The 47,109-nt window shown below is 61.5% G+C and carries 47 protein-coding genes and 1 riboswitch; of the genes, 27 read left to right on the top strand and 20 right to left on the bottom strand.

Annotated elements, in window-relative coordinates; all coding sequences use genetic code 11:
* Nucleotides 1-296: 296 nt before the first annotated feature.
* From PG898_RS18405 to PG898_RS18395, 3 genes are all read left to right on the top strand, one after another.
* A complete protein-coding gene (locus tag PG898_RS18405) occupies nt 297-1,316 on the top strand; it encodes an OmpA family protein (protein ID WP_041204919.1) in 1,020 nt (339 codons plus the stop codon).
* A gap of 315 nt (nt 1,317-1,631) precedes the next feature.
* Nucleotides 1,632-2,975 (top strand): potassium channel family protein, encoded by a 1,344-nt coding sequence (locus PG898_RS18400; RefSeq protein WP_270824765.1) that lies wholly within the window; start codon nt 1,632-1,634, stop codon nt 2,973-2,975.
* A gap of 239 nt (nt 2,976-3,214) precedes the next feature.
* Nucleotides 3,215-3,814, top strand: a complete 600-nt coding sequence (locus PG898_RS18395; protein WP_270824766.1) for a Yip1 family protein — start codon at nt 3,215-3,217, stop codon at nt 3,812-3,814.
* A gap of 124 nt (nt 3,815-3,938) precedes the next feature.
* Here PG898_RS18395 and PG898_RS18390 read toward each other — a convergent pair whose 3' ends face one another.
* Nucleotides 3,939-4,271, bottom strand: coding sequence for a hypothetical protein (locus tag PG898_RS18390; RefSeq protein ID WP_270824767.1), 333 nt, complete (start codon nt 4,269-4,271; stop codon nt 3,939-3,941).
* A 378-nt stretch (nt 4,272-4,649) separates the two neighbouring features.
* On the opposite strand from PG898_RS18390, the gene PG898_RS18385 reads away from it, so the two are divergent.
* Entirely contained in the window at nt 4,650-6,149 is a 1,500-nt protein-coding gene (locus PG898_RS18385) for a histidine-type phosphatase (RefSeq protein ID WP_270824768.1), read from the top strand.
* Between the two features lie 62 nt (nt 6,150-6,211).
* Here PG898_RS18385 and PG898_RS18380 read toward each other — a convergent pair whose 3' ends face one another.
* Entirely contained in the window at nt 6,212-7,078 is an 867-nt protein-coding gene (locus tag PG898_RS18380; RefSeq protein WP_270824769.1) for an EamA family transporter, read from the bottom strand.
* Nucleotides 7,079-7,184: 106 nt separating this feature from the next.
* Here PG898_RS18380 and PG898_RS18375 point away from each other — a divergent pair, with 106 nt between their 5' ends.
* Nucleotides 7,185-7,643, top strand: coding sequence for an Lrp/AsnC family transcriptional regulator (locus PG898_RS18375; protein ID WP_270824770.1), 459 nt, complete (start codon nt 7,185-7,187; stop codon nt 7,641-7,643).
* A gap of 124 nt (nt 7,644-7,767) precedes the next feature.
* On the opposite strand, the gene PG898_RS18370 is transcribed toward PG898_RS18375, so the two are convergent.
* From PG898_RS18370 to treR, 4 genes are all read right to left on the bottom strand, one after another.
* Entirely contained in the window at nt 7,768-8,379 is a 612-nt protein-coding gene (locus tag PG898_RS18370) for a sugar O-acetyltransferase (protein WP_270824771.1), read from the bottom strand.
* Entirely contained in the window at nt 8,379-10,043 is a 1,665-nt protein-coding gene (treC, locus tag PG898_RS18365) for an alpha,alpha-phosphotrehalase (RefSeq protein WP_270824772.1), read from the bottom strand. Before treC ends, PG898_RS18370 begins: the two co-directional genes overlap by 1 nt.
* Nucleotides 10,044-10,125: 82 nt before the next feature.
* Entirely contained in the window at nt 10,126-11,556 is a 1,431-nt protein-coding gene (gene treB / locus PG898_RS18360) for a PTS trehalose transporter subunit IIBC (protein ID WP_025328410.1), read from the bottom strand.
* Nucleotides 11,557-11,743: 187 nt separating this feature from the next.
* Complete coding sequence (treR, locus tag PG898_RS18355; protein ID WP_270824774.1) at nt 11,744-12,691, bottom strand: trehalose operon repressor TreR; 948 nt, start codon at nt 12,689-12,691, stop codon at nt 11,744-11,746.
* A 136-nt stretch (nt 12,692-12,827) separates the two neighbouring features.
* Here treR and PG898_RS18350 point away from each other — a divergent pair, with 136 nt between their 5' ends.
* Nucleotides 12,828-13,778, top strand: coding sequence for an AEC family transporter (locus PG898_RS18350; RefSeq protein WP_005323502.1), 951 nt, complete (start codon nt 12,828-12,830; stop codon nt 13,776-13,778).
* 4 nt (nt 13,779-13,782) lie between these two features.
* Here the strand turns inward: PG898_RS18350 and PG898_RS18345 are convergent, their stop codons facing one another.
* The gene (locus PG898_RS18345) at nt 13,783-15,078 is read right to left on the bottom strand and encodes a PTS sugar transporter subunit IIC (RefSeq protein WP_042648163.1); all 1,296 of its coding nucleotides are present in this window, start codon (nt 15,076-15,078) and stop codon (nt 13,783-13,785) included.
* Between the two features lie 263 nt (nt 15,079-15,341).
* Between PG898_RS18345 and PG898_RS18340 the strand changes: the two genes are divergently transcribed.
* The 9 genes from PG898_RS18340 to ansB all read left to right on the top strand — a co-directional run bounded on the left by PG898_RS18340 (nt 15,342) and on the right by ansB (nt 23,687).
* Nucleotides 15,342-15,647 carry a PTS sugar transporter subunit IIB gene (locus PG898_RS18340; RefSeq protein WP_041204936.1) on the top strand — a complete coding sequence of 102 codons (306 nt, stop codon included), beginning with the start codon at nt 15,342-15,344 and terminating at the stop codon, nt 15,645-15,647.
* A gap of 39 nt (nt 15,648-15,686) precedes the next feature.
* The gene (locus PG898_RS18335) at nt 15,687-17,012 is read left to right on the top strand and encodes a PTS sugar transporter subunit IIC (protein ID WP_270824775.1); all 1,326 of its coding nucleotides are present in this window, start codon (nt 15,687-15,689) and stop codon (nt 17,010-17,012) included.
* 53 nt (nt 17,013-17,065) lie between these two features.
* Nucleotides 17,066-18,451: a glycoside hydrolase family 1 protein gene (locus tag PG898_RS18330; RefSeq protein ID WP_270824776.1), complete on the top strand. Its 1,386-nt coding sequence runs from the start codon at nt 17,066-17,068 to the stop codon at nt 18,449-18,451.
* A 73-nt stretch (nt 18,452-18,524) separates the two neighbouring features.
* Nucleotides 18,525-18,836 carry a PTS N,N'-diacetylchitobiose transporter subunit IIA gene (gene chbA / locus PG898_RS18325; protein WP_025328403.1) on the top strand — a complete coding sequence of 104 codons (312 nt, stop codon included), beginning with the start codon at nt 18,525-18,527 and terminating at the stop codon, nt 18,834-18,836.
* 11 nt (nt 18,837-18,847) lie between these two features.
* Complete coding sequence (locus PG898_RS18320; RefSeq protein WP_270824777.1) at nt 18,848-19,777, top strand: ROK family protein; 930 nt, start codon at nt 18,848-18,850, stop codon at nt 19,775-19,777.
* Between the two features lie 224 nt (nt 19,778-20,001).
* Entirely contained in the window at nt 20,002-21,141 is a 1,140-nt protein-coding gene (locus PG898_RS18315) for a carbohydrate porin (protein ID WP_161507534.1), read from the top strand.
* A gap of 132 nt (nt 21,142-21,273) precedes the next feature.
* Complete coding sequence (locus PG898_RS18310) at nt 21,274-22,236, top strand: LacI family DNA-binding transcriptional regulator (protein WP_270824778.1); 963 nt, start codon at nt 21,274-21,276, stop codon at nt 22,234-22,236.
* 62 nt (nt 22,237-22,298) lie between these two features.
* On the top strand, nt 22,299-22,493 hold the full coding sequence (locus PG898_RS18305; RefSeq protein WP_270824779.1) for a heavy-metal-associated domain-containing protein: 195 nt from the start codon (nt 22,299-22,301) through the stop codon (nt 22,491-22,493).
* 129 nt (nt 22,494-22,622) lie between these two features.
* Entirely contained in the window at nt 22,623-23,687 is a 1,065-nt protein-coding gene (gene ansB, locus PG898_RS18300) for an L-asparaginase 2 (RefSeq protein WP_270824780.1), read from the top strand.
* A gap of 95 nt (nt 23,688-23,782) precedes the next feature.
* On the opposite strand, the gene PG898_RS18295 is transcribed toward ansB, so the two are convergent.
* Nucleotides 23,783-24,769, bottom strand: a complete 987-nt coding sequence (locus tag PG898_RS18295; RefSeq protein WP_270824782.1) for a sodium:calcium antiporter — start codon at nt 24,767-24,769, stop codon at nt 23,783-23,785.
* Between the two features lie 88 nt (nt 24,770-24,857).
* Nucleotides 24,858-24,965: riboswitch (yybP-ykoY riboswitch) on the bottom strand.
* A 203-nt stretch (nt 24,966-25,168) separates the two neighbouring features.
* Between PG898_RS18295 and PG898_RS18290 the strand changes: the two genes are divergently transcribed.
* On the top strand, nt 25,169-25,756 hold the full coding sequence (locus PG898_RS18290) for a superinfection exclusion B family protein (RefSeq protein WP_005330454.1): 588 nt from the start codon (nt 25,169-25,171) through the stop codon (nt 25,754-25,756).
* A 63-nt stretch (nt 25,757-25,819) separates the two neighbouring features.
* On the opposite strand, the gene PG898_RS18285 is transcribed toward PG898_RS18290, so the two are convergent.
* The 3 genes from PG898_RS18285 to PG898_RS18275 all read right to left on the bottom strand — a co-directional run bounded on the left by PG898_RS18285 (nt 25,820) and on the right by PG898_RS18275 (nt 27,422).
* Nucleotides 25,820-26,278 (bottom strand): methylglyoxal synthase, encoded by a 459-nt coding sequence (locus PG898_RS18285; protein WP_041204943.1) that lies wholly within the window; start codon nt 26,276-26,278, stop codon nt 25,820-25,822.
* A gap of 316 nt (nt 26,279-26,594) precedes the next feature.
* The gene (gene bfr, locus PG898_RS18280; protein WP_041204945.1) at nt 26,595-27,074 is read right to left on the bottom strand and encodes a bacterioferritin; all 480 of its coding nucleotides are present in this window, start codon (nt 27,072-27,074) and stop codon (nt 26,595-26,597) included.
* Nucleotides 27,075-27,215: 141 nt separating this feature from the next.
* Nucleotides 27,216-27,422 (bottom strand): bacterioferritin-associated ferredoxin, encoded by a 207-nt coding sequence (locus PG898_RS18275; protein ID WP_041204947.1) that lies wholly within the window; start codon nt 27,420-27,422, stop codon nt 27,216-27,218.
* Between the two features lie 139 nt (nt 27,423-27,561).
* On the opposite strand from PG898_RS18275, the gene PG898_RS18270 reads away from it, so the two are divergent.
* The 6 genes from PG898_RS18270 to PG898_RS18245 all read left to right on the top strand — a co-directional run bounded on the left by PG898_RS18270 (nt 27,562) and on the right by PG898_RS18245 (nt 34,517).
* Nucleotides 27,562-27,876 (top strand): HlyU family transcriptional regulator, encoded by a 315-nt coding sequence (locus tag PG898_RS18270; RefSeq protein WP_270824783.1) that lies wholly within the window; start codon nt 27,562-27,564, stop codon nt 27,874-27,876.
* Nucleotides 27,873-29,945 (top strand): tRNA(Met) cytidine acetyltransferase TmcA, encoded by a 2,073-nt coding sequence (locus PG898_RS18265; RefSeq protein WP_270824784.1) that lies wholly within the window; start codon nt 27,873-27,875, stop codon nt 29,943-29,945. The genes PG898_RS18270 and PG898_RS18265 overlap by 4 nt, the downstream gene beginning before the upstream one ends.
* 367 nt (nt 29,946-30,312) lie before the next feature.
* Entirely contained in the window at nt 30,313-31,473 is a 1,161-nt protein-coding gene (gene coxB, locus PG898_RS18260) for a cytochrome c oxidase subunit II (RefSeq protein ID WP_442865819.1), read from the top strand.
* Nucleotides 31,474-31,482: 9 nt separating this feature from the next.
* A complete protein-coding gene (gene ctaD / locus PG898_RS18255) occupies nt 31,483-33,069 on the top strand; it encodes a cytochrome c oxidase subunit I (protein ID WP_270824786.1) in 1,587 nt (528 codons plus the stop codon).
* A gap of 9 nt (nt 33,070-33,078) precedes the next feature.
* A complete protein-coding gene (locus tag PG898_RS18250; RefSeq protein ID WP_042648176.1) occupies nt 33,079-33,633 on the top strand; it encodes a cytochrome c oxidase assembly protein in 555 nt (184 codons plus the stop codon).
* A gap of 2 nt (nt 33,634-33,635) precedes the next feature.
* Nucleotides 33,636-34,517, top strand: a complete 882-nt coding sequence (locus PG898_RS18245; protein WP_270824787.1) for a cytochrome c oxidase subunit 3 — start codon at nt 33,636-33,638, stop codon at nt 34,515-34,517.
* Between the two features lie 8 nt (nt 34,518-34,525).
* Here PG898_RS18245 and PG898_RS18240 read toward each other — a convergent pair whose 3' ends face one another.
* Nucleotides 34,526-34,732: a DUF2909 family protein gene (locus PG898_RS18240; protein WP_005330432.1), complete on the bottom strand. Its 207-nt coding sequence runs from the start codon at nt 34,730-34,732 to the stop codon at nt 34,526-34,528.
* A gap of 81 nt (nt 34,733-34,813) precedes the next feature.
* Here PG898_RS18240 and PG898_RS18235 point away from each other — a divergent pair, with 81 nt between their 5' ends.
* The 4 genes from PG898_RS18235 (at nt 34,814) to cyoE (ending at nt 37,950) form a co-directional block, all read left to right on the top strand.
* Nucleotides 34,814-35,476, top strand: a complete 663-nt coding sequence (locus PG898_RS18235; RefSeq protein ID WP_270824788.1) for an SURF1 family protein — start codon at nt 34,814-34,816, stop codon at nt 35,474-35,476.
* On the top strand, nt 35,473-35,961 hold the full coding sequence (locus PG898_RS18230) for a hypothetical protein (RefSeq protein WP_042648177.1): 489 nt from the start codon (nt 35,473-35,475) through the stop codon (nt 35,959-35,961). Before PG898_RS18235 ends, PG898_RS18230 begins: the two co-directional genes overlap by 4 nt.
* A gap of 70 nt (nt 35,962-36,031) precedes the next feature.
* On the top strand, nt 36,032-37,048 hold the full coding sequence (locus PG898_RS18225; RefSeq protein ID WP_042648178.1) for a COX15/CtaA family protein: 1,017 nt from the start codon (nt 36,032-36,034) through the stop codon (nt 37,046-37,048).
* Nucleotides 37,045-37,950 carry a heme o synthase gene (gene cyoE / locus PG898_RS18220; RefSeq protein ID WP_005330425.1) on the top strand — a complete coding sequence of 302 codons (906 nt, stop codon included), beginning with the start codon at nt 37,045-37,047 and terminating at the stop codon, nt 37,948-37,950. The genes PG898_RS18225 and cyoE overlap by 4 nt, the downstream gene beginning before the upstream one ends.
* Nucleotides 37,951-38,026: 76 nt before the next feature.
* Here cyoE and PG898_RS18215 read toward each other — a convergent pair whose 3' ends face one another.
* The 7 genes from PG898_RS18215 to nhaC all read right to left on the bottom strand — a co-directional run bounded on the left by PG898_RS18215 (nt 38,027) and on the right by nhaC (nt 46,142).
* Nucleotides 38,027-39,457, bottom strand: coding sequence for a gamma-aminobutyraldehyde dehydrogenase (locus PG898_RS18215; protein ID WP_041211738.1), 1,431 nt, complete (start codon nt 39,455-39,457; stop codon nt 38,027-38,029).
* Nucleotides 39,458-39,486: 29 nt separating this feature from the next.
* Nucleotides 39,487-40,302: an ABC transporter permease gene (locus PG898_RS18210; protein ID WP_270824793.1), complete on the bottom strand. Its 816-nt coding sequence runs from the start codon at nt 40,300-40,302 to the stop codon at nt 39,487-39,489.
* Nucleotides 40,303-40,309: 7 nt separating this feature from the next.
* Nucleotides 40,310-41,278 (bottom strand): ABC transporter permease, encoded by a 969-nt coding sequence (locus PG898_RS18205; RefSeq protein WP_270824789.1) that lies wholly within the window; start codon nt 41,276-41,278, stop codon nt 40,310-40,312.
* Nucleotides 41,275-42,288 (bottom strand): ABC transporter ATP-binding protein, encoded by a 1,014-nt coding sequence (locus PG898_RS18200; protein ID WP_128272242.1) that lies wholly within the window; start codon nt 42,286-42,288, stop codon nt 41,275-41,277. The genes PG898_RS18205 and PG898_RS18200 overlap by 4 nt, the downstream gene beginning before the upstream one ends.
* Nucleotides 42,289-42,360: 72 nt before the next feature.
* Nucleotides 42,361-43,506: an ABC transporter substrate-binding protein gene (locus tag PG898_RS18195; protein WP_268422377.1), complete on the bottom strand. Its 1,146-nt coding sequence runs from the start codon at nt 43,504-43,506 to the stop codon at nt 42,361-42,363.
* 197 nt (nt 43,507-43,703) lie between these two features.
* On the bottom strand, nt 43,704-44,627 hold the full coding sequence (locus tag PG898_RS18190) for a LysR family transcriptional regulator (protein ID WP_270824790.1): 924 nt from the start codon (nt 44,625-44,627) through the stop codon (nt 43,704-43,706).
* A 105-nt stretch (nt 44,628-44,732) separates the two neighbouring features.
* Nucleotides 44,733-46,142: a Na+/H+ antiporter NhaC gene (gene nhaC / locus PG898_RS18185; protein WP_270824791.1), complete on the bottom strand. Its 1,410-nt coding sequence runs from the start codon at nt 46,140-46,142 to the stop codon at nt 44,733-44,735.
* A 304-nt stretch (nt 46,143-46,446) separates the two neighbouring features.
* On the opposite strand from nhaC, the gene PG898_RS18180 reads away from it, so the two are divergent.
* Nucleotides 46,447-46,656, top strand: coding sequence for a hypothetical protein (locus PG898_RS18180; protein WP_041206801.1), 210 nt, complete (start codon nt 46,447-46,449; stop codon nt 46,654-46,656).
* A 7-nt stretch (nt 46,657-46,663) separates the two neighbouring features.
* Here PG898_RS18180 and PG898_RS18175 read toward each other — a convergent pair whose 3' ends face one another.
* The gene (locus tag PG898_RS18175) at nt 46,664-46,930 is read right to left on the bottom strand and encodes a late competence development ComFB family protein (RefSeq protein ID WP_161507516.1); all 267 of its coding nucleotides are present in this window, start codon (nt 46,928-46,930) and stop codon (nt 46,664-46,666) included.
* Between the last annotated feature and the right edge of the window lie 179 nt (nt 46,931-47,109).

The raw sequence follows: 47,109 nt of genomic DNA, 5'->3' as shown, positions 1-47,109 counted from the left end.
GGTATCCATGATGGAGGCCCTCAAGGTGATGACCTACTCCAAGGTTAGTCTTCCAACACGTAATTGGGACAGCGCCTTTTTTTATGGTCTCGCATGCCTATCTCCGCCGTCGGGATGCGCTCGCCAGGATGTTGGCCACAATGGCTTAACGGAAAGCTGAAAGTTCATTAAAAACAGGCAGTAAATGCTACATAAATGGTCTCGCCGCTTAAGCTCCTGTACAAGAACTGGTCGGTACAATGGTGCTCATATAGAACAAGGGCTGCAAGCCCGCAACTAGCATCGACGAGGCTGTGATGAACTTAAGACTGACACCTGTATGGATTGCATTGGCATTGGCTGGCACGGTTGCTCACGCAAGTGACGACATCTACTTCGGTGCCGGTGTCGGTGCCGCTCACTTCAATGGCCTGAACAAGGTAGAAGGCGTGGAGAGTGGAACCGAAGACGCCTTCACCGGCAACCTCTTCATGGGTTACAACTTCAACGAAACGTTCGGTGCCGAACTGGGTTACCAGTACGCTGGCCGGGGCAATACCAACGGTGGCATCAACAACAACGCCTACGAAAATCAGGGTGCCACCCTGTCCGGTATCGCCCGTCTGCCGCTGGGAGAGGATTTTTCCCTGTTTGGTGAAGCGGGTGCCTACTGGTCGCACACCCACGGCTTTGGCGTGACGGATTCCCGCGTGTCGCCGATGGCTGGCGTCGGTCTGACCTACAAGTTGAACGATGCCCTGGATCTGCAGGCGCGCTACCGCTACATGTGGGACGTGGCTGATTTGACCACTTACACCGGTGAGCAGTACAAGTCCAACCAGAGCGTGGCGACGCTGGAAGCGGTATATCACCCGTTCCGCACCTCCTACGTTGAGCCTGTTGCTGCTCCGGTCGTTACAGAAGCGGCTCCCGTGGTTGTCGAGAAGAACTTTGCCCTGAACTCCGACGTGCTGTTTGCCTTTGGCAAAGCCGAGCTGAAGGCTGAAGGTGTCGAGGCTCTGGATGGTCTGTACAAGCAAATCGTTGAATTCCAGCCCAAAGATGGCAGCGCCATCGTCATTGGTTACAGCGATCGCATCGGTTCCGAGGCTTATAACCAGAAGCTGTCCGAAGCCCGTGCCCGCACCGTGGCCGACTTCCTGGTCAGCAAGGGTCTGGCCACCAGCAAGATCGCCATCGAAGGCCGTGGTGAAGCCGACCCGGTCACCGGCACCCAGTGTGACGGCGTCAAGGGCAAGAATGAGCTGATCACCTGCCTGGCACCGGACCGCCGTGTCGAAGTCCGCGTCTCTGGCGTGCAGGAAGTGCAGCAATAAGCCGACGCCGCTAGGTGGATGTGAAGAGGGGATGCCATGGCATCCCCTCTTGTTTGTCGGGCTTGCGCTTCGCAGACGGGTAAAACCATCCGTCACGACGTCTGGTGCCCGATCCTTCTGCAATCGCTCGAAAATGTGTCGAACCCTTCCTCTTATACCTTCCCTGTCAGTGAGTTACAGCCATTATCTTGCCTAGTATGATGGCGTGACGAGCCTGTGTCCCGTTATCCTGCGTCATCCCGGTCCGGGCGTGCGGGCTTCTGATCCCCTCCCTCGACATCCCGAAGCGGGACAAATCCATGATAGAGGTAATCTATGAATGCGACAGAGCTGTGGCAGCTTTCTCCCGAGCAGTTCAACGAGTGGCGGCGGGAGAATGACTATCCATTGATTTGGACATTGCTGGTGGCCTCGCTACCCCATTTCGGCGACTGGATGACAGAGCAGAAAATAGAGAAAAGCGTCATCTTCCAGATCGGCATCGCCCGTTTCATCAGCTCGCGATCCGTGCTCAGCCTCTGCGTCTACATGAGCGATGACAAGATAAGGCTGTATGAGACTGCCTCGAGTGCTCTGGAGTCCCTGCGCAAGAGCGGCCTCATCCGCTCCGAATCCCGCTTCGAGCCTTATTGCATGTGGCTGGCCGGCAAGTACGGCAAGGATGAGGTGAAGCGGGTGCAGAGCCTGCTCTCCGTCTCCGAGAACAACAAGGGGGAGGCCCAGGTGCTGGGCAAGCATCGCCTGCTCAACATCGGCGGCGTCGAGCTCAAGAGCCCCATCATCTCCGGCCGTCTGCTGGATTTCACCTGCCTCGACGAGCTCTCGCTGGATGGCGCCGTCAACAACTCCAAGGTCTATCTGTGGCACTGTTCGGCCAAGGGAGTACGCGTGAACGGCGGGGTGATCGGGCTCGATCTGTTCGATTCCCTGCTGTGGGATCACAGGGCCTGGGCCAAGAAGCGGGAGCTGGCGCTGGAGGACGGGGTGTTTCAGGACTTCACCATAGAGTGCGAGGAGATCCGCTTTCACTCCTCCCGGGCCGTGCTGAAAAACTTCAACGTCAGTGCCAAGAACTTCGATGCCACCATGGAGCACACCAATCTGGACAAGGTGCAGGTGGTCTACAACGAGAATGGCCGGATAGATCACAACGAGGCCAGCAAGCTGTACCGCAATGCCAAACGCATCTTCTCCAGCGTGGGGGACACCGTCGATGCCGGTGAATGCTATTACAAGGAGAAGCTGCACGAGATGAAATCCCTGGCAAGCCCGAGGGAGTTGTTCAGGGAGCGCTGGCTGCGCAGCGGCTTGATGACGAAGGGGTGGCTCTCCCTGCTGTGCTACCTCAAGTGCGCCAGCAAGTTTGTCAGCTTCATCACCTGGGGATTTGGTGAGCGGCCGATAAGAAGCCTGCTGATGTCGATGGGGGTCATACTGCTGGCGACCCTGACCTACTTCCTGGCGCCGGAGTCCGTGACCCATGGCCATCTGGGGCGCTCCCTCTACTTCAGCATAGTGACCTTCGTGACCCTGGGTTACGGCGATATCTCCCAGACCTCCTCTCCCCTCCAGTTGTTGTCGGCCATAGAGGCGTTCTGCGGCATGTTTCTGACCGGCCTCTTCCTCGCCGGCTTTGCTTCAAAGACCAAGCAGTATTGACGATAGCGCTGGCGGCGACGGCACCACTTGCCCCGCCGCCAGGGGCTGGCCAATCGCCAGGACCCGCCTGCACGGCGGGGATGGCGTTCTTCCTTGACGCACCGGCAGTGGAGCGACTTTATTTAGAGTCATGGGTCGCGCTTGCGATGGATGGTGCGCCTAGCGTTGCACGAGATAAAAACAGGGGAGCGAGAGCGGTATCGAACAGTCCACAATCAAAGCAGAGAAGGAATAACGCTATGATATTGAATCACTTATGGGGATTGTATGCACATCCTCACACCGAATGGCATACCATAGACGAGAGGCATGACAGTTTCCGAAACAGTCTGACTCATATCCTGATCGTGGCCCTTATCCCTCCCATCTGTGCCTATTATTCCGCCGTGCACATAGGTTGGAGCATTGGCGTCGGTGAGCCCATCACCCTGACCGCGAACAGCGCCCTCATGCTGTCGATAGCCATGTACGTGACGCTCATCATCGGCGTCCTCGCGCTCTCCTATCTGGTGCACTGGATGGGCCATACCTTCGGTTCGGATCCGAGCTACACGACGTCGCTCGAGCTCGCGGCCTACACCTCCACGCCGCTGTTCATGGTCGGTTTCTCCGCGTTCTTCCCGCATCTCTGGTTCATGATGATCATCGGTCTCATCGGGCTCAGCTACTCGGTGTACCTGCTCTATGTGGGGGTGCCTATCCTGATGCACATTCCCAAGGAGCAGGGATTCATCTACGCCAGCTCGGTGGTCACAGTCGGCCTGGTGCTGCTGGTCTGCGTGCTGGCGGCCACGGCCATTCTCTGGGGATCCGGCTTTGGCCCCGTGTTTACCCAGTAGCCGCTGACCAGCCGGCAGAAACGACAAGGGCGCCATTATGGCGCCTTTGTCATGGGGCTCACCCACGCTTTCTGGCCGGTTTGTGGCAACCGGATGGAGTGAAAGCGTCGGTCGCGAGGCGGGATCAGCGCGGGTTGCCGCTGCCGATGCCAAAGGGGATACGGTAGTCGCTGCTCTGATCCCCCAGGCTCACTGTCAGGTTGCCCTGGGCGCGGCTCGGGATCTGCACCTGCTGGGTGCCCGTCAGGTTGGCATGGACGGAGGCCACCAGATCACCAGACTCGTCGCGTACCTCCAGCATGGGGTTGGCCTTGCCAGCCATGGTCGCGCTGGCATGCCAGTTCACGAACAATACGCCAGGGGCGGAATTGAAATCGGCAGGAACGGAAGCCTGGGCAACACCGGCAGTCATCAGGCCTGCAACGGCCAGCATCTTGATTAGGTTTTTCATGTTCATTCACTCTCTTGATTTTTATGTCATTGGCAAGGCCGGAGAGGCCCGCATCAATGCATCCTTGCAAGAGGTTATTCAAATACTATGTAGTTCTTTTACTGACATCAGACACCCTGTTTTTGGTATCTCAGCCTGGAACGACCTGTTATTTGGCCGCTTGGCGATCCTGCCTAAGCGATGAATGAATAGTAAACAGGTCATCGCTCGGTTGTTAGCGAGATTAACTGGTCTAGATGTTCAAAAAACATGAACGAAACATACGCGAGCGGCCACCCCGGGTTGCCAGGGGGTGAGCAGATCTTGTCACTGAAAGCGGAAGCTGACACCGGATTGTCATCTGGAGCGCTTAATGTGCAGCCTTATTTTCAATATGGTTCAAGGATGACTATGCTCCGTCTCTCTTCCCTCGCCACCTGCGTGGCTGCGATCCTGCTGGCTGGTTGCCAATCGGAAAACGACTCCTCTTCGACTACCGGGCCTGAGGCCGACTACCAGTACAGCACCAAGGCTGTCTATGCTGCCCGTCAGGATGCGAGCAGTTATGAAGCGGCGCCAGCCGGTTTCACCCCCGTCTTCACCGAGCTGGTTGCCCGACATGGCTCCCGTTCCCTGTCCAGCCCCAAGTACGACGTGCTGACCAAGCAGATTTGGGACGCGGCTTCCCGGCAGGGTGCGCTCACCACGCTGGGTCAGGGGCTGGGGGCCAAGGTGGATGCCGTCACCGCAGCCAACCGGCAACTGGGCTATGGCCTACTCTCGGCAGTCGGCAAGGAAGAGCATGCCCTGCTGGCGACCCGCCTGGCCGAGCGGCTGCCGACCCTGCTTGGCAAGGGAGCTGCGCCCGCCTGCATCCGGGTCGAGACGTCGGGCAAGGACAGGGCCAACGAGAGCGCCTACTACTTCATGGAGAGCCTGGCAAAACGGGTCGATTTCGTGGCTGACAGCAAGGACTGCTACGTGAGCCAGCAGAACCCCTCCGAGATCGACAAGGGGTTGCGCAACAAGTTTGAACTCTACTTCCACAAGACGGAGCCGGAAGGGGATTACCTCCAGTACCTGCCCGCCTTCCAGGCATACATGGCGTTCGTCGGGGATGAGGAGGCGGGTGTGTCTCCGGTTCCCGAGCTGACCGAGGCGCTCGATGGCCTCAAGACCCTGCCCCAGACCCGGGTGATGGCGCGCGCGATGCTCGAACGCCTCTACAGCAAGGCGTTCGTCGACGAGCTGGCTGCCGGTGTCGAATATGTGGCGGTGAACCCGGAAGATGGTGACAAGACCTATGTGCGCGACGAGGTGGATGCCGCACTGATGCTCTACAACCTCTTCATCATTGGCCCGGGGATGATCCGGGAGGCGCAGGCGCAAGGGGCGCCCTGGGATCTGGAGCAGTTCATCACTCCGGAGGAGTCTGCCTGGTTCTCCTATCTCTCCGATGCCGAGGACTTCTACGAGAAGGGGCCGAGTCTGAACAGCCAGCGTGCCACCTACGAGGTGGCTCAGCCCCTGCTCGACGGCCTGTTCAATGAGGTGCAGCACCAGGTGATCGAAGGGGCCGGCGAGCACGTCGCCAAGCTGCGTTTTGCCCACGCCGAGACCCTGATCCCGCTGGCAGCACTGATGAAGCTGGAAGGCAGCCGTCAGAGCGCCAAGCCGGGCGAATTGATGAGCCAGGCCAACAACGAATGGCGTGGCGGTTGGGTCTCTCCTTATGCGGCCAACATCCAGTGGGATGTTTATCGCAACGACACAGGCAGGGTGTTGGTGAAGATGCTCTACAACGAGAGGGAGCTTGCCTTCAAGGAAGGGTGTATCTCCATTGAGGCTGGCAGCTTCTTCTATGACTTCGGCGAGCTAAAGCGCTGCTACGGTTATCCGTCGTGACGCCCGCTTGGTACCTCTGATGAAGCGGGCCTGTCATCACAGGCCCGCTTTATTTGGCGGCGTCACGCCGGGTCGGCGCGCCGTCGTCCCCCATGCCAGGTGGTGCCCATCGAAGCGGTTATGATGGCGGCTATTCCCAGCCACTGGGACGGGGGCAGTTGTTCTCCCAGCAACAGCAACCCCATCAGGGCGCCCATGGCGGGTTCACCGCTGGTCAGGATGCCGTAGCTCTTGAGCGGCAACCGGCGCAGGGCAAACATCTCGAGAGAGTAGGGGATGGCACTCGAGAGCAGCCCCACCCCCGCTATGGTCAGCACCAGGGGGAGGGTGAAGCTGGCCTCGCTCGCCCCGCCGAAGCCGAAGGGCAGTACCAGCAGGGTTCCCACCCACATGCCAAGGGCCGGGGCCTGGGCCCCCAGCAAGGCACCGGCCCGCTTGCCGGTCAGCATATAGAGTCCCCAGAACACGCCGGCGCCGAGGGCCAATGCGGCCCCCAGGGGATCGATGGCCTGTTCGGCCTCCCGCAGCGGCAACAGCAACAGCAGACCGACGATGGCCAGCGCCAGCCAGATAAAGTCTTCTCGGTGGCGGGAGCTGAGCAGCGCCACCGTCAGGGGGCCTATGAACTCGATGGCCAGCGCCACGCCGAGGGGGATGCGCTCTATGGCCAGATAGAAGAGCAGGTTCATGGCTCCCAGCGAGAGTCCATAAGGGATGGCCCCCAGCAGGGTGCGCCTGTCGAGTGGCGCTCGCCAGACCCGAAACACCAGAGAGAGGAGGAGGGCGGCACACCCCAGCCGGAACAGGGTGGTACCGGCGGCCCCGATCAAGGGAAACAGCGTCTTGGCCAGGGAGGCGCCGAGGGTGATCGACAGCATGGCGAGCATGACCGCCAGCAGGGAGGAGAGGGTGGTGGTGGTCGGCGGCATCTTGTTCAAACCTGAGCAGGGAAGGGGAAGTAAAATATATCTGGCGATAGCCGTAATCTCGGTTTAAAACTGGCTCTATTCGATAATCTTTATCTTCTTTTCCCCCATGACCGACAAGTTCGATCTGCTCATCCTCGCCGAGCTGCAGCAGGATGCCCGTCTGCCCATTCCCGAGCTGGCCCACAGGGTCGGCCTCTCGGCGCCCGCCTGTTACCGCCGTGTCCGGACGCTGCGGGAGGCGGGAGTTATCGAGCGGGAGGTGGCGCTGGTGGCACCGGCGACCATGGGCTGGCCCATCACCATGCTGGTGCTCGTCACCCTGGAGCGGGATCATGGCCGTATCATCGATGAGATGATTGCCTGCCTGAAGGGGGAGCCTGAGGTCATGGACCTCTGGTATGTGACGGGTGAGCAGGACTTCGTGCTGCAGGTGGCCGCGCGGGACATGCAGAGTTACGAGCAGTTCACCCGGCGGGTGCTGCATGCCAGGGAGCAGGTGCGCAGCTTCAAGACGTTGGTGGTCATGGGGCAGCACAAGCGCTGCGGGGCCTTGCTGCCAGCCTGAGGTGGTGAATTCGCCGGGGGGCGTGTCTGCACGCCATTGGCAGGCTGTCATGAACAAGAGGGGGGGCAGGGGTTGGCCACGGCGCCGAGTACAAGTCGGGGCAGCATTACCTGCCCCGGTCGTGTCAGATCTCCGCCAGCTCCTGCGCCGTCATGGGGCGCAACACCCGACAAGGGTTGCCGACTGCGACCACCCCCGCCGGAATATCCCTGGTGACCACGGATCCCGCCCCTATCACGCTGTTGTCCCCTATGGTGACACCGGGGCAGATGACGGTGCTGCCTCCTATCCAGACGTTGTTGCCGATGCGCACCGGCTTGCCGAACTCGACCCCGGCCACCCGAGGCGACACCGCCACCGGGTGGGCGGCGGTGTAGATCTGCACCCCTGGCGCCAGCAGCACGTTGTCACCGATGTGCACCTCGCACACGTCGAGGATGGTGCAGTTGACGTTGGCGTAGAAGTTCTCCCCCACGAAGATGTTGGCGCCATAGTCGCAAAAGAAGGGCGGGTTGATTGCGCACGCTTTGCCACGGCCGCCGAGCAGTTCATAGAGCAGGGCATCCCGCTCCGGTTTCTCCTGCCAGCTGGTGTTGAAGCTGTGATAGAGGCTGCGGCAGCGCTCGCGGGCCGCCTTCAGCTCGGGGTGGCCCGCATCATAGGGCTCCCCCGCCACCATCTTCTGCCATTCGGGGCAGCGCTCGGCTGCCCGTGGCGCTGTGATTGTCTCAGTCATCATTGCTCCATCAGCCAGATCAGGGATTCATAAGGACGCAGCTCGCAGGTTTGCGGCCGGGCCGGGCTATCGGGGTAGTTGCCAAGCAGCAGGCGACCCTCGCCAGCGGCCAGCTCGGCGGGCGGCTCGAAAGTCACAGGCCTGCCGTAGAAGTTGCTCACCACCAGCAGGGTCTGGCCGTTGGCGCGGCGGGCATAGGCCCAGATCCGGGCATGCCCCGCCAGCAGCTCCTGATAATCCCCCTGGGTGAAGATGGGATAATCCTTGCGCAGCCGGATCAGCTCCCGGTAGTGCCAGAACACCGAGTCTTGGTCGGCCAGCGCCGCTTCGGCGTTGATCTCGGGGTAGTTGGCTGCTGGCTTGAGCCAGGGCGTGCCCGCGGTGAAGCCGGCGTTGGGGGCGGCGCTCCACTGCATGGGAGTGCGGGAGTTGTCCCTGGACTTGGCCCCCAGAATGGCGAGGATCTCGGCCTCGCTCACTCCTTCCGCCTGCTTGATGGCGAAGATGTTGCGGCTCTCCACATCCTGATAGTCATCGATGCGCTGATAACCGGGGTTGGTCATGCCGATCTCCTCCCCCTGATAGATGTAGGGGGTGCCCTGCAAGCCGTGCAGAGTGCTGGCCAGCATCTTGGCGGCCACCACCCTATGCTCGCCCTCGTCGCCGAAGCGGGAGACGATGCGTGGCTGGTCGTGGTTGCACCAGAACAGCGCCGACCACCCCTTGCCGTGCATGCCGCTCTGCCAGTGGTTGAAGATGCGCTTGAGCTCGAGGAAATCGAACGGCGCCTTGGTCCACTTGTCGCCATTGGGGTAATCCACCTTGAGGTGGTGGAAGTTGAACACCATGGAGAGCTCTGAGCCGTCCAGCGCGCCATAGCGCTGGCAGTGCTCGAGACTGGTGGAAGACATCTCCCCCACCGTCATGGCCCCCACCGGGGCGAAGACGTCGCGGCTCACATCCTGCAGGAATTCGTGGATGCGCGGCCCGTCGGTGTAGAAGCGGCGGCCATCCCCCACCTCGTCGCTCGGGAAGCGCTGATCCTTGGAGATGAGGTTGATGACGTCGAGCCGGAAACCGTCGACCCCCTTCTTCGCCCAGAAGTGGATGATCTTTTTCACCTCGGCGCGAACCGCCGGGTTTTCCCAGTTGAGATCCGCCTGCTCGCGGGCGAACAGGTGCAGATAGTACTGGCTGGTGGCCGGGTCCAGCTCCCAGGCGCTGCCGCCAAACTTGGATTGCCAGTTGTTGGGCACGCCGCCGTCCACCGGATCTTTCCAGATGTAGTAGTCGCGGTAGGGGCTGTTCTTGTCCCCCAGCGCCGACTTGAACCAGGCGTGCTCGGTGGAGGTGTGGTTGACCACTATGTCCATCACTATGCGGATGTCGCGCGCGTGGGCGGCCGCCAGCAGCGCTTCGAAATCGCTCATGGTGCCGTAGGCCGGGTCTATGGCCAGGTAGTCGGCGATGTCGTAGCCGTTGTCCACCTGGGGGGAGACGTAGACCGGGGTCAGCCAGAGGGCATTGACGCCGAGGGTCTTGAGGTAGTCGAGGCGGGCCATGATCCCCTTGAGATCGCCGGTGCCGCGGGCGCCGGAATCCTGAAAGCTCTTGGGGTAGATCTGGTAAATCACGGCGCTTTGCCACCAGGGTGTCTGTGTCATGGTTGGATCGCTCATTGGTTGAAACTGGGTTGAACAGGCCAATAAAAAGGGCGGAGCCTGGGCCCCGCCGATGTCTTGGGGATCAGGCGGTGGCCAGATCCAGCTTGCCGGCAGCCTGCTGGCGCTTGTAGACCAGCAGGGTCAGTACCACGGGCACCACTATGGCTACCAGCATGGCGACGGCGTAGATAGCCCAGTACTGGGGCTGGATGGAGAGGATGCCCGGCAGGCCGCCCACCCCGATGCCGTTGGCCATCACGCCGCTGAAGCCGCAGATGAGGGCCGCGAGGCTGGAGCCCACCATGGCGCACAGCATGGGGAACTTGTACTTGAGGTTGATGCCGTACATGGCCGGCTCGGTCACCCCCAGGTAGGCGGAGATGGCGGCCGGGACCGAGATCTCCCGTTCGTTCTCCTTGCGGCTGATCAGGATGATACCGACGACCGCCGAGGCCTGGGCGATATTGGAGAGCGCGATCAGCGGCCAGATGGGGGTGCCGCCCATGCTCTGCATCAGTTGCAGATCCACAGCGTTGGTGGTGTGGTGGATGCCGGTGATGACCAGGGGGGCATAGAGGAAGCCGAACAGGGCGGCGCCTATGGGGGCGAAGGACCCCGTCATGGCGGCCTTGGCGGCGAAGCCGACCCCCTCACCAATCCAGCGACCGAAGGGGCCGATGAAGGCGTGGGCCACTATCACCGCCAGCAGCAGGGAGATGAAGGGCACTATCACCAGATAGAGGTAGGCCGGAATGATGCGCTTGAGGCTGGTTTCCACCCAGGCCAGGAAGACACCCGCCAGCAGGGCCGGAATGACCTGGGCCTGATAGCCCACCTTCTGGATGACGAAGAGACCGAAGTCCCACACTTCCGGGGTTTGCTGACCGATGCCGTAGGCGTTCATCAGCTGCGGCGACACCAGGGTGATACCCAGCACTATGCCGAGGATCTCGGATCCCCCCATCTTCTTCACCGCAGACCAGCAGACGCCCACCGGCAGGAAGTGGAAGATGGCCTCACCCAGCAACCAGAGGAAGGCGTGCACCTGGGCCCAGAACTGGCTGATCTCCACCAGGGTATGGGTCCCGTCGTCGAACATCTTGATGTCGCCGATGACATTGCGAAAACCCAGGATCAGGCCGCCGGTGATGATGGCGGGCAGCAGGGGCACGAAGATCTCCGCCAGGTGGGAGATGCCGCGCTCCAGCGGATTCATGTTGTGGCGGGCCGCCTGCTTGGCGGCATCCTTGCTGGCGCCGCTCACCCCTATCTCCTCGGTGAGCGCCTTGTACCACTGATCCACCTCGTTGCCGATCACCACCTGGAACTGGCCGCCCTGGGTGAAGCTGCCCTTCACCGAGGGTATGGTCTCGATGGCCTTGGGATCTGCCTTGGCCGGATCGGCCAGCACGAACCTGAGCCGGGTCAGGCAGTGGCTGACGGTGGTGATGTTGTCCTTGCCGCCGATCCGTTCGATCAGCTGCGCCAGATGTTGTGTGTTGACTTTTGACATGAGCCTTCCCTCTGTGACTCCATGAATAATGGTCGTGTCTTTGCCGGCTGGCCAATGACCGCCCGCTTATTGGTATCGTTCCCAATCAGCATGAGGCCAGTGGTCGACATCAGCAATGGGAACGTTCCCAATTCGTGGCGGTGGTCACAAAAAGTGCAAAACGCCGGTAATGAGAGGAAAAGATAGACTACAGGGGCTGACAGGGAGCTATGGTGGCTCTGGGGGCCTGCCCCTCTTCAATCTGATCGAGCAGCTGTCTGGCGGCCAGAATGCCGGCATCCTTGTAGCCGAAATCCAGGTTGAGGGCGTTGGCAAATAGGAAGGTGAGCATGGGATTGCTGCCGAGGCCGCTCACCAGGATGTCGGTGCGCCCCTGCTCCTGCAGGTATTTGGCGGCGCCGATGGCCAGGGTGTCGCTGGCACAGACCAGCGCCTGGGTGCCGGGGGTGACCAGCTCGGCCGCCAGCCGGTAGCCGCTGTGCAGGCTGAGATCCCCGAGGGCGCTGTGGGGGACGCGCCCCTGCTCCCGACAGTAGTCTAGATAGGCCTGGTGCCGGCGCAGCCCCGTGGTGAGATCGTTGCGTTCGACCCCCAGATAGGCCACCTCGTCGATGCCTCGTCCCCTGAGGTGATCGAGCACGGCCCGCACCGCCCCCTCGTCATCGTAACAAACGGACGAAAACCCGGGGTGCTCGCGCACCATCAACACCAGCTTCTCCTTGAGCGGCGCCATGGCGGCGTAGTCCAGATCGTTGAAGGCAAACAGGATGATGCCGTCCACCCCGCGCCGCTCCAGCACCGCCAGGTGCTCGCTCACCTTGGTGGGGGAGAACTTGCTCTCCATCAGCACGGCGTCGTAGCCGCGGGCGTAGAGGGTCTCCAGCATGCCGCGCACCGCCTGGTTCTCCGAGCTGGAGTCGAGGCGTGACACCACTATGCCTATCACCTGCTGGCTCTGGCTGCGCATGGCCCGGGCCGACTTGCTCGGCACGAAGTCGTGCTCTGCGATCACCGCCTCGACCCTGGCTCTGGTCTGGGCGTTGACCCTGGGATCCTGATTGAGCACCCGGGAGACGGTCGACTTGCCGACCCCGCTGAGGCGAGCGATATCGAGGATGGTCAGTTTCTTTTCCATGGGGATCCGTGACAGGGGAGGGCGACAACCGGGATGCAGACATTGTTGTGATTAAGTCCTGTGAATACAAGCCCATGGCGTTAGAATGCCATTTTTGCCCAGGCGACTCCCCTCGCCATTGCACAGGACGCGCATCATGGATCTGTTGGCAAGTCTGCACTTCTCCCTCTCCATCACGGGCCCCATCTGTCTGGTGCTGGTGCTCGGCATCTGGCTCAAGCGGCTGGGCCTCTTGCCTGACAGCTTCGTCGAGTCCGCTTCCCGCCTGGTGTTTCAGGTCACCCTGCCCGCCCTCTTGTTTCTCAGCATGGTGCGCACCGACTTTTCCACCATGCCTAGCCCCTGGCTTATCCTCTACGGCCTGCTCGGCACCCTGGCCGGTTTTCTGGTACTGGAGCTGCTGGCGGCCCGCTTCATCAGCGAGCAGAAATTGCGGGGCATCTTCGTGCAGGGCAGCTTTCGCGGCAACATGGGGATCATGGGGCTGGCCTACGTGCAAAACGCCTACGGCCCGGAGGGGATAGGCGCCGCCGCCCTGCTGGTGGGCTCCATCACAGTGCTCTACAACATCCTCGCGGTGATCACCCTGACCCGCAGCCTGGGGGGCGGGAAAGGGATCAGGCCCATCCTCAAGGGGATTGTCAGAAATCCCCTCATCATCGCCATCCTGGCGGCGCTGCCGTTCGGCCTGCTCGGCATAGAGTTGCCCCAGCTGGTGATCACCACGGGCAACTATTTTGCCAACATGACACTGCCGTTGGCGCTGCTCTGCACCGGCGCCAGCCTCAACCTCAAGGCCCTGCGCGGCGGCGCCATGCTGACCGGCTGGGCCACCGCCAACCGTCTGTTCTGCATTCCCGTGCTGCTGGTGCTGGGAGCCTGGGCGCTCGGTTTCAACACCCAGGCCCTCGGCATCCTGTTTCTCATCAGCTCCACCCCCACCGCAGCCGCCAGCTATGTGATGACCCGTGCCATGGGGGGCGACAGCGCCCTGGCGGCGAACATCATCGCCACCACCACGCTCGGTTCGCTGGTGACCACCAGCCTGGGGGCGGCGCTGATGAACTATCTGGGGCTGATGGGATAGCCCTTCAGCCCAGCCGCTCGCGTTCCTGCTCCAGCACCATCTTCTCGTGGGCCAGGAAGAAGGGGCGGTAGAGTACATAGCTGTTGAGGATGCAGACCAGGCTCATCAGGCCATTGCTCCAACTGCCGTTGGCCGCCCAGGCGGCGCCCAGCGGGGAGGGCATGGACCAGGGCAGCAGGGCGATGAACTTGTCGAGGAAACCCCACTGGGTCAGCTGCCAGGCGATCACCGCATTGATCAGGGGAACACCAATAAAGGGCAGGAAAAACAACGGATTCATGATGATGGGAAAACCGAACAGCAGCGGCTCGTTGATGTTGAACATGGAGGGGATGAACCCCAGCTTGCCCACCGACTGGATGGAGTGGCTGCGGCTGCGCATGGCCATGAACACCAGAGGCAAGGTAGTCCCAATCCCCCCGATCAGCAGGTAATAGTCCCAGAACCCTTGCAAGAAGATGTGGGGCAGGGGCTCTCCCGCCATCAGCGCGGCCTGGTTGGCGCTCACCCCGGCCATCCAGAAGGGTGACAGCAAACCGGTCACTATCAGGGCGCCGTGGATCCCCATGAACCAGAGCAGATGGGCAATCAGCAGGGTGATCAGCAGGGCTGGCAGGGTGTCGGCACCCACGATCAGGGGCCGGAACAGGGCGGCCATGAAGTCCGGCAGGCTGATCCCGAACTGTTGCTGCAACCAGAGCCGCAGCAGGCTCAGCGAAAGCATGATGAACAGCAGCGGCACGATCAGCTGAAAGCCTCGCCGCGTCATCACCGGGACCTCATCCGGCATCTGGATGTACCAGCCCCGGCGATAGAAGAACCGGGTCACCTCCACCGAGTAGAAAGCCATCAACAGGGCCGTGAAGATCCCGGCGCCCCCCAGATAACCAAAGACACCGGGCTGCAGCGAGCGAAAGTCGATCAGCATCAGGAACGCCATGCAGCCTCCCAGACCACACAGACGCTCGGGCATCTCGTATGCCTTGGCGAGGCTGGACGCCGCGCCGAAGGCGATGATCAGTGCCACCAGCCCCAGGGTGTGGGAGTAGACGGGAAACAGGAAGGGATGTAGCGCCCGCGCCAGCCAGTGCAACCACTGCCCGAAGGCATGCGGCGTGTCGGGAGCGATGGGAGGATAGAGAATGGGGACCAGCAGGCTGCCGACGATGACGAAGGGCATAGCCAGCTGAAAACCATCGCGCAACGAGAGCACATGGCGACTGCGGGTCAGCCAGTTGGCAAACGGTACCATGCGCTGCTCTATCATGCCGACCAGCATTGCCATCCATTGCAGATTCATCACGTTATTCGGTTCCTTGTCATCCTGATACCCCTTGTCATGACGGGGCTTGGACGCCATTTTGACGGCTTTGCGGTTTTGTTTCCGTAATATCCGCGACCATTTTGCCATTTCATTACCTCGCTCACACTTCCCGACCCTTTGAATCGGAAAATGCCGATCCCGCTCACACATCAATGGATTTAATTTGGAAACCGGTTTCCAAATTAAATCCATCCGATCCAGAATGCGCCATCCGTTACGAACGTCTGGAGAATCGGGAAATGAAAAAAATCATGTTGTGCTGCTCTTCCGGCATGTCCACCAGCCTGCTGGTCAAGAAGATGAAAGAGGAGGCGGACAAGCGGGGATTGGACGCCGAGATACAGGCCTTCGGGGCGGCAGAGTTCGATCTGCAGATGCCCCACTACCAGGTGGTGCTGCTGGGGCCCCAGGTCAAATACATGCAAGCCGAGCTGCAGCAGCGTGCCGCAGCCCACGGCGTACCGGTCGACACCATCAACATGATGGATTACGGCATGCAACGGGGTGACAAGGTCCTCGACCACGCCCTCACCCTGATCGGCTGATGTGCAACCCAAACCAGTGAATGTCACAAGGAAACTTTCATGAACACCCTTTACGAGCGTTTTGTCAGTACCATAGAGAACCGGGTCAGCCCCCTGGCCGGGCGGATTGGCCAGCAAAAATACGTGCAGGCGATCCGTGACGGCTTCATCGCCGCCTTGCCCTTCATGATCGTCGGCAGCTTCATGCTGGTGTTCATCTTTCCCCCCTTCTCACCCGAGACCCAGTGGGGCTTCGCCCGCGCCTGGCTTGACTTCTCGTCGACCTACCAGCCGCAGCTGTTGCTGCCGTTCCAGCTGAGCATGGGGCTGATGACTCTGTTCATCTCGGTGGGAATAGGCGCCAGCCTGGCCCGCCAGAACGGGCTGGATCCGGTCACCACGGGTCTGCTCTGCCTGATGTCCTTCATGCTGGTGGCCGCGCCGGTCAAGGATGGCGCCATCTCCATGCAGTACTTCTCCGGCCAGGGGATCTTCACGGCCCTGATCACCGCCATCTATGCGGCCGAGGTCTATGCCTTCCTCAAGCGCAACAACATCACCATCAAGCTGCCGCCCCAGGTGCCGACCGGTGTCGCCCGCTCCTTCGAGGTGTTGATCCCGGTGCTGGTGATCATCCTGACCCTGCATCCCCTCAACCTGCTGCTGGAAAACAGCACCGGCATGATCCTGCCGGAAGCCATCATGTCCCTGGTCAAGCCGCTGGTGGCCGCCTCTGACTCCCTGCCAGCCATGCTGCTGGCGGTGCTGGTGTGCCAGATCCTCTGGTTCGCCGGGATCCACGGCGCCCTGATCGTCACCGGTATCATGAACCCGTTCTGGATGGCCAACCTGGCCAGCAACCAGGCCGCCATGGCGGCGGGTGAGGCGCTGCCCCACATCTTCCTGCAGGGCTTCTGGGATCACTATCTGCTGATCGGCGGCGTCGGCTCCACCCTGCCGCTGGCCTTCCTGCTACTGCGCAGCAAGGCGGCGCACCTGAGATCCATCGGCAAGATGGGCGTGGTGCCGGGCCTGTTCAACATCAACGAGCCTATCCTGTTCGGTGCCCCCATCGTCATGAACCCTGTCTTCTTCCTGCCCTTCATCCTGGTGCCCATGATCAACGCCACCCTGGCCTGGTTTGCCCTGGACTTCGGTCTGGTGGAGCGGGTGGTGTCCCTCACCCCCTGGACCACGCCGGGCCCCATCGGTGCCTCCTGGGCCGCCAACTGGGCCATCAGCCCCATGGTGCTGAGCCTGCTGTGCATGTGCAGTGCCGCGGCCATGTATTACCCCTTCCTGAAGGCCTATGAGCGCACTTTGCTCAAGCAGGAAGAACGGACTGACTCGAAAGAACCGACACTGGCGGCCGTTGCCAGCCGTTGATTGCCTGCGGGGCCGCCAGACGGCCTCTTTTTTCAAGCTTGGAGTAACACGAGATGCAATACCGTTTTCCTGAACAGTTCTGGTGGGGCAGCGCCTCGTCTGCCGCCCAGGCGGAAGGTGCCAGCCAGCAAGGGGGCAAGGCGCCCACCATCTGGGATCACTGGTTCGAGCAGTCCCCCCATCGCTTCCATCAGCAGATTGGGCCGGCGCAGACCTCCGGTTTCTATGAGCATTTTCGCGATGATATCTGCCTGCTGAAGCAACTGGGCCACAACAGTTTCCGCACCTCCATCGCCTGGTCGCGGTTGATCCCGGCGGGACGGGGAGAACCCAACCCACAGGCCGTCGCCTTCTACGACGCCATGCTCGACGAGCTCAAGGCCGAGGGGATCGAGCCCTTCATCTGCCTGTTCCACTTCGACATGCCGATGAGCATGCAGGCGCTGGGTGGCTGGGAGAGTCGGGAGGTGGTCGCCGCTTACGCCGACTTCGCCGACACCTGCTTCAGGCTGTTCGGTCACAAGGTCAAGCACTGGTTCACCTTCAACGAGCCGATCGTGCCGGTGGAGGGGGGCTACCTCTACGACTTCCACTATCCGAACGTGGTGGATTTTCGCCGCGCCGCCACCGTGGCCTATCACACCATGCTGGCTCATGCCACGGCGGTGCAGCGTTACCGGGCCCTCGGTCAGGATGGCGAGATCGGCATCATCCTGAACCTGACCCCCTCCTATCCGCGCTCGCAACACCCGGCGGATCTGAAGGCGGCCAACATCGCCGACTTGATGTTCAACCGCAGCTTCCTGGATCCGGCGGTCAAGGGGGAATACCCCGCCGAACTGGTCGAACTGCTGCGCGAATACGATCAGCTGCCGGCCTGCGAGCCGGGCGATGCCGCCCTGCTTGCGGCGGGCAAGATCGACCTGCTGGGGGTCAACTACTACCAGCCGCGCCGGATCAAGGCGCGCAGCCACGCGGTCAACCCCGCCAGCCCCTTCATGCCGGAGTGGTTCTTCGATTACTACGAGATGCCGGGCCGCAAGATGAACCCGCACCGGGGCTGGGAGATCTACGAGCAGGGGATCTACGACATCCTGGTCAACCTGCGCGACCACTACGGCAACATCCCGAGCTACATCTCGGAGAACGGCATGGGGGTCGAGGGGGAGGCCAAGTTCAAGGGCGATGATGGCCAGATCCAGGATGACTACCGCATCGGCTTCATCCGGGATCACCTCATCTGGCTGCACAAGGCGCTGGAAGAAGGCTGCCAGTGCCGGGGTTATCACCTCTGGACCTTCATCGACAACTGGTCCTGGAGCAACGCCTACAAGAACCGCTATGGCTTCGTCGAACTGGAGCTGGAGAGCCAGACCCGGCGCATCAAGAAGAGCGGCCAGTGGTTTGCCACCGCCGCCCGCGAGCATGGCTTCGACTGATTATTCCGTCAGTCGACCCGTATAAAGAAAGCGCGCCAGCCCAAGGGCCGGCGCCCATCACCAAGGAGTGTGTATGTTCGATCTGGAAGAGACCGTCATGGGGCTCATCATCAACGCCGGCATGAGCCGCAGCCTCTGCTTTGAGGCGCTGCGTCAGGCCAGGGCCGGCCAGTTTGCCGAAGCAGATGATCTGTTGCGTCAAGCCGCCGAGGCCGCCAACGCCGCCCACGCGGTGCAGACCCGGCTGATCGAGGCGGATGAGGGGGAGGGCAAGATCCCGGTCACGCTGATCCTGGTGCATGCCCAGGATCACCTGATGACCGCCATGCTGGCCCGGGAGCTGGTCACCGAGCTCATCGAGCTGCACCGCAAGCTGGCCGCCTGAGGAAGACGATCATGTTGCGACTCGGACTCGACATCGGCGGCACCAAGATTGAGGCTCAACTGCTCGATGGCCTGGGCGTCAGCCTGCTGTGCAAGCGTATCGCGACCCCGACCACGGGGTATGCCGATTTTCTGGTGGCCATCACCGACCTGGTGAACGAGATACGCCAGGAACTGGATGGCCCCTTCACCATAGGCATAGGGCTGCCCGGGGCCATCGACCCGCAGACGGGGCGGATCAAGAATGCCAACTGCCTGTTTCTCAACGGACAAGACCTTAAAGGAGACTTGACCAAGGCGCTGGGCCAGCCGGTCTGGCTCGCCAATGATGCCGACTGTTTCGCCCTCTCGGAGGCCGTCGACGGGGCGGGAGAGGCGGGCAGGGTAGTGTTCGGCATCATCCTCGGCACCGGCTGTGGTGGCGGGCTGGTGGTCAATCGCCAACTCATCGTCGGCCCCAACGCCATCACCGGAGAGTGGGGACACAACCCCCTGCCCGGCTATGACCCGGCTCTGGATGGCCCGAGCCAGCCCTGCTACTGCGGCCGCGACAACTGCATCGAGCGGTTCGTCTCCGGCACTGGATTTGCCGGCCGGTTCGTGGAGCGCCACGGCCGAGGACTGTCGCCGATCGGTATCATCACGGCCGCCGCCGAGGGGGATGTGGAGGCCGAGGCCCACTATGACCACTTCATCCAGGCCCTGGCCCGCAGCGTCGCCAGCCTGATCAACGTGCTGGACCCGGATGTCATCGTGCTGGGAGGAGGTCTTTCCAACATAGATCGCCTCTATCTGGATTTGCCCCAGGCACTGACGCCCTACCTGTTTTCGGATCGCTGCATCACCCCCATGGTGCCTGCCCGTTACGGGGACAGCAGCGGGGTTCGCGGCGCCGCCTGGCTGCCGAGCTGCGTCGAAGGAGCCACCACATGGGCCATCTGAACCATGGCCGCAGGGAGAGCGCCGACTCGCCTCCCCCGGCAGGCGACGCCTGTCAGGGGCTGAGACACTGCCTCGGGCCCTAGCCCCACCCGATTTGATCCATGCCCTTTGCCCCACATTGCGTCGCGATGGGGGAAAGGCATGCCCAAATTTGTCCTCCTCTCGGGGAGACAGATAAATAAGTGCTTGTATATCAAAAACATAAAACTCAAGGAATGATAATAATGAAACTGACAAACCTGTCCGCCCGGATCTTTGCCATCCTGGCCCTGAGCACCCCTTTCATGGCCAGCGCCGTGGTGGAAACCAACACGGACTTCGGGCGCCTGAGCCTGGGGGGTGATGCGGAGATCAACCTGAACGCGTCCAATACTACCCGTGGCAACGTGCTGGGGCAGACCAGCGAGACCCGCACCGATCGCTGGGACGAGGACGGTCGCCTGCTGTTGAACTTCCTCGGAGTGCGAGAATTGGAAGACGGTCGCTACGGCCAGATCCAGATCCAGCCCACCATAGGCACCAACGGTGGAGCCGGTGCCGATGACGCTTATCTGGGATTCGGCCAGCGCAGCAACTGGGGGATGAAGGTCGGCCGTTTCGAGGCCTATGACATGTTCCCTCTGGGTCAGGACATCTTCGTCGAGCACTCCGGTGACAGCGCCAACGACCTCTACTCCGATGGCAATGGTTATGTCTACATGCTGAAGGAGGGTCGTGGCCGGGCAGGAAAGGGCGGCCAGCTGCTGCTCAACAAGGAGACGGGCAACTGGTACCTGGAGCTCTCCAGCCTGATCGGGGACCGCACCAATCTGTTTGCCGGCCAGCAGTACCACGGCTATGCGCTGACCAAGGCCAAGGACTCCATCATCGTGCGTCCCGTCATCGCCTGGAAGGGGGAGAACCTCAAGGTCGCTCTGGGGGCCGAGGGCAACGTGATCAGCGACGCCATCGTCACCAGCGATGATGTCTCGGTGTCCGATCGCATGGGTTACGGCCTCACCACCAGCTGGACCCAGGACGCCCTGGTCATCAACGCCAACGCGGCCCGCATGGACGCCGAGGATGAAACCGATACCACCCTGGGCGCCAACCTGCTCTGGCACAATGCCGGCCTGGGTTACATCTATGCCATCAACGACATCAGCAGCGCCAATCTGAACAACCCCAACGCCGACTTCGGCAAGATGGTGGGCAAGCACACCATCAACACCGTCTATGCCTCCTACAAGATCCCGAGCGTGCTGGATCTGGACAACTTCGACATCTATCTGGGGGCCTACTGGTCCCAGCTGAATGTTGACAGCGCCGAGGTGGACAACATCGACCGTTATGGTGGCCGCGTGCGCTTCAAATACTTCTTCTGACCGCCGGGGTCAGAGCTGGCAGGGGGTGGCGATGGCCACCCTTTTCCATTTGTCTCAGCAGGCAAACCTTACCGGCGGGTGCTGGCCTATGTTAGGATGAACTTCTGTTAACCGGTTACCGTTGATGAAGCCATGGCCAATATTACCGATGTATCGCGCCTTGCGAATGTATCCAAAGCCACCGTCTCCCGCGTCCTGAGTGGCTCGCGCGGCGTGCGTGAAGAGAGCCGGTTGGCCGTGCTGCAAGCCGCCGAGCAGCTGAATTTCCGACCCAATGCCACGGCCCGCTCCCTGGCGACCCAGGCGACGGATTGCGTGGGCATCATCCTCTCCCCCCAGCTTGGCAATCGTCTGGCCAGCATGCTGCCGCTGCTGGAAGGGGCCTTGGCCAGGGCGGGAAAGAACATGCTGGTGCGCTTCGCCGATGGGGCGCAGCAACAGCAGCAGGCGGTCGATGAACTGCTGGGAGGGCGTTGTGACGGCGTGCTGGTACTCGGTACCAAACAGCCTCTGAATCCGGACTCGCGCCTCATTCAGCTGGATGGGGTGAGTGGGAGCGACAACCTCAATCTCTGCTACGACCTGACCTTCGCCACCGAGAGCGCCTGCCGCTTCCTGCTCGGCAAGGGTCATCGCCAGCTGGTGCTGATGCTGGATGACAAGAGCTCCCCTGCGGGAAAGAGCGCCATTCAAGGCTATCAACAGGCCCTGCAGCAGCAATCTCTGCCCTATAACAGCCAGTTGGTGATCGATGGCACCGACAACCAGCAGGCGCTGCTCGGCCTGCTCAACCGCTACCTGCCCTTCACCGCACTGGTGGTGCAGCAAGATGCCCAGGCTGCCGACGCCATGCGGCTGTTGCGCGAGTTCAACCTCCATATCCCCCAGGATGTCTCTGTCATCAGCCTGGAAGGCTCCGCCCTAGCGAGCCAGTTGACCCCACCGCTGACCTGCATCGAGTATCCAAGTGAACGGCTGGCCCAGGAGAGCGTGCGGGTGTTGCAAGCGCAACTGGCACAGAGTCTGCGACCGGCCGATGAACAGCAGAAATTCCAGGGGCGTCTGGTGGTGCGTGAATCCGTGGTGGCCCGCTAGGGCTTGACCTTGCCGCGAGCGTCAGCTTTAGGCTGACGGCACATCAACAGAGGAGATATCCCATGTCCATAGAACTCACCATTTCCGGCATGTCCTGCGGTGGCTGCGCCGCCAGCCTGCAAAAAGCCCTGCTGGCCCAGCCTGCCGTCAGCCAGGCCCAGGTGGATTTTGCCAGCAGCAAGGCCATCATCGAGAGCGAGCTGAGCAGAGCCGAGTTGATCGCGCTGATCGAAGCCAAGGGGTTCAGTGCAAAGTGATTTATCCCTATATGGGTAAAAATCAGACCAATATTCTGCTTACTTCTTTTTATTGGTGAGAGTAATCACTTAAATTTGGTTTAAAAAGGATAAAAATGCTGCAGTTTCCCCATTCAAAAGGACTGCAGCATGACCCTCCCTATCAGCAAGACCCTGATCGCCACCGTACTCGGCCTGACCCTCTCTCCCCTGGCCATGGCCCTGCCCAGCGTCCATATCCTGGCCACTGGCGGCACCATCGCCGGTGCGGGACAGTCCGCCACCCAATCCAACTATGAAGCAGGCAAGGTGGCCATCGAGACCCTGATCGCCGCCGTGCCCGAGATGAAGAACGTGGCCGAGGTGCAGGGTGAGCAGGTGGTCAAGATAGGCTCCCAGGACATGAACGACGAGGTGTGGCTCACGCTCGCCAAGCGGGTCAACGAGCTGCTGGCCAAGGACGACGTGGACGGTATCGTCATCACCCACGGCACCGACACCATGGAAGAGACCGCCTACTTCCTCAACCTGACCGTCAAGAGCGACAAGCCGGTGGTGCTGGTCGGCGCCATGCGTCCCTCCACCGCCATGAGTGCCGATGGTCCGCTCAATCTGTATAACGCCGTGGTCACCGCCTCCGACCCCGGCTCCAAGGGTCGTGGCGTCATGGTCGCCATGAACGATACCGTGCTGGATGCTCGCGATGTCACCAAGACCAACACCACAGGGGTGCAGACCTTCGCCGCCCCCAACTTCGGCCCGCTCGGCTACATCCACAACGGCAAGATCGACTACCAGCGCAGCCCTGCCCGTCTGCACACCAGCAAGACCCCATTTGACGTGAGCAAGCTCGACAAGCTGCCGCAAGTGGGCATCGTCTACAGCTACGCCAACGCCAACGCCACCGACCTGCCGGCCAAGGCCATGGTGGATGCCAAGTTCGACGGCATCGTCAGCGCCGGGGTGGGCAACGGCAACCTCTACCACACACTGTTCGACACCCTGGCCAAGGCGAGCAAGGATGGCATCCGGGTGGTGCGCTCCGCCCGCGTGCCGACCGGTGCCACCACCCTGGATGCCGAGATCGATGATGCCAAGTACGGCTTCGTGGCCGCCGGCACCCTGAACCCGCAGAAGGCACGTATTCTGCTGATGCTCTCCCTGACCCAGAGCAAGGATCCTGCCCAGATCCAGCGCTGGTTCCAGCAGTTCTGATCCCGGGGCTTAACCCGCTAACATACACCCATGAAAAAAGGGCAGGATCGGATCCTGCCCTTGCTCATGGCGTCATCTTCACATAGAGCGCGCCGTCAGCTCACCATCAGCCAGCCGCAGAACCCCAGGTACACCAGCCCCACGCAGGCCAGCCTGCCCGCCGTCATCCGCCCACGACTGAAGCCCCACCACAGCAGTGCCACCGCCAGTAGAGTCACCAGCGAGGAGACCATCATGGTGCTGTCGAGCAACCAGGGGGTGAACAGCAGGCAGAACGCCTTGGGAATGGTGCCCTGGATCATCATGGCCCCCGAGATATTGGCCAGCGCCAGCCGGTGTTTGCCCTGCCGCACCCAGATCAGCACGTTCATCAGCTCCGGCATCTCGGTTGCCACCGGGCTCAGCAGCAGGGCCGCCAGCACGGGAGAGAGGCCGAATAGCTCGCCCATGCTCTCCAGCTGATGAACGAACAGCTGGGCTGCCAGCGCCACCACCACCAGCGCTACCAGGGTCTGCAACAGCACCTTGCGAAGGGCCGGGATCTCGGCCTCGGGATCCAGCTTGAGAGGCTCTGGCAACTCGACCTCGTGGCTGTCGGTCTGTTTCAGCTCGCGCCGCACATAGACCAGATAAACCAGCACGAACAGCGGGGCCAGCCAGGTTTTGCCGGTGAAGGCCACCATACCGAGGGCCACCGCCACCAGGAAGATGCCGGCGAACCAGGCCTGATCCCGGCCAATCTCGCGCTGTACCTCGCCATCTATGACCCTGTGTTCACGGCTCATGTACAGCAGCAGGGTCACGCCGACGGCGGCATAGCCTATGGTGGAGAGCACCAGGGGGCCACCGAGGGCGGCGCCTATCCCAATCTGCTGCTGGGCGGGGGCATCCCCCATCAACAGCGCGGTCAGGGTGACGATGCATTCGGGCAAGGCAGTGCCGAGGGCCGCCAGCAGGGAGCCGGTGGCACTCTGGGAAAACTTGAAGTGATGGCCGGTCCATTCGATACCGTTGACGAAATATTCGCAGGCCAGGTAGATGGTGACGGCAGAGAACAGGAATAACAGCAGGGTGATCAACATAATAGGCAACCGCCAGGCGAGCAGAACAACCGATGGACCCGATACGGCTCGCCCGGCTGGCTTGCGTATCGAGGCCAAAGGTCTTGCAGAGCGATAGATGTTATCGCCGCTCATGCCATGGACCGGCAGATCCAAGAATGTTGACATGAGCCCTGCCCGGATCTCGGGCGGGTTGCTACTCCCCAATGACAGTGCGGGATTTTTACCAAGAGATGGGGCGCCCCACAAGGAAAATGGCCGCTCATCCCCCCGGCAAGTTGTAAGGGGATGTAACCACCCCACCCAGCAAATCCCTCGGATCTGCCCATAGAGATCCTGAACCCGTCCCAAGACCCTCGCCTTGGCACAGGCCTTGCTATGAGTTGACTACTGTCCACATTGACTTGGGAAGGGTGAACGATGAAACGGTGGATCCAACATTTTTACCAGCTGAATCGCCTCAACTGGCTAATGGTCTGGCTGCTGCTCTGCTGCAGCATCATACTGCTGTTCCCGGCCGGGCTGATGAAAGGCGCCGTGAGCCAGTGGGCCACGGTCCACGCCGCCTGGCTGGGGGTCGGCATGCTGATCGCCATCTCCTATTTCTGCAGCCAGGGTTTCCTGATTGCCTGGGAATGGGCCTGCGAAGAGTGGCAATCCCGCCGTCAGCAGGATCAGCTGGCCCAGATGATAGGTTTCCTCGACTTCAACGAGAAGGCGGTGTTGCGGGAGTTCGTGCTGCAACGGAAAAGCGTCATAAACCTGCCGATCACCGAGCCCGCCGTCAAAAACCTGATGGATGCCGGGGTGCTGACCTATGCCTATGGCAAGCCGGTGCGAGAGAAGGAGGACGAAAACCAGATCCGCGCCCTGATGATTGCACTGCCGGCGCGGCCGCTGCTGACCTACAAGGTGCTGGGGCTGTCGCGCGGCAAGATGAGCGACGAGCAGGTGGAGCAGATCATGAACGCCAGACCCAAGTTCGCCCAGAAGAGCTTCCAGCGCTGAGCCGTCACCATCCTTCATACAAAAGAGCCGGACACTGTCCGGCTCTTTGCTATCTGGCTGGGGCTACTCGGTTCTTGCCTTGAGATAACCGGCGTAGTCGGGCACCTGTACGCTGAATGCCTGCTGCATGTGCGGGCTGTCCATGATGAAGTCCGCCGTCGCTTCGTTGGTGGCGACCGGGATGTTCCAGACCGCCGCGAGACGCAGCAGCGCCTTCACGTCCGGATCGTGTGCCGCGGCATTGAGAGGATCCCAGAAGAAGATCATCACGTCGATCCTGCCCTCGGCGATCAGGGCGCCGAGCTGCTGATCGCCGCCCATGGGGCCGGAGAAGAGGCAGGTGATGGGGAGTTGTGCCTGCTTGCCGAGCAGGGTGCCCGTGGTGCCGGTCGCATAGAGGTGGTGGAGCTTGAGCTCCTCCTTGCGGCGCAGCACCCAGTTCAGCAATGGGGCTTTCATGTTGTCGTGAGCAACCAGGGCCACCCGCTTGTGGGGGGCCATCTCACGTGCAATCAGTTCCATGGAGATCATCCGTAGCAAAGTGATGGAAATAGGGCCGTATCTTAATCGAAAGCGGCGCGTGCTGCTTTGCCCTGGATCGTAACTGTGATCACTGCAATGGTTCAATCCGGCTTGGGGCAGTGCCTCGTTCGCCGGATCCGGCGGTGCGTCCCGTTCCGTGAAGGGGGTTGGCTGACTTGGGGAAACAACCCGGTTGGCCACCTGCCTGGCAGGCAGTAACGTCCGTATATTTCAAATTCATGCATGCGCTTGAAGCTGGCGGCCCAGAAAAAACCCGCCTTGGCGGGTTGGGGGCAGATCATGATGACATCCACACTCAGGATGACTCTGAATGAAGCTGGGATTGCTGGTAATTTTCCAGACCGATACGGGCGATCAGGTCGAGCTGGGTTTCCAGCCAGTCAACATGCTCCTCCTCGTCTTCCAGGATATCCTGGAACAGATCGCGGCTGACGTAATCCTGCACGGACTCGGCATAGGTGATGGCCACTTTCAGGTCGGGAATGGCATCCATTTCCAGTGACAGATCGCAGCGCAACATCTCCTCGACTGTCTCACCGATGCGCAGCTTGCCCAGATCCTGCAAGTTGGGCAGCCCTTCCAGAAACAGCACTCGCTTGACCAACTCGTCGGCATGTTTCATCTCATCGATGGACTCATGATATTCCTTGTGCCCGAGGCCCTTGAGGCCCCAGTCATCGTAGATGCGGGCATGCAGAAAATATTGGTTGATGGCAACCAGCTCATTGGCCAGCACCTTGTTGAGGTGGGCAATGATTTTGGGATCTCCTTTCATCGACATTACTCCTCATGTTCGAGCCTAGGGCACCGATCACTAGAGCTTAGTTGAGAAAAATGACCATAAGAAGATAGCGAATAGGCCCCCCAGAAAGGGAGAGCCTTCGCTCGATGAGGTGAGGTGTCGGGAAGAGGCGCTTCAGGCCACTTCGTAATAAAGGGGCGCCTGCTCCGACTCCATCTTGTCGACTTCGGCGGCAATGATCTCCATCGCCATGCGCACGCATTTGCCACATTGGGTACCGACTTCCAGCGACTGTTTCAACTGTTTGAACTCGGTCTTGCCTGCCTGTACCGCCTTGCGGATCTGGTTATCTGTGATGCCGCGGCACAAACACACGTACATATTAATGGACCTCATGCTGGAATGAGATGAAATCTAAATGAGAATGGTTCGTAATGCAAGGAACGAATGGTAATAAGATCTCCTGCTTGCCAGTGATTCCCCCCTTGAGGAGAATACAACCATCAGAGAGGAGACCAAGATGCTCAAGAAACTATTCAATGCCCTGTTCAAAGAGCAATCTGCCCAGATAGTCGATGTCACGCCCACCGAATACGCCGGCTATCTCATCTATCCCGAACCCATGGCGGAAGTGGGGCAGTACAGGCTGGCCGGTCGCATCACCAGGGAGATCGACGGGCAATTACAGACTCATCGCTTCATCCGCTCCGATCTGTTCGCCAACCCAGCCGACGCCGAGCGCTTCATGGTGCAAAAAGCCCATACCTTCATCGATCAGATGGGGGAGCGCATGTTTGAGCCACGGGTGAAGCCGGGCGACAGCTCATCCTCATGATCCCAGCCGAGGTGGATCTGTTGCGCCAGGCTCTCGCTCACGCCGGTGAGCGTCGCCTGATTTGGCTGGAAGGTCTCGAAGCCGATTGCATCACCCGCGCCGAACCCTTGCTGGGGGAGGTGGTCTTCTGGCTGGGAGATGGCCCCGAGCACCATGGACCGTTGCCCGCTGCCAAGGCGCTACAACGGCTCGGTCAGGAGTGCGATACCCTGGTGTTCAACGCCTTCAGCGGTTTTCATCCCGATGCCTTCGGCGCCCTGGCGGGCACGTTGCGCGCCGGGGGGCTGCTGCTGCTGCTGACGCCTCCCAGAGCGGCGTGGCCAGCCTATCCGGATCCCGACAGGTTGCGGCTGGTCGCCCAGCCCGAGGATGCCAAGCGGGCGGGTCATGGTTTTATCGCCCGCCTGGTGCGGCTGCTGACAGGGGACCCGGCCCTCTCCTTGAGCCCTCCCGTCGGCGTCGAGCCCTGGCGTCCTATTGACGCAAGCCGGCCACTCAGTGCCGATCAAGCCCGTGCGCTGCCGGCCATCCACAAAGTATTGCATGGTCATCGCCGTCGTCCGCTGGTGCTGAGCGCGGATCGTGGCCGCGGCAAGAGTGCGCTGCTGGGTCTGGCCAGCGCCGATCTGCTGCGCCAGGATCCCGGCCTGCAGATAGTGGTGACGGCTCCCGCCCAGGCGACGGTCGCCACGCTCTTTGCCCATGCCTCGGCGGCGCTGGCAGACATGCCTGAGCGGCTGACGGGGCTGACCTATGTGTCGCCAGACCGAGTCGCTCAAGGGGATGTGCAAGCGGATCTGCTGCTTGTGGATGAGGCGGCCGCCATTCCGACCCCGCTGCTGGAGGCCATCCTTGCCCATCACAGCCGCATAGTGTTCGCCACCACCGAGCACGGCTATGAAGGGACGGGGCGTGGCTTTCATCTGCGTTTCAAGCGGGTGCTCGATAGGCAAACCCCGGATTGGCAGGAGCTGCATCTGGTCGAACCCATCCGCTGGAGTCGGCATGATCCGCTGGAGCCGCTGATCTTCCGGTTGCTCGGTCTCAATGCCGACATGGTGGCACCTCAACCTCCGAAGACACCGAGCTGGCGACGGCTGGTACAGGAGGCGCTGGCCTTGGATGAGGCTCTGCTCAATCGGGTGTTCGGCCTGCTCGTCCTGGCCCATTATCAGACCAGTCCCAGCGATCTGCGGTATTTGCTGGAGAGCCCGGACCTCGACATCCACCTGCTGGAGCAAGAGAGGGAGTTGCTCGGTGTTGCCCTGGTGGCTCGGGAAGGCAACATAGCGCCAGCGCTGGCTCATCATATCTGGGCTGGGCGACGACGTCCCCGCGGCCATCTGCTGCCCCAGTCGCTGCTGGCACACGCCGGTTTCATCACGGCAGGGGAGCGCACCTATGCCAGGGTGATGCGCATTGCCATCCATCCCTCCTTGCATCGTCTGGGACTGGGTTCTTTGTTGCTGGCTCAGCTGGAAACACACTACCGCACGCAGGGATACGACTATCTGGGGTCAGCCTTCTCTGCCAGTCCTGATTTGCTGCCATTCTGGCTCAAGGGGGGGCTGACGGCATTGCGCATCGGCCTGCAGCGAGATGCGGCCAGTGGCAGCCATGCGGCTTTGTTGCTCAAACCACTTAAAGCGGAACTCGATTCGGAGCTGGCTCAATGGCGACAGCGCTTCGTGAGCCAGTTGCCCACCCTGCTGGCAGGAGAGCTCAAGGGGCTGGAGCCCGAACTGGTCTGGTTATGTCTGAGAGGTGACGTGGCCGTAGAGGTGCCCGAACTGGATGAGTTCGAGTATCAGGAGCTCGATTGCTTTGCCCATCATCACAAGCCGTTCGAGCTGTGCCAAGCCAGCTTGCAACGCTGGCTGACCAGTCGGTTGACTGTGCTGGATGAACTGCTTCCCGACGAGCGTCGGTTGCTGATCGCCCCCATCTGGCAGTATGTGGACTGGAATGAGTTGGCAAAGACGTTGGGGGTTGCCGGCAAACCTGCACTTATCAAGATGCTGCGCAGCCTGCTGGCCCGGCTATTGGACAAACCGGCACCCATGACCTGATGACGGACGACATGGCCGCGGCGGTGCGAGATGACACCTGCGGTCGCGATTAGAACAAGGGGCCTGTGTGGCCCCTTCTCTTTTGTCGAGCGGCCCTGGCCGTTCGCTATCGGATATCTCCTGTGATTGCGCCATTCAGGGCGATGCCATGGGGCAATGGCCGCCGCCAGCATCCCCTCCTTCTACCCTGGATAGGACGCCAACTGCTCTGACGAGTCCCTCATCGGCCGGCACCACTTTGGTTTTTTCAGAATATGGACTAATACTTGAATGTGACTGAATGTTTAATAAATGCATTATTTTCAGATGGTTAGCTTTTAAGTTGTCAATGTCTGCCATCTTTTCTAACGTGCACAGGGAGTGCAATGTGGGAAAAAATGCAATCAACCATGGCGCATGGATGGTGTGGCTCGCCAGCAGCAGTGTTTCCGCCAACGACATCACATTCAACATGACACGCGGGGCGACCGCCATCAGCCAGCAGGTGTATGACCTGCATATGACGATCTTCTATATCTGCTGTGCCATTGGACTTATCGTCTTCGGGGCCATGCTCTGGTCCATCGTCCACCACAGAAAGTCTCGCGGCGCCAAGGCCGCCCAATTCCACGAGAGCACCCGCATCGAGCTGCTATGGACGGCCATCCCGGTGCTGATCCTGGTCGCCATGGCGGCACCGGCGACCTCGACACTGCTGAAAATGGAGGATACCTCCAAAGCCGATCTCACCGTGCTTATCACGGGTTCGCAATGGAAATGGCATTACAAATACCTCGAGTATCCGGTGGAGTTTTACTCCTTGCTGGCGACCAGCAAGAAGCAGATCTCGGGCGATGAACCCAAGAGCGGTACCTATCTGCTGGAAGTGGATCAGCCTCTGGTGTTGCCCGTCGGCAAGAAGATCCGATTCCTGATGACCTCGGACGATGTAATTCATTCCTGGTGGGTGCCCGCCTTCGCCGTGAAGAAAGATGCCAATCCCGGTTACATCAACGAATCCTGGACCCGCATCGACAAGGCTGGCACCTACCGGGGGCAGTGTGCCGAGCTGTGCGGCAAAGACCACGGCTTCATGCCCATAGTGGTGGTGGCCAAGCCGGCCGGGGAGTTCGATGGCTGGATCGCAAAGACAGCGGCAGACCAGGCCGCTGCCAAGGCCCAGCAGCAAGACCTGGCCAGCCAGACCATGACGCTACCGCAGGCCATGGAGCTGGGTGAGAAAGTGTTCCTGGGGCATTGCGCCGCCTGCCATCAGCCCGCGGGTACGGGCTTGCCTGGTATCTTCCCGGCCCTCAAGGGCAGCAAGGTGGCGACGCTGCCAGAACACAGGGCCCAGCACCTGGACATAGTCCTGCATGGCAAGAGCGGGACTGCGATGCAGCCCTTCGGCAAGCAGCTGACGGCGCAGGAACTCGCCGCCGTCGTGACATACGAGCGCAATGCCTGGGACAACAAGACCGGTGATGTCATTCAGGCTGCAGAGGTGCAGTCCCTTCTGAACCCAGTCGAACCAAACAAGGACAAGTGAGGCGCCAGCATGAGTGATGGAATCACGGATACCCTGCACAGCGAGCACGCCCACCAACCTGCATCGGGCCTGAAACGCTGGTTATACACCACTAATCACAAAGATATCGGCACTCTCTATCTGTTGTTCGCCCTGACCATGTTCTTCACCGGTGGCGCCATGGCCATGGTCATTCGGGCCGAGCTGTTCCAGCCCGGTCTGCAACTGGTCGAGCCCCTGTTCTTCAACCAGATGACCACGGTACATGGCCTCATCATGGTCTTTGGCGCCGTGATGCCCGCCTTCACCGGTCTCGCCAACTGGCTGATCCCCATCATGATCGGGGCCCCGGACATGGCATTGCCCCGGATGAACAACTGGAGCTTCTGGATCCTGCCGTTTGCGTTTCTGATCCTGCTGTCGAGCCTGTTCATGGAGGGTGGTGGCCCCAGCTCGGGCTGGACCTTCTATGCCCCCCTGTCCACCAAATACAGCGGCAACAGCACGGCGCTATTCGTCTTCGCCATCCACATCATGGGCATCTCCTCCATCATGGGAGCCATCAACGTCATCGTTACCATCTTCAACCTGCGGGCGCCGGGCATGGGCTGGATGAAGATGCCGCTGTTTGTCTGGACCTGGCTTATCACGGCCTTCCTGCTCATTGCTGTCATGCCGGTTCTGGCTGCGGCGGTGACCATGGTGCTGACGGACAAGTATTTCGGGACCAGCTTCTTCGACGCGGCCGGGGGAGGGGATCCTGTGATGTTCCAGCACATCTTCTGGTTCTTTGGCCACCCTGAGGTGTACATCATGATACTGCCGGCCTTTGGCATCGTCTCCAACATCATTCCCACCTTCTCTCGCAAGAAACTGTTTGGTTATCGCTCCATGGTCTATGCCACCAGCAGCATCGCCTTGCTCTCCTTCATGGTCTGGGCTCACCACATGTTTACGACTGGGCTGCCGGTTGTCGCCGAACTGTTCTTCATGTACGCCACCATGCTGATCGCGGTGCCGACCGGGGTGAAGGTATTCAACTGGGTGGCCACCATGTGGCGGGGGTCACTGACGTTCGAGACCCCCATGCTGTTTGCCATCGCCTTCATCACCCTGTTCACCATAGGTGGCTTCTCGGGGTTGATGCTGGCCATGATCCCGGCCGATTTCCAATATCACGATACCTATTTTGTCGTGGCCCATTTTCATTATGTGCTGGTCACCGGCGCCGTCTTCTCGATCCTGGCCGCCGCCTATTACTGGCTGCCCAAATGGACGGGGCACATGTATGACGAGCGACTCGGCCAATGGCATTTCTGGTGCTCGCTCATTTCGGTCAATGTGCTCTTCTTCCCCATGCATTTCGTCGGTCTGGCGGGCATGCCCCGTCGCATTCCGGATTACGCGCTGCAGTTTGCCGACTTCAACATGCTGATCAGTCTCGGCGGCTTCGCCTTCGGGTTGTCGCAGTTGTTGTTCGTCTGGGGGGTGATCAAGTGCATCAGGGGCGGGCAGCAGGCGAGCAATCAGGTGTGGGAAGGGGCGGAGGGGCTGGAGTGGACGCTCTCATCCCCCCCTCCCTACCACAGCTTCAAGACCCCACCAGAGGTGCGGTAAGGAGGTCATATGGTTCAGGTCAATCACGGTCCCCTGCTCAGAAAGCTGGCCCTGGTGGTGCTTGTCATGTTCGGGTTCGCCTTTGCACTGGTGCCGCTGTATGACGTCTTCTGCAGGATCACCGGTCTCAACGGCAAGACTGCAGTACAGCCGGCCACGACAGAGCGGGCGGTGATCGACAGCAAACGGACCATCCAGATCGAGTTTCTTGCCCATGCGGACACCCGGATGCCGTGGCAGTTCAGCGGCGAAACGGCGCGGTTGTCGGTGCGGCCTGGTGAAATGAAGCTGGTCAATTATCGGGTGTTCAATCCCACCGATCGCACCATGATTGGTCAGGCGGTACCGTCAGTCTCGCCCGGTCCTGCCGCCGCCTATTTGAAGAAAGTGGAGTGCTTTTGCTTCAACCGTCAGGAGTTGCAGGCGGGAGAGAGCAAGCTGATGCCGCTCAAGTTTTATGTCGACCCCGATTTGCCCGACAACATCAACACCATCACGCTCTCCTACTCACTCTATGAGATCACTCAGTCCACCCCAGCCCCGACGCTGGCGCAGAGGAAATAATCATGGCCAAAGTGAACCAGACGTATTACGTCCCTGACCAGAGCCGCTGGCCCATCATAGGGGCGGTGGCCCTGTTTTTCCTGGCTTTCGGGGCGGGGCATCTGGTCAATGAGGTGGCGAGCAAGCAGGCCGGGGTCGGCCGGTACTTGATGATGGCTGGCGTTGCCTTGCTGATTTTCATGCTGTTTGGCTGGTTTCGTCACATCATCCAGGAGTCTATGACCGGGCTCTACAGCGCCCAGATGGACAGATCCTTCCGGCAAGGCATGGTCTGGTTCATCTTCTCCGAGGTGATGTTCTTCCTTGCCTTCTTCGGAGTGCTGTTCTATGCCCGCCAGCTTGCCATGCCCTGGCTGGACGGCACGGGCAACAAGGCGATGACGGCCCAGTTGCTGTGGCCGGATTTCTCGGCGCACTGGCCCATGGTCAAGACCCCGGGAGGAACCACGACCCAGGCCATGCCCTGGCACGGAATCCCCCTCATCAATACCCTGATCCTGCTCGGCTCCTCCGTCACCCTGCTGTTTGCTCATACCGGGCTGGAGAATGGAAAACGCAGTCGTCTCAAGGGGATGCTGCTTGTGACCGTGCTGCTCGGGTTGGCGTTCCTCTGGCTGCAAGGCTATGAATACCTGCATGCGTACCGGGATCTGGGGCTGCGACTGGACTCCGGCATCTACGGCAATACCTTCTTCATCCTGACCGGATTCCATGGCTTGCATGTCACCCTGGGGACTGTGTTCCTGCTGATCATATGGTTGCGGATAGTGCTGAAGGATCACTTCACCGCCGAGCGCCACTTCGCCTTCCAGGCCGCGGCCTGGTACTGGCACTTCGTCGACGTGGTATGGCTCTGCCTCTTCGTGTTCGTCTACCTGCTCTGAGATCGGGATCAGTAAGGGCGCGGGTTGGGCTCCAGCCAGCCCATCATCAGGGAGAGCAGCAGGATGACGACCACCAGCAGGGAAAAGAACACCCGACGCCCCAGCGGGGCGGACATCTTCTGGGGATGACCCGTGGTCATCATCAGCCAGAGGGCATGAAACAGCTGCCCAATGATGAGCAGCAGCATCAGTACCAGCACTATCTTGATCAACATGTTGGAGCCCTCCGTTATATGCGTGACATGGCTACATGGGATAAGCAGCGACCATGGCATCACAGGCGCTGGATCGTACTGATGTTCACTCTGGTTGTGACGGCGGGTTTGTGCAAGCTGTCGCTTTGGCAGTGGCAGCGGGGGATGGAGAAAGAGGCCTGGCTGGGGCGGATGGCAGTGGCGCAGCAGGTGGCGCCACTGACGCTTGCCCGGATCGACTGGCGCAACCTCGAGTCACTGGACGGCCTGTCACTGGGAGGGGAGGTCGAATGGGTGTCCCCTCATGTCTGGTTGCTGGACAACCAGGCGGTGGCGGGCGAGATCGGCTATGACGTCATCATACCGGTACGCGCCGGTGATGCCCGTCCCTTGTTGCTGGTCAACCTGGGCTGGGTGCCTGCACCCGCCAGCCGGCAGCAGCTGCCAAGGCCCGTCATCCCGGCAACTCTGGAGCTCGACGGTCTGTTGCGCACAGCCCCCGGTGGCGTCTTGCTGGGTCAGAACATAGAGTCCGGCCCCTATCCTAACCGGCTGCAGTCCATCAGGGTGAATGCTCTGAGCGAGATCATCGGCTCGCCCCTTGCTGACGCCGTGTTTTATCAAAGGCAGACTCCCTTCCTCCATCACTACCAGCCGAATGTCATGCCGCCCGAGAAGCACAGGGCGTATGCAGTGCAATGGCTTGGGCTGGCACTGGTGATGCTGGTGGGCGGTCTGGTGCTGACAAGGAGGTTGTCCCCATGAACTCATGGTCAAGATGGAAGGTACCTGTCCTTTTTTGGCTGGTGATACTGCTGCCTGTGGTATTGGCTGCGCTGACCCTGAGGCAGGGCTGGTATGAACCCGGTACTCGCAACAAGGGGGCCTGGTTGGATCGGGAGGTCTATCTGTTGCAGCCGCTCCCGTCCCATCAGAGCAAATGGCGGCTGGTCTATCTGGCTGCCAGGCGTTGTGAGGCGCAATGCCAGCAGGTGCCAGAGTTGATGTCGCGGATCCAAAGCGCCCTTGGCCGCAATCTGGACAAGCTGGAACTGGTGCAACTGACCGATGCGCCGCCGCGCGGGGCGAACGGAGCCGTGCGGGCGGGCGATATGATGCTGGTGGACTCGCAAGGGCTGGCCATTCTGCGTTACGAGGTGCCGGCCAGCACGGCGGCGTGGCCGCTGCTTGGCAAGGCAGTGCTGTCGGATCTGCAGCAACTGCTCAAGTATCAGCGAGGTGTGCAATGAACGCGCACCTGAGGCCTGTGTCGTGTGTCCTGTTGCCATCATCCGGGTACAAGCTTCAGCGGGGGGGCGTATGAAAATACAGAAGAGGCTGGCATCGATCGCCATTGTGCTGGCGGTGTTGGTCATCGTGCTCGGTGCCTATACCCGGCTGACGGATGCCGGGTTGGCCTGCCCCGATTGGCCCGGTTGTTACGGCTCCCTGGCCGTCCCCCAATCCGTGCATATGGAGCGGGCGGCCCAGCTCTATCCGGATACACCGCTGGAGCCTCACAAGGCGCGCAGCGAGATGGTTCATCGCTACTTCGCCGGTGTGCTGGGTGGTGTGATTGCGTTGCTGTTCATGCTGAGCTGGCGCGCTGGCGGTCGTCTGCGCCACCTCTCGGGGGCCTTGCTGGTGCTGGTGGTTGGCCAGGCAGCCCTTGGTATGTGGACGGTGACGCTGGCGCTGCATCCTCTGGTGGTGACCACCCATCTGCTGGGTGGGTTCGCCATCCTGACCCTGCTCTGGCTCTATCGGACCGAGCTTGTGCGCTCCCCCGCGAACGCGCCCGTCTGCCACGGTGAGGGCTTGCCCTGGCTGGGCAATGCGGCCTGCGGTGTGCTGCTGCTTCAGATAGCGCTGGGGGGCTGGACGTCGGCGAACTATGCGGCCATGGCCTGCGTCGAGCTGCCTCTCTGTCAGGGGAGCTGGCAGGCGCAGCTGAACTGGGAGGAGGCATTTCATCTGCCGTTCGGCCACGCTAGCTATGAGTTCGGGGTGCTGAGCAAGGAGGCGCGCCAGACCATCCATATCGCCCATCGTCTGGGAGCCCTTGCCACCGCCCTGCTGGTGGGGGGCTTTGCCCTCGCTCTGATCCGTCAGGGGGCCCCGTTGCGCTTCCTGGGGGGGGGCTTGCTGGCCCTGCTGCTGGTGCAAATTGCCTTGGGGCTGGCGAATGTCCACCTGGCCCTGCCGTTGGCCAATGCCCTCGCGCACAACCTGGTGGCGGCGCACCTGCTGGTGTGTTGTGTACTGGCCCGTGGGCGGCTCTCCCGCCCCCGGCTTTCCCCTTCGCTGTCGCCTGAGGCGATCAGGAGTCAGACATGAACAGCAAGTCATTGGCCCGCTTCATCGACACCCGGCTGTTGCGGGACTACTACCAACTGACCAAGCCCAAGGTGGTGGCCTTGCTGCTGCTGACCGCCTGGGTCGGCATGCTGCTGGCCGAGCCGACCCAGGCCTCACTGGACGAGATGGTGCTGGGACTGACGGGGATAGGGCTGCTGGCTGCGGGGGCCGCGGCCATGAATCACTCTCTGGATCACGGCATCGATGCCCAGATGCGCAGAACGCGCTGGCGACCGGTCGCCATGGGGCGGATCGGGCCTAAGTCTGCGATGGTGTTTGCGCTCTGGCTGGCGTTGACGGGCTTCGTCCTGCTCTATTGGGGCGTGAATCCTCTGACCGCCTGGCTGACCCTGGCCAGCCTGTTTGGCTATGCGGTCGTCTATACCCTGCTGCTCAAGCGGGCCACACCACAGAACATCGTCATCGGCGGGTTGGCAGGGGCCATGCCACCGCTGCTGGGCTGGACCAGCATCACGGGAGGGCTCTCGGCCGAGCCCTGGCTGCTGGTGATGATCATCTTCACCTGGACGCCGCCCCACTTCTGGTCCCTGGCCATCCACAGACGTGATGATTATGCCGGCGCGAACATTCCCATGCTGCCCGTCACCCACGGCATCGCATTCACCAAGACGGCAATCCTGCTCTATCTGATGATCCTGACCCTGGTCTGCCTGCTGCCCTACCTGATCGGCATGTCCGGGCTGCTTTATCTGATCGGCAGTCTGGCGCTGAACCTCGGGTTCTGCTGGCATGGCTGGTTGCTGAAGTATTCGGATCGCCCCGGTCAGGCGATGCGCACCTTCCGCTTCTCCATCTATCACCTGATGTTGCTGTTTGGTCTGCTTATTCTGGATCACCACTGGTTGTGGCGGCTGTCATAGGGGGGAAGTATCTGGCAGGGGATATGGGTAGTGGTTTGCACATTCAGGCTGGCCCCGAAGCCAGCCTGAATCATGTTCAGAGCTTGACCATGATGTGGCGCGGCACCGTGTAGTCTTCCAGCGCGTAGAGGGAGAGATCCTTGCCGTAGCCGGACATCTTCATGCCGCCGTGGGGCATCTCGGAGGTGAGCATGAAGTGAGTGTTAATCCAGGTGCAGCCGTACTGCAAGTGGCTGGCCACCTTGCTGGCAAGGCCGAGATCCCGGGTCCAGACCGAGCTGGCGAGGCCGTAGTCCGAGTCGTTGGCCCACTGCACCACCTGCTCGGCGTCGCTGAAGCGGGTCACCGACACCACCGGGCCGAACACCTCCCGGCGCACGATTTCATCCTCCTGGCGGGCATGGGCGATCAGGGTCGGCTCGAAGAAGAAGCCGTTGCCGGGGCGGATCTTGCCCCCCGCCGTCACCTCCACGTGGCCGCTGCTCTGGGCCCGCTCCACGAAGCTGGCCACCCGGTTGCGCTGCCGGTCAGAGATGAGCGGCCCCATCTCCACCCCCTCCTCGCGTGGACCGCCTACCTTGATGGAGGCCACCGCCTCGGTCATGGCGGCGACGAACTTGTCGTAGATCTTGCCCTGAGCGTAGATGCGGCAGGCGGCGGTGCAATCCTGGCCGGCGTTGTAGAAGCCGAAGGTGCGAATGCCCGCCACTACGGCCTCCAGATCCGCATCGTCGAAGATGATGACCGGCGCCTTGCCCCCCAGCTCCAGGTGGGTGCGCTTCATGGTGCGGGCGGCGCTCTGCAGGATCTTCTGGCCGGTGGCGATGTCACCGGTGAGCGACACCATGCGCACCAGCGGGTGCTCCACCAGCGGCGCCCCCACGCTCTCGCCCCGGCCGCAGACGATGTTGATGACACCGCGCGGGAAGAGCTCGCTGGCGAGCTCCGCCAGGCGCAGGGCGGTGAGTGGGGTCTGCTCGGAGGGCTTGAGCACCACCGTATTGCCGGCGGCGAGCACGGGGGCCATCTTCCAGGCCGCCATCATCAGCGGATAGTTCCAGGGGGCAATGCTGCCCACCACCCCGATGGGGTCGCGGCGGATCATGCTGGTGTGCCCCTCGATGTACTCCCCCGCCAGCGGCCCCTGCAGGCAGCGGGCGGCGCCGGCGAAGAAGCGGAAACAGTCCACCACCGCAGGCAGCTCGTCATTGAGCACAGCCAGATAGGGTTTGCCGCAGTTGAGGGATTCGAGGGCTGCAAACTCCTCGGCGTGGCGCTCGATGGCATCGGCCAAGCGCAGCAGCAGGGTGCTGCGGCTTGCCGGGGTGGTGCGGCTCCACTGGGCGAAGGCGCGCTGGGCACCGTTCACCGCCCGGTTCACCTGCTCGAATGAAGCTTCTGGCACCGAGGCGAGAAGCTCCCCGGTGGCCGGGTTGAGGATGGGCTCGGCCTGGCCGTCACCGGTGACGAACTGACCGTCGATCAAGAGTTGGGTAGAGAGTTTCATGGTTGCATCCTTGCGCACGCGTTGAGTCGTTATTTGCCACTGCCGGCGACGTCCTGGCCGTCGCGGGTGAGGTAGTAGGCAAGCAGAATGGGAATGGTGGTGAAGGCCACTATGATGAGCGCCACCACGTTGGTGACCGGCCTGTCCCGTGGCCGGATCAGCTCCTGATACATCCAGATCGGCAGTGTGGTTTGCTGGCCGGCGGTGAAGGTGGTGACGATCACCTCGTCAAAGCTCAGCGCAAAGGCCAGCATGCCCCCAGCCAGCAGCGCGGTGGCGAGGTTGGGCAGGATCACGTAACGCAGGGTCTGGAAGCCGTCGGCACCGAGATCCATCGACGCCTCGATGAGGTTCTGGTTGGTGCGGCGAAAGCGCGCCAGCGCATTGTTGTAGACCACCACCACGCAGAAGGTGGCGTGACCGATGACGATAGTCCAGAAGCTGAAGGGGATCTCCATCACCCCATAGGCGGAGCGCAGCGCGATGCCGGTGACGATACCGGGCAGGGCGATGGGCAGCACCAGCAAGAGCGATACCACCTCCTGGCCGAAGAAGCGGCTGCGGGCGATGGCCCCCGCCGCCAGGGTGCCGAGTACCATGGCAGCCAGCGTCGCCAGCCCCGCTACCTCCAGCGACAGCTGGATGGCGCGCCACACATCGGGGCGGTTGAGGGTCACCTCGAACCACTTGAGGGTGAGCCCGGGCGGCGGGAACTGGTAGCTCTTGCTCTCGCTGGTGAAGGCGTAGAGGAAGATGAACAGGATCGGAAAGTGCAGGAACAGGAGGCCGCCGATGGCCGCGTACCTGAGCAGGCCGGAGGGTTGGCTGCCGTGGTCCCGTTTCATGGAGGTATTAGAGCGCATCGAAGGCCCCCAAGCGTTTCGCGATGGTGAGGTAGATGGCGATGATGAGGATGGGCACCAGCGAGAAGGCGGCGGCGAAGGGCAGGTTGCCCGCCGTGCCCTGCTGCATGTAGACCACCTGACCTATGTACATGGTGGAGTTGCCGATGATGCCGGGGATGATGTAGTCACCCAGCGTCAGGGAGAAGGTGAAGATGGAGCCCGCCACCACGCCTGGCAGGGCCAGCGGCAGGATCAGGGTGCGAAAGGTCTGGGCCGGGGTGGCGCCGAGATCGCCGCTCGCCTCAAGCAAAGAGCGCGGGATCCGCTCCACCGCCGCCTGGATCGGCAGGATCATGAAGGGTAGCCAGACGTAGACGAAGACGATGAAGGTGCCGAGCCGCGAGAACGACAGCGAGGGGCCGCCTATCACCGGCAGGGAGAGGATGCCATCCAGCAGCCAATCCAGCCCCAGAGTATCCGCCAGCCAGCTCACCACCCCCTCTTTGGCCAGGATCAGCTTCCAGGCATAGACCCGTACCAGATAGCTGGACCAGAGCGGCAGCATGATGCCCACATAGAACAGGGCCCGGGTCTTGCCACTGGTGTAGCGCGCCATGTAGTAGGCGATCGGAAAACCGAGCAGGGCGCAGGCCAGGGTCACCAGCAGCGACATGCAGACGGTACGACCGATGACGTCCAGGTTTTCCGGTCGCAGCAGGGCGACGAAGTTCTGCAGGCCCAGTTCATGGCGGATCTGGCCGCTGAACTCGTCCAGCCCGAAGAAGGCGTTGGAGAGCAGCATCAGCAGGGAACCGACATAGATGATGCCGAGCCACAGCAGGGGCGGCCCCAGCAGGATGGCCAGCAGCAGGCCGGGACGGCCGTAGAGCAGGGTAGAGAGGCGCCGCAGCGGCCGATAGGAGAGGGGGGCAGTGGGTTGGCTCATGGCAAGGCTCGCACTGTGGGGGGCACTCATGGTTGAGCTCCCTGGTGGGCGGAGTGCAGGCGATGGATCGCCTGCTCCGGCCAGCTGAGGCTGACCCGGGCGCCACGGGGCAGGCGGGCCTGGCCCTCGTTGGGGTGGTTGACGATGAGCTCGAGCTGCTCGCCGAGATCGACCCGGTAGCGCACGAAGGGGCCGAGGTACTCCACCTCGCGCACCTCACCAGACCAGCCCGGTGTACCGGCCTCGGCAAGCCGGATCCGCTCCGGGCGCACCATCATCTGGCGCGCATCGCCGCACAGACGGCGGGCCTGTTCCCCCTCGAACAGGTTGACGGTGCCGACGAAGCGGGCGACGAAAGGGGTGGCGGGGGCGTCGTAGATGGTATCCGGCGCGGCTATCTGCTCGATCTTGCCCTGATTGAAGATGCAGATGCGGTCGCTCATGGAGAGCGCCTCCTGCTGGTCGTGGGTGACGAAGATGAAGGTGATGCCGAGCTGGCGCTGCAAGGCTTTCAGTTCGAGCTGCATCTGCTCGCGCAGCTTGAGGTCGAGCGCCCCGAGCGGTTCGTCCAGCAGCAGGATGCGCGGCTGGTTGATCAGTGCCCGGGCGATGGCGATGCGCTGGCGCTGGCCGCCGGATAGCTGGCCGGGCTTGCGGTTGCCGACGCCGGGCAGGCGCACCAGCTCCAGCATCTCGTCCACCTTGTGGTAACGCTCGCCCTTGGCGACGCCCTTGAGCATCAGGCCGTAACCGATGTTGTCGCGCACATCCATGTTGGGAAACAGGGCGTAGTCCTGAAATACGGTATTGAGGTTGCGCTCGTAGGGGGGCACGGTGGAGCAGGGTTCGCCGAACAGCCGGATCTCCCCCTCGCTCGGGTATTCGAAGCCCGCGATCATCCGCAGGCAGGTGGTCTTGCCGGAACCGCTCGGCCCCAGCAGGGTGAAAAACTCGCCGGCCGGGATCTGGAAGGAGATGTCGTCGACCGCCTTCACCTCGCCATAGTGGCGGCTGACCCGGTCAAATTGTACGGCTGTCATGGTACGTCCTTGTCACTAGAGGTGCGGGCCGAACTCCTGTCCGGCCCAATATTGGCCTTGATTCAAGCAGGCTCAGCGACCACCCAGGATGGCGATATAGTCCGAGACCCAGCGATAGTAGGGCACACAGGTTCCCTGGCTCTTGCACTGGGAGACGGGGGTACGCCAGAAGTGAACCCGATCGAAGTTGTCGATGCCGTTGGTCTTGCAGCCCTCTTTCCCGAGCAGGGCGTTGCCCTCGCAGGCGGCCGGCACCACGGGCACCGAGCCGAACCAGGAGGCGAGATCCCCCTGCAACTTGTTGTTCAGGGAGTGCTCCAGCCACTTATAGGCACAGGTGAGGTTCTTGGCCTCGTTGTGCACCATGCTGGTGTCGGCCCAGCCGGTGACGCCCTCCTTGGGCACAGTCGTGGCGATGGGCTGCTTGTCGGCGATCAGGGTATTGGCCTGGAACGGCCAGGAGCCGGAGGCCACCACCCCCTCGTTCTTGAAATCGTCTATCTGGACGAAGGCGTCGTGCCAGTAGCGCCCCACCAGCTGGCGCTGCTTGCGCAGCAGATCGAGGGAGGCCTTGTACTGCTCCTCGTTCAGCTCGTAAGGATCCTTGATGCCGAGCGCCGGCTGGTGGGTCATCAGATAGAGGGCGGCGTCTGCGATGTGGATGGGGCCATCGAACGCTTGCACCCGCCCCTTGTTGGATTTGCCGTCCGGCAGGGTCTGCTCCTCGAACACTACACTCCAGGAGTCGGGCGCCTTGGGGAACACCTTGGTGTTGTACATCAATATGTTGCCGCCCCACTGGTAGGGCACGCCATAGTGCTTGCCATCTACCGTGTGCCAGGGAGCATTCTGCAGGCGGGGGTCTATCTTGCTGTAGCTCGGGATGAGCGCCAGGTTGAGTGCCTGCACCTTGCCCCCCGCGATGAGGCGCAGGCTGGCGTCGCCGGAGGCGGTCACCAGATCGAAGCCCCCTTCGTTCATCAGGGCCACCATCTCGTCCGAGGTGGCGGCCGTCTTGACGCTGACCTTGCAGCCGGTCTCCTTCTCGAAGCCGGTTACCCAGTCGTAGTTCTTGTCGGTCTCGCCGCGCTCCACGTAGCCGGCCCAGGCCACGATGTTGAGCTGGCCTTCACCCTTGCCGAGTTCGGTCGGGGCGGCCTGGATCTGGCCTGCCAGCAGGGCAGGGATCAGGGCCAGGGTCAGGGGGGTCAGTTTCATCTTGCTCTCCTTGCATGAACTGGAGCCATGCGATACCGCAATGGCGCTTAACATCCTGTTAACCAGTCATGAGCGTAGGAGAAGGTAGTGGGAATGAGAATTTCAATTTTTGACGCCAGAGGTATCTGCCAAATCTATATCGAGTGCAGATGAATCTTTTTTTGATGATGGCTCGGTGATCACCCTGAGGGCGCTGGCTAGCGGGAGACCGGCTGGCGGGCCCGCAGCCGGCTCTGATCCCGCGCTATGTCAATGAACTCGCGGGCGGTCCAGTCGAGCCGCGAGCCGCGCCGCCACACCAGGCCGATGTCGATGGCGGGGATGGGCTCCTTGATGGCGCGGGCCTCGACCCGCTCCTGCTCCAGCGACCAGGGGCGGTAGGCAAAGTCCGGCAGCAGGGCGAGCCCGAGTTGGCTCGCCACCAGGCTGCGCACCGCTTCCACCGAAGCGGTGCGCAGCACCGTGCGGGGGGAGATGCCGTAGCGGCGCAGGCCGGCCCCGATGATCTGATCCAGCTGATCGGCGGTCAGCGAGATCATGGGCTCGTCACCTAACGCCTTGAGGGAGAGGGTCGATTCCGCGCAGAGGGGGTGGTTGGCGGCGAGCCAGAGCCGCAGGGGTGATCGGGTCAGCAGTTCGGTATCGAACGCCTCCTGGCGTATGGTGCGGTTGGTCATCAGGATCCCCACGTCCACCTCGCCGTTGACGATCTGATGCTCCAGAAACGGCTGCTCGTCTTCCTTCACCTCGATGCGTACCGCCGGAAAGGCGCGGCGAAAGCGGCCTATGGCCTCCGACAGGTAGTAGCCGGCCACCAGCGTCGTCACCCCTATGGTGAGCTGCCCCTGATCCTGCTGGGCCACCGCCTTGAGGGACTGGCCGGCTTCGGTCATGGCGCCGAGAATGCGCCTGGCATGGAGCAGAAACTGGTGGCCCTGGGCCGTCAGGGTGACGCCACGCGGGTTGCGCTCGAACAGGGCCGCGCCGAGCTCGGTCTCCAGCTCGCGGATGGCGCTGGTGACTGCCGACTGGGAGATGTGCAGCTCGGCGGCGGCGCGGCTGACCGAGAAGCTGTCGGCCACGGCCACGAAGTAACGGATCTGGCGAAAGGTAAAATTCATCTGGGCATCCTGCCACGGGCGACGAGGTTGGCTGCCAGCTTAACCCCGAACTTCCCCCAAGCAAAAGGCGCCGTGATGGCGCCTTTATCAGTATTTTTCCTGCTGTTAGCGGGAGCTGGCCGCCTCGATCACCGGCACCCGGTTCACCGCCTTGCCCAGATAGGCGAGGGTGATGGTCACTATGATGCAGGTGAAGCTGAGCCACATGTAGGGCAGGTAGTCGAGTGTGGCCACCCCCAGAACCCCGGCCATGAAGATGCCGTTGTCGCTCCAGGGCACCATGCCGCAGGTGAGGGTGCCGCCGAACTCGGCGTTGCGGGAGAGGTTCTTGCGCGCCAGTCCCAGCCGGTCGTAGTTCTTGGCCATGATCTTGGGGGTCAGGATCAGGGATACATACATGGCGGAACCGAACACGTTGGCCAGGAAGGCGGTGCCTATGGTGTGGCTGGTCAGGCTGCCGACGCTGTTGATGCGCTTCTCGAAGGCGCTGGCGATCACTGCCAGTATGCCGACCTTCTCCAGCAGGCCGCCAAAGCCCAAGCCGAAGATGATGACGGCCACCGAGCCCAGCATGGACTCCATGCCGCCGCGACCCAGGATGTTGTCGATGAAGTCGACGCCTGAGGTGATGGCGAACGGGCTATAAGCGGAGTGCATCGCCTTGACCGGATCCATGTCCTGGAAGGCGATGGCCCAGACAAGGCCGAGCAGGGCGCCGAAGCTGATCACCGGGAAGGCGGGTTTGCGGTTCGCCAGCAGGCCCAGCACCAGCACCACCGGCACAATGGCCAGCGGGGTGATGTTGAACTGCTTGTCGAGGGCCTCCATCACCAGGTTGACCTGCTCCAGGCTGACGTTGCCGGAGTATTGCATGCCGACCACGGTGAACAGGGCGGCGGTGATGACGTAGGAGAACAGACTGATGGGCAGCATCCCCTTGATGTGCTCCACCACGTCGACGTTGGACATGGTCGAGGCCAGTACCACTGAGTCGGAGAGGGGGGATAGCTTGTCACCGAAGTAGACGCCGGAGAGCACGGCACCGGCTACCAGGGGGGCAGGGACGCCCAGGCTGTGGCCTATGCCCATCATGGCGATCCCCGCCGTAGCGGCAGAGCCCCAGGAGGTGCCGGTAGCCAGCGAGGTGAGGGAGCAGATGATCAGGGTCGCCAGCAGGAAGATGGAGGGGTGTATCACCTTGAGGCCGAAGTAGATGATGCTGGGGACTATGCCGCCGGCGATCCAGGTGCCCACCAGGGCACCGACGGAGACCAGTATCAATATTGCCCCCATCCCCTTGGCGACGCCGTCGACGGCCGCCTGCTCCAGAGACTTGTAATCATGGCCTAGCCGGATGCCGAGCCCCATGATGATGAACCAGGCGATGAACAGTGCCAGCTGGATCGGCAGATCGAGCACGCTGGTGAACGAAAAGGCCAGGGCCAGGAAAATGGCCAGGCAGGCAAACACCTGCACCATGCCAGGCAATCGGATGTGGTTTTGTTGGTTTTGCATAGATACTTCCTAAACTCTTGCTCGCCAAGGTCGGTCCCTCTCGTCCTGTGGATACACGTATCCCGAGGGGCCGGCCCAAAAAGAGGCCGCAATCTACCACAAACCCGGGGCGCAAAATCCCAACTTATTTAGCAAAAATGCATTAATGTTTGATAAATCTACTCATTAGTTGATCTCATCGGCGCTTTTTTTGAATATCAGGTCGATGCAGGGCAAATAGCCAAAACCCATAGAGAAGTCCGATTGCACTCCCCATAATCACAAACGATAATCGTTATCGTTTAATCCTGTGGGTAGTATCATCATGATCTGGATAGTGCGGTGTCTCTTGCTGGCAGCCTTGCTGGCGGTGTTGGGCTGGGGTCAGGACAAGGCATACGGCCTGTGGAGTCTGGGCTTCTTGCTGGCCGCCTGGGTCATGCTGGAACCCAGGCTGAGGCCGGCGCTGATCCTGCTGCCGGTCGCGGGCATGACGGGGGTCGTCACCCTGCTCTGGCAGCAAAGCTGGCTATAGGAGCCGTTCAGCGGGAAGGGACGGCCTGGATCTTGTCGTAGGCCTGGCGGAGGGAGGCGATGACCTTCTGCTCCATCTCGGTGCGTTCGGCATCCGGGGTGAAGTAGATCATGTCGACGTTGTGGCGTATGTAGTGAGAGGGGAGTTGATTGAGGGTCAGGCAACAGAGATCGGCTAGCTGGTAGGGGGTCAGTGTCTGGTTAAGTCCCTGTTTTTCTATCTCTTTGAGCACCAGATGCTCATAGAAGTTGTGAATGTCGGTATCCAGGATCATGGGAAAACCCCTGTGGTGGCATGGCATCTTCAACAGCATAGCCATGACAGGGGCAAAAACAAAAGGCCCATCACTTTCGTGATGGGCCTTTTTGCATGATGAATGGTGCGAAGAGAGGGACTCGAACCCTCACATCCGTGGGACACTAACACCTGAAGCTAGCGCGTCTACCAATTCCG

Origin of the sequence: Aeromonas sp. QDB31 (assembly GCF_027707605.1) — a bacterium.
GTDB lineage: Bacteria > Pseudomonadota > Gammaproteobacteria > Enterobacterales > Aeromonadaceae > Aeromonas > Aeromonas media.
This window is presented reverse-complemented; position numbering and strand designations above follow the sequence as displayed.

Coding starts and splice junctions, on each gene's coding strand:
- PG898_RS18405 (WP_041204919.1), top strand. CDS start 297: ATGAACTTAAGACTGACACCTGTATGGATTGCATTGGCATTGGCTGGC.
- PG898_RS18400 (WP_270824765.1), top strand. CDS start 1,632: ATGAATGCGACAGAGCTGTGGCAGCTTTCTCCCGAGCAGTTCAACGAG.
- PG898_RS18395 (WP_270824766.1), top strand. CDS start 3,215: ATGATATTGAATCACTTATGGGGATTGTATGCACATCCTCACACCGAA.
- PG898_RS18390 (WP_270824767.1), bottom strand. CDS start 4,271: ATGAACATGAAAAACCTAATCAAGATGCTGGCCGTTGCAGGCCTGATG.
- PG898_RS18385 (WP_270824768.1), top strand. CDS start 4,650: ATGACTATGCTCCGTCTCTCTTCCCTCGCCACCTGCGTGGCTGCGATC.
- PG898_RS18380 (WP_270824769.1), bottom strand. CDS start 7,078: ATGCCGCCGACCACCACCACCCTCTCCTCCCTGCTGGCGGTCATGCTC.
- PG898_RS18375 (WP_270824770.1), top strand. CDS start 7,185: ATGACCGACAAGTTCGATCTGCTCATCCTCGCCGAGCTGCAGCAGGAT.
- PG898_RS18370 (WP_270824771.1), bottom strand. CDS start 8,379: ATGACTGAGACAATCACAGCGCCACGGGCAGCCGAGCGCTGCCCCGAA.
- treC (WP_270824772.1), bottom strand. CDS start 10,043: ATGACACAGACACCCTGGTGGCAAAGCGCCGTGATTTACCAGATCTAC.
- treB (WP_025328410.1), bottom strand. CDS start 11,556: ATGTCAAAAGTCAACACACAACATCTGGCGCAGCTGATCGAACGGATC.
- treR (WP_270824774.1), bottom strand. CDS start 12,691: ATGGAAAAGAAACTGACCATCCTCGATATCGCTCGCCTCAGCGGGGTC.
- PG898_RS18350 (WP_005323502.1), top strand. CDS start 12,828: ATGGATCTGTTGGCAAGTCTGCACTTCTCCCTCTCCATCACGGGCCCC.
- PG898_RS18345 (WP_042648163.1), bottom strand. CDS start 15,078: ATGAATCTGCAATGGATGGCAATGCTGGTCGGCATGATAGAGCAGCGC.
- PG898_RS18340 (WP_041204936.1), top strand. CDS start 15,342: ATGAAAAAAATCATGTTGTGCTGCTCTTCCGGCATGTCCACCAGCCTG.
- PG898_RS18335 (WP_270824775.1), top strand. CDS start 15,687: ATGAACACCCTTTACGAGCGTTTTGTCAGTACCATAGAGAACCGGGTC.
- PG898_RS18330 (WP_270824776.1), top strand. CDS start 17,066: ATGCAATACCGTTTTCCTGAACAGTTCTGGTGGGGCAGCGCCTCGTCT.
- chbA (WP_025328403.1), top strand. CDS start 18,525: ATGTTCGATCTGGAAGAGACCGTCATGGGGCTCATCATCAACGCCGGC.
- PG898_RS18320 (WP_270824777.1), top strand. CDS start 18,848: ATGTTGCGACTCGGACTCGACATCGGCGGCACCAAGATTGAGGCTCAA.
- PG898_RS18315 (WP_161507534.1), top strand. CDS start 20,002: ATGAAACTGACAAACCTGTCCGCCCGGATCTTTGCCATCCTGGCCCTG.
- PG898_RS18310 (WP_270824778.1), top strand. CDS start 21,274: ATGGCCAATATTACCGATGTATCGCGCCTTGCGAATGTATCCAAAGCC.
- PG898_RS18305 (WP_270824779.1), top strand. CDS start 22,299: ATGTCCATAGAACTCACCATTTCCGGCATGTCCTGCGGTGGCTGCGCC.
- ansB (WP_270824780.1), top strand. CDS start 22,623: ATGACCCTCCCTATCAGCAAGACCCTGATCGCCACCGTACTCGGCCTG.
- PG898_RS18295 (WP_270824782.1), bottom strand. CDS start 24,769: ATGTTGATCACCCTGCTGTTATTCCTGTTCTCTGCCGTCACCATCTAC.
- PG898_RS18290 (WP_005330454.1), top strand. CDS start 25,169: ATGAAACGGTGGATCCAACATTTTTACCAGCTGAATCGCCTCAACTGG.
- PG898_RS18285 (WP_041204943.1), bottom strand. CDS start 26,278: ATGGAACTGATTGCACGTGAGATGGCCCCCCACAAGCGGGTGGCCCTG.
- bfr (WP_041204945.1), bottom strand. CDS start 27,074: ATGAAAGGAGATCCCAAAATCATTGCCCACCTCAACAAGGTGCTGGCC.
- PG898_RS18275 (WP_041204947.1), bottom strand. CDS start 27,422: ATGTACGTGTGTTTGTGCCGCGGCATCACAGATAACCAGATCCGCAAG.
- PG898_RS18270 (WP_270824783.1), top strand. CDS start 27,562: ATGCTCAAGAAACTATTCAATGCCCTGTTCAAAGAGCAATCTGCCCAG.
- PG898_RS18265 (WP_270824784.1), top strand. CDS start 27,873: ATGATCCCAGCCGAGGTGGATCTGTTGCGCCAGGCTCTCGCTCACGCC.
- ctaD (WP_270824786.1), top strand. CDS start 31,483: ATGAGTGATGGAATCACGGATACCCTGCACAGCGAGCACGCCCACCAA.
- PG898_RS18250 (WP_042648176.1), top strand. CDS start 33,079: ATGGTTCAGGTCAATCACGGTCCCCTGCTCAGAAAGCTGGCCCTGGTG.
- PG898_RS18245 (WP_270824787.1), top strand. CDS start 33,636: ATGGCCAAAGTGAACCAGACGTATTACGTCCCTGACCAGAGCCGCTGG.
- PG898_RS18240 (WP_005330432.1), bottom strand. CDS start 34,732: ATGTTGATCAAGATAGTGCTGGTACTGATGCTGCTGCTCATCATTGGG.
- PG898_RS18235 (WP_270824788.1), top strand. CDS start 34,814: ATGTTCACTCTGGTTGTGACGGCGGGTTTGTGCAAGCTGTCGCTTTGG.
- PG898_RS18230 (WP_042648177.1), top strand. CDS start 35,473: ATGAACTCATGGTCAAGATGGAAGGTACCTGTCCTTTTTTGGCTGGTG.
- PG898_RS18225 (WP_042648178.1), top strand. CDS start 36,032: ATGAAAATACAGAAGAGGCTGGCATCGATCGCCATTGTGCTGGCGGTG.
- cyoE (WP_005330425.1), top strand. CDS start 37,045: ATGAACAGCAAGTCATTGGCCCGCTTCATCGACACCCGGCTGTTGCGG.
- PG898_RS18215 (WP_041211738.1), bottom strand. CDS start 39,457: ATGAAACTCTCTACCCAACTCTTGATCGACGGTCAGTTCGTCACCGGT.
- PG898_RS18210 (WP_270824793.1), bottom strand. CDS start 40,302: ATGAAACGGGACCACGGCAGCCAACCCTCCGGCCTGCTCAGGTACGCG.
- PG898_RS18205 (WP_270824789.1), bottom strand. CDS start 41,278: ATGAGTGCCCCCCACAGTGCGAGCCTTGCCATGAGCCAACCCACTGCC.
- PG898_RS18200 (WP_128272242.1), bottom strand. CDS start 42,288: ATGACAGCCGTACAATTTGACCGGGTCAGCCGCCACTATGGCGAGGTG.
- PG898_RS18195 (WP_268422377.1), bottom strand. CDS start 43,506: ATGAAACTGACCCCCCTGACCCTGGCCCTGATCCCTGCCCTGCTGGCA.
- PG898_RS18190 (WP_270824790.1), bottom strand. CDS start 44,627: ATGAATTTTACCTTTCGCCAGATCCGTTACTTCGTGGCCGTGGCCGAC.
- nhaC (WP_270824791.1), bottom strand. CDS start 46,142: ATGCAAAACCAACAAAACCACATCCGATTGCCTGGCATGGTGCAGGTG.
- PG898_RS18180 (WP_041206801.1), top strand. CDS start 46,447: ATGATCTGGATAGTGCGGTGTCTCTTGCTGGCAGCCTTGCTGGCGGTG.
- PG898_RS18175 (WP_161507516.1), bottom strand. CDS start 46,930: ATGATCCTGGATACCGACATTCACAACTTCTATGAGCATCTGGTGCTC.